Raw genomic sequence first — 57,671 nt, forward strand, 5'->3', positions numbered from 1 at the left:
AGCCGCATCAGCGTAGACAGCCCGGTGCAGTCGCTGGTCGGCCAACCGGCACTGGCAGTGGGAGCCTGATCATGAGCACTGAAAAGAACGTGACGATTGCATCGACCACGCCTGCCGGGATCAAAGAAGTGGCCGGCTCAAGCCAGCCGCGGGTGCTGTCCGCGCGCCCGGAGCCGTTGTACCTGCACGCATCGAATACCGCGCTGATCGTGGTCGACATGCAGAACGCCTACGCCTCTTTGGGCGGTTATGTCGACTCGGCAGGCTTCGATATTTCCGGCGCGCAGTCGGTGATCGCCAAGGTCGGCACGGCGCTGGAGGCGGCACGCGCGGCCGGCATCAGCGTGGTGTATCTGCAAAATGGCTGGGACAGCGAGTATGTCGAGGCCGGCGGCCCCGGTTCGCCCAACTGGTACAAATCCAACGCGCTGAAAACCATGCGCAAGTACCCCGAGCTGGCGGGTCGTTTTCTGGCCAAGGGCGGCTGGGATTATGAAATCGTCGACGCCCTCACCCCGCAACCGGGCGACATCGTGGTGCCGAAAACCCGCTACAGCGGCTTCTTCAACAGCACGCTCGACAGCACCTTGCGCGCACGCGGCATCCGCAATCTGGTGTTCACCGGCATCGCCACCAATGTCTGCGTCGAGGCGACCCTGCGCGATGCCTTTCACCTCGAATACTTCGGCGTAATGCTCGAAGACGCGACCCATGAACTGGGCGGCGCGGCCATTCAGGCCAGCTCGGTCTACAACATCGAAACCTTCTTTGGCTGGGTGTCCACGGTGGATAACTTCGTCAATGCCGTCACCGCCAACTGATCCGCTCACTTTCATCTGTGGAGATGCCCCATGCCCAAGAAAATCATCACCCCAGCCGGCACCGGTAAACCCCTGGCGCCGTTCGTGCCCGGCACCCTGGCGGACAACATTGTCTATGTCTCCGGCACCCTGCCGTTCGACAGCGAGAACAATGTCGTGCATGTCGGCGATGCCGCCGCGCAAACGCGCCATGTGCTCAACACCATCAAGGGCGTGATCGAGACCGCGGGCGGGACCATGGACGACGTGACGTTCAACCATGTGTTTCTGCGCAACTGGGAAGACTACGCCGCCATCAATGCGGTGTACGCCGAGTTCTTTCCCGGCGAAAAGCCGGCGCGTTATTGCATCCAGTGCGGGCTGGTCAAAGCCGATGCCTTGATCGAAATCGCCAGCGTGGCGCACCTCGGCAAGGGCCTTTGAAGGTGGCCCTGTACACCGAGGTACACGGGCCGGCCGACGGCGAGGCGGTGTTGCTGTCGTCGGGCCTCGGCGGTTCTGCCGGTTACTGGTCGTTGCAGATTCCGGCGCTGGTCGAGGCCGGCTACCGGGTAATCGCCTATGACCAGCGCGGCACCGGGCGCAGCCTGGAAACCTTATCCTGCGACTACCGCATCGAAGACATGGCCCGTGACGTGATCGAGGTGCTGGACGCCACGCACACTGACCGTTGTCACTTCATCGGCCATGCCCTCGGTGGCCTGGTGGGTCTGCAACTGGCGCTGGATTTCCCTGAGCGAGTGCGCAGCCTGACGCTGATCAATGCCTGGTCGCAACCCAACCCGCATTCGGCGCGCTGCTTCGATGCCAGGTTGCACTTGCTCGATGCGCTGGGGCCGCGCGCCTATGTCGAGGCGCAGCCGATCTTTCTGTACCCGGCCAGTTGGTGCGCCGCCAATGCCGAACGGGTACAGGCTGAGGTCGACCACGCCTTTGCGCACTTTCCAGGTGCGGCGACGATGCACGCACGCATTGCCGCGTTGCGCGCCTTCAACGTGACCCCGCGCCTGGCCGGCATTCGGGTACCGACGCTGATTTCGGTCGCCAAGGACGATGTGCTGGTGCCCTGGACTTGCTCGCAGCAACTGGCACAACACCTGCCCGACGCCGTGCTGCACGCCGTTGCTCATGGCGCGCATGCGCACAACATCACCGATGCCAGCGCCTTCAACGACACGCTGCTGTCGTTTCTCAACGCTCAGCCCCTTGAGGAGATCACCCGATGATCGGCTCCGAACCCGGCAAGACCGAATTTCGCAATGCCATGGCGCGCCTCGGCGCCGCCGTCAACGTGATCACCACCGACGGCCCCGGCGGCCGCGCAGGCTTTACCGCCTCGGCGGTGTGCAGCGTCACCGATGAACCGCCCAGCCTGCTGGTATGCCTGAACCGCAGCGCGTCGGTGTATGAAACCTTCAAGACCAATGGCGTGCTGTGCGTCAACGTACTCGGCGCCGGCCACCAGGCCATCTCCAACCTGTTCGGCGGCAAGACCTCGATGGCCGAGCGTTTCGCGGCGGCCGACTGGACGCTGGGCGCTTCCGGCTCGCCGGTTCTGCAAGAAGCCAGCGTGTCGTTCGACTGCCGGCTGAGCCAGATCACCGAAGTCGGCACTCACGATGTGCTGGTCTGTGAAGTGGTGGCGATCTCTACCAGCGAACAGGCGCAGAGCCTCATCTACTTCAACCGCCAGTACCACGAATTGCAGGCTGCACCCGCCGCCCTGATCCCATGAGGTTTCCATGAGCAAGGTTGTATTTATCACCGGCGCCACCTCCGGTTTTGGCCGGGCCACGGCACGGCGTTTTGCCGAGGCCGGCTGGTCGCTGATTCTCAGCGGCCGGCGCCTGGAGCGTTTGCAGGCGCTGCAAGACGAACTCTGTGCCAAGGCTGCCGTGCACATCGCCGCCCTGGATGTGCGCGATGCCAATGCCGTCAAACAGGTGGTCGATGAGCTGCCGCGCGGCTTTCGGCGCATTCACGCGCTTATCAACAATGCAGGCCTCGCGCTGGCGCCGGAGCCGGCCCAGCAGGTCAGCCTGCAAGACTGGCACACCATGATCGACACCAATATCACCGGGCTCGTCAACGTCACCCACGCCGTGCTGCCGCTGCTGCTGGAAACCGGCAAGGGCGCCAGCATCATCAATATCGGCTCGGTGGCCGGTGCCTGGCCGTACCCCGGCGGGCACGTGTATGGCGCCAGCAAAGCCTTCGTCACCCAGTTCAGCTACAACCTGCGCTGCGACCTGATCGCCACCGGCGTGCGGGTCACCGACATCGCGCCGGGCATCGCCGAAACCGAGTTCACCCTGGTGCGCACCAAAGGCAATCAGGCCGCTTCGGATAATCTGTATGGCAACACCACGCCCCTGCGCGCCGAAGACATTGCCGAGCAGATCCTGCATGTGTGCAGCCTGCCGGATCACATCAACATCAACCGCCTGGAAATCGTACCGGCGCGCCAGGCGTGGTCGGGGTATGCGATTGATCGGGACCTGTGAGGTGATTTACTGCTCTGGGTCCTGCGCCGTGTCCAAGGCATAGAACTCATGCAGTTTGGCCTGCAATAACGCTTTGTCCGGCAGATGCGTCTGGTACTCGGCGATCAACGCCGGAGAGAGGCTGCGGTTGAGCGCATATTCGACCACCTCGTCGTCCTTGCTGGCACATAGCAGCACGCCGATGGCAGGGTTTTCGTGGGGTTTGCGTTCATTGCGGTCCAGTGCTTCCAGATAGAAGTCCAGCTTGCCCAGGTACTCCGGTTCAAAGCGTCCCACTTTGAGCTCGATCGCCACCAGACAATTAAGCCCGCGATGAAAGAACAGCAGGTCCAGAGCAAAGTCGCGCTTGCCCACCTGCAAGGGGTATTGGGAACCGACAAAACAGAAGTCTCGGCCCAACTCGACCAGAAAGCTCTTCAGGCGCGTCAGCAAACCCTGATGCAGGTCAGCTTCGGCATGCCCGCCGGGCAAGTCCAGAAACTCAAGCATGTAGGTGTCACGGAATACATCGAGTGCGGCGGGATGAGACTGTTTCAGCGCAGCAGAAGCTTTGGCCGGCTGTGTAACACTGCGCTCGAACAAAGCCGTTTTGAATTGGCGCTCCAGATCCCGACTTGACCACCTCTCCTGAAGGGCCATTTGCAGATAAAACTCGCGCTCTTGCGGGTGCTTGCTTTGACTAAGGATGATCAGATTATGGGTCCAGGGCAATTGTGTCAGCAGTGCTGACACTTTCTCGTCATGCCGGTAAGCCTCATAAAACTGGCGCATCCGAAACAGATTCCGTCGCGTAAAACCACGCAGCCCGGGCTGCTTAAGCGCCAGATGATCGGCCAGTTGACTGACCACGGCATCGCCCCACTCAGCCTGCGCAAGCTTATGGCTGATATAGGCACCGACCTGCCAGTACAGCTCGATCAGTTGCGTATTGACCGCTTTCACAGCTTGCTGCCTAGCGGTATGAATCAACGCCAGCACTTCATCGAAACGATCAGGTGCAGGGTGTTGGGGGGCGTTTGAGCTCATGCAATAGCAGTCCGGGTTACGCTAAAACATGACTCTACCGCGCTCCCGTCAAATCCGTTACTAACCAATCGGGAAGGTGTCAGAAAGCTGCGATCTCATCAACTGCTTGCACTCAACCCTTCTCGACCCTCTCCAGCGCATGCAACCCATGCAGTTCTTCATCCCAGAGATAGCCGCCGAGCTTGGAAATGCTGGTAAACCATTCGCTGCGCTCGCCGTCGATCAGCAAGGTCACGCCGCGATTGCTGACAAAGTCGCCGTCGAAGTTCATGGAGTACTCTTCGATCTGCAACCGGGCGCCGGGCGCGAGTTCGGCCGAACGGGCGATGCCATCGGCAAAGGCATTGCCGGAGCGCTCGTACTCGTCGATGCCGTCATCGGTGCTGGCGTAGGCATACAGGCGCCGTCCCAGATAGGTGACCCGCTGTTCGCTGCGGTTGACCAGCCACACCGGCTGCTTGTCCGAACACCGGGAAAAGTACGGAATGGCCAGATAAAGACCGGCCGGCGCCTCTTGCTCCCAGGCTTGCAGATTGGCCGCCGCGATCAGGTCGGCGATTTGCGCACGACGTAACCGCATCACCTCGTAGGCATCGTCGTCCTGACGAGGGCGCGCGCCCTGGAATGAATCCAGCGCATCGCACGCGCAGTTCAATCGGGCGTAGCGGGCCAGTTCTGCCGTGTGTTGCTCTGCCACGCGCGGATGGCATTCATCGACCAGGCGGGTGGTCAGGCTTAATACCGCATCGCGGATGGGCTGACGGATCATGAATGCGTCCTTGAAGTCCTGAGTCTGTAACGAAATGTACCTGCTTTAGGTCCTCGCCCCAACGGTTGTGTTAACACCGCCAAACCTGCGTTTCTCAAACGACCTGTTCCCTTCCCTCTTCCGCCCCTCTACAATTGCGACTCATTCCTATCCGCGTTCAGCCCTCAGGGGATTTCAGGTGTCCAACGCATTGCCGCCGTCTTCCCCGCATGATGACCTGCACAGCCTTTACTGCGACCACGGCGGCTGGCTGCGTGGCTGGCTGAGCAAACGCCTGGGGGACCGGGAGCAGGCAGCCGATCTTGCGCATGACACATTTGTGCGTCTGATCACCAGCACCGTCGTGCAACCGCTGCGTGAGCCGCGCAACTTTCTGGCCACGGTGGCCAAGCGGGTGATGGTCGATCATCTGCGGCGGCGCAAGCTGGAACAGACGTATCTGCAAGCCTTGGCGCAGGAGCCTGAGCTGCATGAGTGTTCGCCAGAAGAACGCGCGCTGATGCTCGAAACGCTGTTGCAGCTCGATGCGATGCTCGACGGCCTGGGCGACAAGGCACGCCAGGCTTTTTTCTATGCGCAACTGGACGGCATGGGCTACATCGAGATCGCCAAGCGCCTGGATATCTCGGTCAGTTCGGTGACCAAATACATGGCCAGGGCTACCGAGCAATGCCTGTTGTTCGCCCTGGACGCACAGCTGTGAATCCCGCTCAGCAACGCCAGGCCTTGCGCGATGCCGCCCAGTGGCATGCGCGTTTGAGTGCGACGCCGGACTGCGCACACACCCGTGAGCAATGGCAGGCCTGGCACCAACAGAATGATCTGCACCAGTGGGCCTGGCAGCGCCTTGAAGCGTTTCAGACGGATTTGCGCGGTATGTCCGGTTCGCTGGCGCGGCGCACGCTGGCCAGCGGCAATACGCAACCAGGACGCCGTACGCTGCTCAAAGGCCTGATGCTCGGCCTGGGCGTTTCCGGTCTGGCGTGGAGCGGTTATCGACAGGCGCCGATCTGGCTGGCCGACCTGCGCACCGCTACCGGCGAGCGGCGCAGCCTGAACCTGGCCGATGGCTCGGTGCTGACGCTGAACACCGCCAGCGCGGTCGATATTCGCTATGAAGCAGGGCAACGGCTGATCATCTTGCGCACCGGCGAAATCCTCATCGAAACGGCCAGGGATCCACGGCCGTTCAAGGTGCGCAGCGCCCACGGTGAAATGCAGGCGCTGGGCACCCGCTTCACTGTGCGCGTACACGACACCCGCACCGAACTCACGGTGCTGGAGCATGCCGTGGCGGTACGCAACGCAGCCACTGTACAAGCGCTGCGGGTCGAGGCTGGCCAGCGGCTGAACTTCGACGATGGCCCGTTACAGGCACCGCAGGCGGCCGACCAGAACCTGAGTGAATGGCGTCATGGCCGTCTGGTGATTGACAACTGGCGGCTCGATCAAGCGTTGGCCGAGCTGCAACGTTACCGTCCGGGCTTTATCGACTGCGCCGCCGAAGTGGCCGGCCTGCGGCTGTCAGGCGCTTATCCGCTGGACGACACCGACCGCGCGCTGGCGGCCATTGCACGGGTATTACCGGTGGCCATCGAAAGCCGCACGCGCTTCTGGATACAGGTCAGGTCCCGCGTTTAAACCATCGAAGAGGCAGGCAATCGAAAATAATTGTGTTTTCGATTGTCGATTTTTCACGGCTCACTCGACCCCTTCTGCAAACCGCCTTATGGCTTTTGAAGGAGCCGTTCATGTCACGCATCGTCACCCTGCCGTCTTACCCGGCCAAGCCGCTTGCCGTCGCCATCCTGGGCGCCACCCTGGCGCTGCAGGCAGGACTTTTCCAGCCACTGTTGAGCGCTGCCGGCCAGGCCCATGCCGAAGAATCGATGCGCCGCTATGCCATCGCCCCCGGCACACTGGGTGCGGTGCTCAGCCGCTTTGCCAGCGAAGCCGGCGTAGTGTTGTCCTTCGATGCAGCGCTGACCAACGGCAAGCAAAGTAAAGGCCTGCAAGGAACCTACAGCGTCCCGCAGGGCTTTGCTCAATTGCTGGCCGGCAGCGCGCTGCAGGTCACGCGCAGCACCTCGGGCGACTATGTGCTGATACCGCGTAGCGATGGTGACGCCGTCGAACTGGGCGCCACCAGCATCAACGGCAGCGTGCTGGGCGCGACCACCGAAGGCACGCACGCCTATGCCACCGGCGCGACCAACACTGCCACGCGCATGAACCTGTCGATCAAGGACACGCCGCAATCGGTCACGGTCGTCACCCGCCAGCGCATCGAAGACCAGAACCTGAAAAACCTTGATGAGGTGCTTCTCAACACCACCGGCATCACCCTGACCCGCAACGGCAGCGAGCGCTCCAATTACTACGCGCGCGGTCAACAGATCGACACCTTGCAGATCGACGGGGTGCCCACCAACATCGGCAACAGCTATTCGATGGATGCGCTATCCAAGCCCGACACCAACCTTTACGACCATATCGAAGTGGTGCGCGGCGCCAACGGCCTGATGCAGGGCGCCGGTAACCCTTCGGCAGCCGTCAACCTGGTGCGCAAGCGTCCGACCGCTCAGGCGCAGGCTGAACTGAGCAGCTCACTGGGTTCATGGGACACCTGGCGCAATGCGCTGGATGTCAGTGGCCCACTGAACGACAGCGGCACCCTGCGCGGTCGCAGCGTGTTGGCCTATACCAAGGGCAACAGCTACCTGGACGAAGCCGGCAAGGAAAATACCCTGGTCTACGCCATTGCCGAAGCCGACCTCAGCGACAGCAGCCTGATGACCCTGGGATTCAGCTACCAGAAAGACCGTAACCCGGGCTATGACTGGAGCGGCCTGCCCAGCCAGGCCAATGGCAACTTCTATCCCCTGTCGCGCTCCACCGCCCTGACCGGTAGCTGGTCGAAGCTGAACAAGGCCAACACCACGGTATTCGCCGACTACCAGCAGCAGTTCGACAACGACTGGAAACTGGTCGTGGCCGCCAACCTGATGTGGGCCAAATCGGACTTTCTGGCCAACTACACCTGGCCGGTGGCAGCCAATGCCGGCAAATACACTCTCAACCCGCGCGGCTTTCGCTATGACGATACGCAGACCAGCCTGGACGGTTATTTCACCGGGCCGTTTTCGCTGCTGGGCCGGCAGCACGAAGCGGTGTTCGGCTTCAATTTGCGCCATGACGATTTCGATTATCACGGCGGTCGCGATGCCAGCTACAGCTACATTCTCGACGTCAACGACCTGAACTCTTTCAACCCACCGGCGCCGAACATCAACTACAGCCTGTGGAAATACAACTACACCACCCAGGAACGCGGCGCCTATGCTGCCACGCGCCTGAACCTGACCGACAGCACGCACCTGATCCTCGGCACGCGCATGAGCTGGTACCACAGCGAAAGCGATATCAATGGCGCACAGACCGAGATGTCGCGGCCACGTGAGATCGTGCCTTACGTGGGCATTGTCCAGGACCTCACCGAGACCCTGTCGGCCTACGCCAGCTACACAGAAATCTTCAAGCCGCAAAGCACCGTCGACTTCAACGGCTCGATGCTCGACCCGGCCACCGGCAGCAACTACGAAATCGGCCTGAAAGCCGAAAGCCTGGACAAACGTCTTGGTGCCTCGATGGCGCTGTTCCAGACCGACCTGACCGGTGTGGCCGAATACCTGGATAGCTGCGCCACCGGTATCCAGAGCTGTGCTGCGCCCCAGGAAAAGATCCGCACCCGCGGCATCGATCTGGAAGCCTACGGAGAGCCACTGCCGGGCTGGAACCTGTCGGCCGGCTACACCTACAGCTCACCACGCTATGACGGCGGCGCCAGCAAAGGCAGTGCGGCCGCCACCGACATTCCGCGTCACTTGTTCAAGCTGAGCACCGACTATCGCCTGCCTGCGCCGCTGCAACAGCTGCGCATCGGTGCCAGCCTGTATGCGCAGAGCCAGATGTACAAAAGCGACGCGACCTGGCGCGTGCAGCAAGGTGGCTACGCGATTACAGGTGTGCATGCGGTCTATGAAGTCAGCAAGGATCTGGAGGTGCAGTACAACCTGAACAACGCCTTTGATCGCCAGTACTACCAGACCGTGCAGTTCAATCATTACAACAACTTCTACGGCGAGCCGCGCAACTTCACGGTCGGGGTGCGGATGAAGCTCTAACCGGGTCGGTACCCATCAGCGCCAGTGCACCAGTGCCTGGCCGGACACCGGCGCGCGGAAAAACGGGATGCGTGTGCCTTGCAGGCTGCCCAGGTAAACAGTCCGCAAATCCGCCCCGCCAAACGTCAGGCTGGCCAGCCACGGCGCCAGCGTGCCGTGTGCGGCCTGCATGATCTGCGGGGTCAGGGTGCGGCTGTGGTAATGCCGGTTCAGCTCGGCGGTGGCTGCCGGGTTGCCGTCGTCGAGCAAGGTCAGCACCTCGCCGTCGGGGGTGATCGCGATCAGCATGTCGCTCATGATCAGCGTCACCCACAGGTTGCCGAAGGCGTCGAAGGCAAAGCCATCGGGAAAGCCTTGCAGTTGCTGCGGGCCATAGATTTCACGTGCACCGAGCGTGGCATTGGGGCCGACGCGCAAGCGCGAGATGCGCCGGGCGTTGCTCTCGACCACGTACAGCCACTCTTCGTTATCGTCGAAACGAATCTCGTTGGTGCCGCCAAAACCCTCGGCGACGATGCGGATGCCGTGCTCATCGATCACGCCGATATAGCCGTCCAATGCGCTTGAATTGATCGACTCGGTCCAGGGTTGCATCGTGGTGGTCACGGTGAACCAGATACGGCCATGCGAATCACGCAACGGAAAGTTGGTCTTGCCCAGCGGCTTGCCGTCCAGCGAATCGTGCAACACCCGCAGATTGCCTTGGCGATCAAGGTGCTCAATGCGGTCCAGGCCCCAGTTGCAGATGATGAAATCACCTTCGGCGGTCAGCGCCAGGCCGTTGGGCAGCGAGGCGCCCTGCGATTGCACATAGCGCGCCTGAAAATCGGCCGGCTCGCTGGCAACCGGTTGCTGCGGGGCCAGCAGGGTCTGCCTGCCATCGGGGTCGATACGCATGACACCGCCGCGCGCATCGGCGCTCCACAACGTGCCGTCGGGCTGGGCGATAAGGCATTCGGGACGTTGCAGGTCATGACCGACAAAACCGATGCTGTCGCGATCGACCTGCCAGCCTTTGAGCGGGTTGCGTGCCATGGATAAGCCCTTGAATGAGATGATTCAAGCAGGGTGCGCACGCGCCGGGCATTCGGGAAATTGTTTATCGCGATGCGAGGCATCCACGATGCGGATGCCTCGTTCAGGCTCATGGGTTGGCCTTCAGCGCCTCCCCCACCTTATCCAGCGAACCCTGGACCGAGCCGGGCTGAAGTTTCAGCTCGGTGGTCTTGCCGCGGATCACCACTTCCATCTTGTTCACCCGGCCCTGCGCATCCGCCAGAATCCGCCAGGTCGTGTCGCCGCGCACAAAGCTCAATGCCTGCCCTGCGCGGTCATACTCGAAGCGCTCCGCCTCGCGCTCGGGATACAGCAAGCCGACTTCGTCCTTGCTGTCGACCGCCGCGTAGTACACCGCTTCGTTAAGCGCCGAGCGGAACAGGATGATGCGCTTGCCGGACGGTGCCAGCCTGAACGACAGCAGAATCTGGCGCTGCTCGTCGTCTTCCCAGAGCGTACGGTCCGTGGCGATCATCTTGCCGTTGCTGTTCACCGAATGCGTTTCCCGGGTCAGCCCCGAGGCGCTGGTCTGATCGATCACGGTCTCGCTCTGCATCACCGGCTCGCCGTTCTGAATGCTGTAGGTCGCAAACCAGTGCGAGCAACAGCCGTCCTTGGTCATGGTGTTGATCTGGCGGGTTTGCGGGTCGAACTGGAACATGCCGCAGTAGTTCTGCGCCAGCTCGGTGAAGGCGTCGCTGTGCCTGAAGCCGTGCGCCGTGCCGAGGAAGATCTGGAAGGACGGCCCGTGATAGCAGCTGTTCTGGCCGTCCATGATTGCCAGGTCCTTGATGCCGTCGAAGTTGAAGTCGTCGTGGATCAGCACGCTCTGCTCGCCGTAGGGCAGCTCCTGGACGTTGGTTTTGACCTTGCCGGTGTGCGGATTGACGTCCAGCACCAGTTCATTGGACTGCACATAGAACAGCGGCGCCTGACCGTTCTTGCCGTACACGCTAATGATGCCGGGTCGAAATACTCCGTCGTTGTCGACGATTTCCAGCGTGGCGCGGTATTGCGTTGAAAAGTCCTGCAGGTTCCAGGTTTTTTTGGCGGCGCTTTCAAAGCTGGCGGTGTCGATTTCGCCATAGCCCTCCACGGGCATGATCGCGCAGGCATTGATAGACAGCAGCATGCTGCCCACAAAAAGAGCGACCCGTTGAATGATTGAAAACTGCATGAAGTGACTCCTGTCCAGTTGCCGGCGATTGCACCACAACTCGCGCCCAATAAAAAAGGACCGCCGAAGCGGTCCTTTTTGTGCAGCCACCCAACCTTACGCAGGCTGGTCCCACGGACGGTCGCCGTGCTCATCCTTGATGCGCGTCGGCAGGCCCATCACGTCGAGCAGCTTGAGGAACGGCTCGGCCGGCAGTTCTTCGACGTTGGCCATGTGTTTCACATCCCAGTCACCACGGGCCACCAGCAAGGCGGCGGCGACAGGCGGAACGCCTGCGGTGTAAGAGATGCCCTGGCTGTCGGTCTCGTCATAGGCTTCTTCGTGGTCGGCCACGTTGTAGATGAAGACCTCGCGGGCCTTGCCATCCTTGGTGCCCTTGACCAGATCGCCGATGCAGGTCTTGCCGGTGTAACCCGGCGCCAGCGAGGCAGGATCGGGCAGTACGGCCTTGACCACCTTGAGCGGCACCACTTCCAGGCCTTCGGCGGTCTTGACCGGCTTTTCCGACAGCAGGCCGAGGTTTTTCAGCACCGTGAAGACGTTGATGTAATGCTCGCCGAAGCTCATCCAGAAGCGCACGTTCGGCACGTCCAGGTTCTTCGACAGCGAGTGCACTTCGTCGTGACCGGTCAGGTACAGGTTCTGCGAACCTACTACCGGCAGATCATCGGTGCGTTTGACTTCGAACATGGTGTTGCTGGTCCACTGGCTGTTCTGCCAGCTCCATACCTGTCCGGTGAATTCGCGGAAGTTGATTTCCGGGTCGAAATTGGTGGCGAAATATTTGCCATGCGAGCCGGCATTGACGTCGAGAATGTCGATCGAATCAATGTGGTCGAAATGCTGTTGTTGCGCCAAGGCTGCATAGGCGTTGACCACACCCGGGTCGAAGCCCACGCCAAGAATGGCGGTGACGTTCTTGTGTTGGCATTCTTCGAGGTGCTTCCACTCGTAGTTGCCATACCAGGGCGGCGTTTCGCAGACTTTGCCCGGTTCTTCGTGAATGGCGGTGTCCAGATAGGCCACGCCGGTATCGATGCAGGCACGCAGCACCGACATGTTGAGGAATGCAGAACCCACGTTGATCACGATCTGCGATTCGGTCTCGCGGATCAGCGCCTTGGTGGCTTCGACATCAAGTGCATTGAGCGAGAAGGCCTGGATGTCGGCGGGCTGCTTGAGGCTGCCCTTGGCCTTGACGCTGTCGATGATGGCCTGGCATTTGGAGATGTTGCGCGACGCGATGGCAATACGACCGAGTTCGTCGTTGTGCTGCGCGCACTTGTGGGCCACCACCTTGGCGACACCTCCTGCACCAATGATAAGAACGTTCTTCTTCAATTTCTTTAAGTCCCCTTTAATACGCCAGCTTACGAGAGGCTGGACAGGTAATCGTCAAAGCCGAACTCACGGACGACTTCGATGCTGCCGTCGAGTTGCTTGACGGCGATGGACGGCATTTTCAGGCCGTTGAACCAGTTTTTCTTGACCATGGTGTAGCCCGCCGTGTCGAGGAACGACAAACGGTCGCCGATGGCCAGCGGACGATCGAATTGGTACTCGCCGAAGATATCCCCAGCCAGGCACGACTTGCCGCACACCATGTAGGTGTGTTCGCCGTCGCTGGGGGCCAGCTTGGCATTGAGGCGGTAGATCAGCAGGTCGAGCAGGTGCGCTTCGATCGAGCTGTCGACCACGGCCAGGTTCTTGCCGTTGTAGAGGGTGTCGAGCACGGTCACTTCCAGCGTGGCGCTGTTGGTGATGGCCGCCTCGCCCGGCTCCAGATAAACCTGCACGCCGTACTTCTCGGAGAAGCCTTTGAGGCGCGCGCAGAATTTGTCCAGCGCATAGCCTTCGCCGGTGAAATGGATACCGCCACCGAGGCTGACCCACTTGACCTGGTGCAGCAGCTCGCCGAAGCGGTTTTCGATGGTGGTCAGCATCTGGTCGAACAGGTCGAAATCACCGTTCTCGCAGTTGTTGTGGAACATGAAGCCGGAAATCTTATCCATCACCGCGCCGATCTTTTCCGGGTCCCATTCGCCCAGGCGGCTGAACGGACGCGCCGGATCGGCCAGCAGATAATCGGAGCTGCTGACTTGCGGATTGACGCGCAGGCCACGGATGGTGCCGGTGGTGGCCTCGGCAAAGCGCTCAAGCTGGCCGATGGAGTTGAAGATAATCTTGTCGCAGTTGGCGATCATCTCTTCGATTTCATCGTCGGCCCAGGCCACGCTGTAAGCGTGCGTCTCGCCTTCAAACTTCTGCTTGCCGAGCTTGAGCTCGTACAGCGAGCTGGACGTGGTGCCGTCCATGTACTGCTGCATCAGGTCGAAGACCGACCAGGTCGCAAAGCACTTGAGCGCCAGCAACGCCTTGGCACCGGAGTTTTCGCGCACGTAGGCGATCTTTTCCAGGTTGCTCAGCAGCTTCTGTTTGTCGATGAGGTAGTACGGGGTTTTGATCATTTCGCTTCCGTATTAAAGGTCGGCCAACAGGAGTCCGCGAACCTCCTGAAAAAAGCGGACGCGAATTGTGCCGATAACCGACGTCGACCGAAAGTCCATTGGGCAAATTTCGTCCATCGCGTGCCATGACAGTAATGGCGCCGAGCATGGCTATCGAAGATGACAATAATGTGACATTTAGGTGATAAGCCCGCTTTCAGGGCTTTGCGCAGGTCATCATGGACCTGATTTGCAACTTTGGTCGCCCTGACCAAGCCCTTGCCCCCTGCACACTTTAAGGACGAATGGCCTCCCGATATCGCACCTCGACGATTGAATCGAGGCCTGCTTATAATGCGACAAATTCTCATATGCATTTGACGCACCATGTCCGAATCGTCGCCCGACCCGCAACTGATGGCCGCCCTGGCGCTGCACTACGACGATCTGGTCGATAGTTTGCGTCGGCGCTTTCGTGGTCGGGATTTTGCGCGCGACCTGGTGCATGACGTGTGTGTCCAGGTGCTGGAAAAACCACCGGCGGGCACTATCGCCCAGCCGCTTGCGTTCCTGCGGCGTATGACCTTCAACCGGGCCATCGACCGCCTGCGCGCCGAGCGCATTCGCCAGGCGCACCTGAACCTGCCCTTGCCGCCAGAGGCTGCATTCGATGACTGGGACGGCGCCAAAGCCGTGGATTTCGAGCAACAGTTAAAGGCCTTGCTGGCAATCATCGAAGCCCTGCCGCCGCGCCAGCGACAGGTGTTCCTGCTGCACCGCATCCACGGCATGCCGCAACGCGAGATCGCCGATGAGCTGGGTATTTCGCTAAACATGATCACCCAGCACTTCGGCCGCGCCATGCGCACCATTGCCCAACACTGGGAACCGGCGCGCCAAGCGTGCCTGCTTCGATGAAAAAGCCAGAAGACCGTCCGCCTCGCGAAGACGCCCTGCAACCCTATGCCGATGCCCTGCGCGAACGCGTGCCGTCCCGCGAAGCATTGCTGGCCGAAGGCAAGGCCCTGACCCAGCGCCGCCGCAAACAACGCAACGCCGCCGTGGGCGGTTTGCTCAGCCTGGCCATCGCCGGCGCACTCTGGACCCTGGACCCGGCCTGGCGCAGCAACGAAGTACAGGTCGCCTTCGGCCAACGCCAGCCACTCACTCTGCAAGACGGCAGCCAGGTGCTGCTCAATTCCGGCAGCCGCTTGCGCATCGAACAACGCCTGCGCAGCCGCCAACTGGAACTGCTCGAAGGCCAGGCTACCTTCACCGTGGTGCATGGCGAGCAGCCGTTTATCGTGCGCAGCCAAGGTGTAACGGTGCGCGATATCGGCACCGTGTTCGACGTGCGCAGCGACCGGCGCGGCGTGCAAGTGGGCGTTATCGAAGGCATCGTGGAAGTCAGCAATCACCACACGCCGCCTCGCCGCCTGACGGCCGGTGAACAACTGCACGCCACGGCTGAACGCGTCGACACGCCACAACCGGTCAACCCGCAAAGCCTCACCGCCTGGCAATACGGCAAACTGCGCTTCGACGGTACCCCGCTCAGCGAAGTGGTGGCCGAACTGCAACATTACCGCCAGGCGGCGATCCGTGTAGCGGATAGCCGAACGGGCGAATTGCGCCTGTCCGGCGAGTTCGACAGTGCCTCGGTAGAGGCCTTGATCGACCTGCTGCCGGGCATCCTGCCAGTCACGGTGCAACGCAGCAAAGACGGCAGCGTGACCCTCTACCGTACACGTTGAGATTTATTTTCAATCGCACCTCAACATTGATAACGCGCCATACGCCATAGCCCATAGAACAACGCACCAACATATGGGGAACTCATGGGTACCAACACTTCATCGCCACGCACCTCACAACGTTTGAGCCTGCTGGCGGCTGCACTGCTGATGGCGGGGACGGCCATGGCGCAACAAACGACTTACCCGCTGGATATTGCACCGCAGGCACTGGATCAGGCGTTGAATGCGCTGGCTGGGCAAACGGGGAGCCGGATTTTGTTTGCGACCGATGTAGCCGAGGGGCGGCAGGTGCCGGGGTTGCGCGGGAGTCTGACGGTTGAGCAGGCGTTGGAGCGGTTGGTGGGTGGTACGGGGTTGAGGATTGAGAAGACTGAGGATGGGAGTTTTCTGGTAGCCAAGCCCGGAGAGAATGGGCCGGTGGAATTGTCGCCAACGCCGATAAGTAGTAACGCGCTCGGCACCAGTGCCTCAGCCTATGAGCACTCCTACAACTCCCGCGTCGTCACCCTTGGCAAAACAGGGCAAGCGCAAAAGGATATCCCGCAGTCAGTAACGGTAGTCACCCGACAGCGGATGGACGATCAAAGCCTGGACACGTTCGACCAGGTAGTTATGCAAACACCTGGGATCAGCCGACAGTTTGTAAACAGTGGCCAAAGCAGCTATTACTCTCGTGGATTTGAAATCTCGAAAATCCTGCTGGACAGTGTTTCCAGCTCGACCTCCTTTGGCTCTATCATTGGTCAGGCGCCGGATATGGCCACCATTGAAAGAGTCGAAATCATACGCGGAGCGCCAGGGCTGTTACTGGGCGCTGGCGAGCCAAGTGGTGTCGTCAACCTCGTCAGAAAGCGCCCCAAGAAAGAAACCGAGCTGAATATCACCGCCAAGGCAGGCTCTTGGGATTACTACCGTACCGAACTGGATTTAACCGGCAGCCTGAACGACGCAGGCACCGTGAGGGGCCGGGCCGTAACGGCTTATGAAGACCGCGATTACTTCTATGATCGTGCCCACTCTGAAATGCCAATCTTCTATGGCGTGCTGGAAGCCGATGTTACCGACAAAACCACCGCCATGGTCGGTTACCGTCATCAAAACTATGATGTCTCCGGGATTTATTTTTTCCAGGGTTTGCCCACGGCCACGAACGGCTCGGATTTAAAACTGTCCCGCTCGACCTCGGTCGGCCCGGACTGGTCTGCCTATAAAAGCGTTGCGCACGATGTCTTTTCTGAGGTCAAGCATTCGTTCAACGACGATTGGAGTGCCAAAATCGCCACTGATTTTCAACGCGGCGAAATCTATGAGCGTGTGCTGGCACGAAGCGATTATGGTCTGAATCCTAATGTTGGCACTGTCGCTATTCGACGCGCCCAGGATTCCAACTATGACTTTTACCGCAGCGGTGTGGACATCAGCACAGAGGGGAACTTCTCTTTATTTGATCTGGAACAGAAAGTCATCATAGGGACCTCCTACCAGAAAGAAGAGCGTGACTACACGGTCAGCATCATAAATTATTCGGGCCTGAGCCTGAATATCCTGAACGACCCTGAGATGTCAGCCATCTCAAAGCCCAACTTCAAGACGGGGGCGTTGTCAAACAGCGAAGTTCATACAGAAACCTATGGCCTCTACAGCAACTTGATACTCAGCCCTATCGAGCCATTGAAAGTCATTATCGGCGGGCGCCTGAGCTGGTACAAAGTAGAAAACTATGCCAATGGTGCATTAAGCAATGAATTCCGTCAGGACAAAGAATTCACCCCGTATGTCGGCTTGGTCTATGCACTCACGCCGGAGTGGTCAGCCTATGCCAGCTACACTGACATATTCAACGTGCAAAGCAGCTATAGCACGACCAGCGGGTCACTGCTGGATCCTGCGGTAGGCAGCAACTACGAAATCGGCATAAAGGGCGACCTGTTCAATGGCCGGCTTAATACATCGGCTGCGCTGTTCAGAATCATTCAAGACAATCGCGCCGCGATTGACCCTGCGTACCCCAGCGGGGGCTGCCCTGCTGCGCTGAATGGTTACTGCTACCTAAACTCTGGCAAAGTTGAAAGCAAGGGGATCGAACTTGAAGCCAACGGGGAAATCCTTCCTCACTGGCAAGCCTTTGCAGGATACACGTACAACGAAGCGAAATACCTCAAGGACCGCAATGCCTTTGGCAACCCCACCGCCAAAGAAGGTGAACAGCTAGGCGATGTAACACCTCGGCATATCTTTCGCGCATTCACGACTTTCGAGTTATCGGGTGCACTCCAAGGGTTTACTGTTGGCGGTGGCGTGTCCTCCCAGAGCAAACTACGCGGCACCAACTACAGCGGTATAGCCGGGACGATGCCAGGACGCACGGTATGGGATGCCTTTGCACGTTACCAAATCGACGACCATTGGACAGTGGCGGCCAACCTGAACAACGTGTTCGACAAGTCTTATTATAATGATGAGTATGGCTACCGCTACGGAGAACCTCGCAACATTATGTTGACACTGCGAGGAAACTTTAAAGACTTTTAAACCCGGCACTTACAACTGGGGCGACCCACGTAACGTGTCAGCCAACATCCGCTGGGACTTCTGACCCCCTCCTTTACCGTGCCTCGCAAGCGGGCACGGCGACAACAACAATCCTTTGCAATTTCACTCATTCAGGGGGTTCACGGACAATCCTTACCCCTTCAAAAAAACCTGATCGGGTAACTCACAATCACCCGATTCTCATCATAATCGGTCGCATTGAAATCGCGCCTCACGCTCGAATTGCGCCAGCGCAGCGACAGGTTCTTGAAACTGCCGCTTTGCACCACATACCCCAGCTCCGACTCACGCACCCACTCGGAGCCGTCATCGACGTTGCGCAGTTGCACGTCACTGCCTTTCACATAGCGCGTCATCAGGCTCAAGCCCGGTACGCCGTAGCCGGCAAAGTCCAGGTCGTAACGCAGTTGCCAGGATTTTTCCTTCGGGTTGTCGAAGGCATGGTTGAAGGTGTTGTTGGCGAGATAAATACCGCCGCTGCCGGTGATTCTCATCCAGCCCGTGTCGCCGCCCACGTGTTGCAGGCCGATGCTGAAGGTGTGCTGGCGGATGCCCAGCCCTACCAGTAATGAGCCGGTTTGGTTATCGAGTTGCCCGGCCTTGGCGCTGCCGTCGTCCTTGCCACGGAAGTAGCCGAGGTTGGCATTGAGGCTGATGCCTTCGGCCAGTGACCAGCGCTGGATCAGCGCGGCGTATTGTTGCTGGTAGATGTTTTTAAGCTCGCCCGCCCACAGGCGCACGGTGGTGTTCTTCGATTCGCTGCGGTAGTCGCCGCCCAGAAAGCGAAAAGCATCGCTTTGCGCGCCGGCATAGGCCATGTCTTCCATCGAGGAATCGTTGCGCAGGCTGGTCTTGCTGAACTCGCCGGCGTACAGCGTCCAGTGCTTGATGTCCTGTGACGATAATTGCGCGCCACGGAAGGTTTGCGGCAAGGCGCGAAAGTCGTCGGCGGTTACCAGCGGCAGGTTGGGCATCCATTCGCCGACTTTCAATTCAGTGGCCGATACGCGGGCTTTAAGCGCCACGCCCAGTCGGCCAAAGCTGCCAGCCGGGTCGCCATCGCTGTCGCGCGGTAATAACAGCGCGTTGTAACGGCCGGCGCCACCGTCCAGTTTCACCGCATATTTGCCCAGTACATCGACACCAAAACCAATGGTGCCGGTGGTAAAGCCTGAACGCGCATCGAAGATAAAACTCTGCGTCCACTCGCGCGCTTGGCTCTGGGCGACGCCGGGCGCGGTGAAGTGGCGTTCGAAAAAGAAGTTTCGCAGGTTGAGGCTGGCACTGCTGTCGTCGATGAAACCCTGGGCTTGCACCGGGGTGTGCAGCATCAAGGCAGAGACCAGCAATGCGCCGGTTGTTTGGGGTGTACGTGCTTTCAAGACCATGACTCCCTTGTTATTTTTATTGAGGGACACGCCGGCAAGGCCCCATCGAAATGGGGCCTTGTTTAGTTCAGGTCAGATCAAACCGGCAGATCGCAGGGCATCGGCGATTTCGCGGTCGGCGCCTTCGGCCAGTGGCAGCAGCGGCGAGCGCACGGTGGCGTGCTCCAGAATGCCGCGGGCAACCAGGCCATGCTTGAGGGCCACGGTGCCTTCCATGTGCGAGCCGCGATGGTAAACATTGCGGGTCACCGGCAGCAGGCGGTCGTGCAGGGCGCGGGCGGCCGGGTAGTCCTTGCGTTTGCCGGCTTCGATCAGCTCGATCAGAGGCTCAGGCGTCAGGCCGCCGTAGCCGACCAGTGCGCCGTCGACGTCGAACATGGTGTGCAGCAGGTATTCGTCGTGGCAGGTGAGGATTTGCAGGTCCGGCACTTCGCGACGCACCACCGGGATTTCGGTGTCCCAGCGACGCATGTTGCGCACGCCGTTTTTCATGGCGAACACGCCCGGTTGCTTGGCGATGTCCAGTTGGGTTTCCAGGTCGTAGGTGGCCTTGGTGACATCCGGGTACTGGAACAGGATCAGCGGCAGACCACTGTGCTCGTAGATGGCCTTGTAGCGATCTTGCGCCGCGCCTTTCTGGTAGCCGAAACGCAGCCAGCCATGGGACGGATAGACCAGGCCCGCCGAGGCGCCAGCGTCTACAGCGCGTACGGCTTCGTCGGCGGCGACCTGGGTGCCTTCGCCAGTGATGCCGGCGATGATGGGCAGACGGCCACCGACCGATTCCTTGAACGCCTGGATCACTCGCGCCTGCTCGGCCTGGGTCAGGAACGTGCCTTCACCGGCGTGACCCAGTACCACCAGGCCTTTGACGCCGTCGAAACTGCCCAGCCACGCGCCCAGTTTCTGGATGGCGTCGTAGTCGACCTGACCATCACGGGTAAACGGTGTAACAGGGGCAGGCACCAGGCCGCGCAGGTCGATGGTGTTTTTAGTGCTCATGGTATTTCCTCTTTTCGGTTTAAGTGTCCACAACTAACGCGTGCAGGGGCGCAGAAAGTACAAACCGGTACGTTCTGGGATTAATGATTTATTTCAGGTGTAACTAACCGCGACTAACGAGTTATTACTGCTGTGTTGATTACGGCGACAGTTCTTCGAGAATCCTTCCTTTGGTTTCAATGGCAAACAAGGCGGTGATGACACCGGTAATTAACAAGATCACTGCAAACACACCAAACACGTAGTGCACACCGGCACCGGAAACCGCCACGCCGACCACCAGGGGCCCGGTGGCCGAGCCCAGTCGCAACCAGGCACTGCCCACCCCGGTGCCCAGCGCCCGCAAGCGGGTCGGGTACAGTTCGGCCGAGTACAGGTAGAGCGAGAAGGTCACGGTCTGGATCAGCGCATAGCCCAGCCCGGCCAGCAGCAGGATTTGCAGTGGCGTGGTCGCCCCGGTCAACGCCAGCGCTGCCAGTGGCACCGCCCCCAGGAACAGTGCGCCGATGTACCAGCGGCGCCGGCCGACCTTGTCGATCAGCAAGGCACAGATGATCGCCGCCACCACGCCGGCTGCCGACGTCATGAAGCCGTAGGCCAGGCTGGTGTCCAGCGGCAGGTTGAAGTGCTGCCGGTACAGCGTCGGCAGCCAGGTGATCAGGCCGTTGGCGACCATGTAGGCACCGAACCACATGGCCCAGATGACCAGCGAGCGCTTGAAATACATGCCGCGAAACAGCTCTTTCCAGCCCTGCCCTGCGCTCGGCTTCTGGATCGGCGGCACTTCGACCGGCGGTGTCAGGGTCTTGCCGGACCGGGTGGCACTGTCTTCCAGGCGGGTGACGATGCGGTCGGCCTCGATCAGACGGCCCTTGGAGGCCAGCCAGCGCGGTGACTCGAACAGAAAGAAGCGCAGCGGAATCAGCAGCATCGCCGGCACCAGCCCGACGGCGAACATGGCTTTCCAGCCGTAGATCGGCACCAGCAAGTAACCAATGATGCCGGCACCGACCAGCCCGAGCAGGAACATCACTTCATAAAGCAGGAAGAATCGACCGCGCTTTTTCGAGCCGATCAACTCGTTGACATAGGCACTGGCGACCGGCACCTCACCGCCGGTGCCGATGCCCTGCAAGAACCTGAACGTCATCATCGCTATCGCACTGGAAGCAAACAGGCACGCCACGTCCATGGCCACGAACAACAGGATGGTGAAGGTCAGCACTTTCATGCGCCCGATACGTTCGGCCAGCCAGCCAAAGAACACCGCGCCAAACAACTGCCCCAAGTAACCAGCCGACAGAATCATGCCGATCTGGGTAGCACTCAGGTTCCACTCCTTGGCCAGTACCGGCATTGCATAAGCAATGGCAATGACGGTGTAACCATCAAAAAACGTCGCGGCACCAATAATGTTGCGGGCCCAGAAGACTTGCCGGGTAATCGGCAGGCGTTCCAGCCGGGCACTGATATTGGCCTGGCTCTTTCCTCCTTCGGTCAAGGGTTCTGTTTCTACTTGCTGCATCAACATGGCACTTCCTCTTATTGTTGTTCGGATTGTCGGGCGCGCGCGGGCCTGCCGTGCAATACGCACAGTGCTTGAACCGTTGTCGAGTAAGGCAGGCAAGTTGAAGCGTCAACTTGCCTTTATTTATTCAAGTATTAGTTACATGTGGGTCCGATACTGCCGTTGGCTTCCAGCGCCTTGCCGATGGCAACTGCCGCCTCCAGCGCAGATGACAAGGCACGCTCGCGCAGCTCGATGGCCGTGCAACGCACCGTTGGCGCAGCAATGCTGATCGCGCCGACGGGATAACCGTCGATGTCCAGCACCGGTACGGCCAGGATTCTCAAGCCGTCGGTGAACAACGATTCGGTGAGGATGTAGCCATCGTCGCGAATGCGCCCCAGCAGCTCGGGCAGCGCCAGCTCGCTGGCGTGGGGTTTCATGATGAACGGGGTCAGGGGCGTGAGTTGCTGAACCTTGTCCACTTCCTTTTCAGGCAGAAACGCGAGGATCGACTGGCCGATGGCGGTCTGCGTGGCCGGCACGGTAGTGCCCACGCGGATATCGACGCCCAGGCGGGTGATGCCGGCGCGGACCCGCTCCAGATACAGCACATCGGCGCCTTGCAGCACGGCAAAGCTGGCGGCTTCGTTGGTTTCGCCAACCAGGCCGCGCAGGATCGGCCGCACGATGCTGCGCAGGTCGGTACGGGCGATGGCGTGAAAGCCAAGGTCGAGCACTTTGAGGGTCAGGGCGAAACGGCGGCTTTCCGGGATGCGCGAGACATAGCCCAGTTCGACCAGCGTGTTGAGCATACGAAAGGTAGTGCCGGGATCGAGATCGGCAGCCGCGGCGATCTGGCTCAGGGTCAGTTCTTCATTGTCGGCAGAGAAGGCTTCCAGCACACGGAAACCTTTGGCCAGGGACTGGACGGTACTGCGTAACTTCTTGTCGTCCGGTTCTTGTAGAGAGGCAGTTGCAGTTTTATCGCTCTTCAACATGTTCTTCGCACCTTTTTTGTTTTTTCGGATTGCGAAATATTTTTCTCTTATATAGAATACCAGTTTGCCGATTTGTGTCCTATTCGATTTATCTTGCTGATTCTGGTTTTTATATTCTGTTTGAATATATGAACGACTGTTGGCGGGATTTTTTGCGGGTAATAATTGCAAGCAAAAACTAATTAACTATTTGATTTATATATATTTAATAGTATTTCTTCGTGACTGACCGGATGCCAAAGGCCTCCTGGAAGCACCTACAAAAAGGCCCGGAATCTTTTGCCATCAAGATTCCGGGCCTTTTCGTCTGTGCAATGGTGCGCGAACGCTATTCCTTCAAGCGCACGGCTTCCAGATTCGGATCCGCCTTGATCTGCTCTTCATTGAACGGCAACACCGGCCACTGCTGACGAGAGAACAACTCGGTCTGATCCGCATAATGCTTCGAGGCCGGGTCGCTGGATTGCGAGAACGACAACACGCCCTGCGCCACCGGGCCTTTGTCGTCGAAGCTCACCAGCTGGATATAGCTGCTGCCACTGACCACCGACAGCGTGCCGTCTTTTTGCGGCGTGCTCTGCATCGCGTTGTATACGCCCAAACGCCCGTCACCGCCTGGTACCGGGATGCGTTTACCGTTGCGTTCGGCCACTTGCAGTTGTCCCCAGGTAACGTCGGCGGGCAGCTTCAGGGCGTCGACCTGAGTGATGGCTTTGCGCAGCATATCGGCCACAGCACTGGCGACGTCCGGTTGTTGCCAGGCGATGCCGCGCGGGGTGTTTTGCGCATCCTTGGCATCGAACGGCACGCGCCAGCCTTTGCCTTGCGCCTGGAATTCGCGCACGAAGGCCTGGAAGTAGACCCAGCCCATCGAGGCATCGACCCCGGCGCTGCGGTTCCAGTCCTTCATCGCCACACAAGCACGCTGGAATTCGCTGCCGGCCTTGGGCGCGCCGCACCATTGCAGCAGGTCATCGAGCAGCAGGTCGGCCGAGTGCACGCGGTTGCCGGTCACCAGCCCGCGCAGGAACGACTCGCTGATCGGCGCTTGTCCCAAGCCATTGAGTTGCGTCAGGGCAAAGCGGGCGCGCAGGCCCAGTGGCGAGCCTTCACGGCTGATCAGCGGCGAGAAGCCGGTCAGCGGTTGCGCCGGGTTGCTCAGCCAGGCGCTGTCGTTGGAGTTCTGCACAAAGTCCTTGCGCAACAGCACCGGCAGTTGCGTGCCCGGCACGATGCCCGGCTGCACCGCGCCTTCGGCGTTCTGCCAGTCACAGGCGCTGCGACTGCCATCCAGCCCCGGCAGGCCGTGCGCCTGCAGGGCCGGAACGACACAGCTTTGCAGTTGCGACACGGCAACATTGGGCACCACCGAGACATTCATATAAGCGGCTTGGCCCTGCTGGTCGGCGGCCAGAGTGTTGACCCACGGAATGCCCTGAATACGCTGCACCACATCGCGCAACTCGGTCACGCTGCCGGCGCGGTTCATCGCGTACCACTGCTCCACGGCGCGGGTGTTGGCCAGGTTCGCGTCCTGGAAGGCATAGGCGTTTTTGCTGTCCCAGTCGGCAACGCCCGGCCACTTGATCAACGGGCCGAAGCGCGATTCGTGGATCACCTGCTTCTGGGTGGTCAGCGTGCCGTCGGCTTCACGGATCTGGATCTGCACGTCGCGCTGTTGCAGTGGATAACTTTTGCCGTCGACCACATAACGCTGCGGATCACTGGCGTCCAGGGTCAGCTTGCGCAGGGTGAAGTGCCCGGAGGTGTCCACCGTGTGGGTCCAGGCCAGCTGCCGGTTGAAGCCGATATTGATCACCGGCAAGCCGGTCAGGGACGCGCCCATCACATCGAGCTTGCCGGGAATGGTCAGGTGCATCTGATAGAAGCGCAGCGCGCCGAACCACGGAAAATGCGGATTGGCCAACAGCCGGCCACGGCCGTTCTCGGTGCGCTCGCCGCCCACCGCTACGGCGTTGCTGCCGCGCTCGTAGACAGAACCCAGCACCCGTTCCGGGTCGATGCTTGCGTTTTGCACGGCCCGTGACGTCGGTGGCGCGGCGGCCAGCAACGGCTCGGCGAAACGACCGATGCCGCCTTCGACCATCAGCCTGTGGATAAGCCGCACCATGTCCTTCTCGTGCAGCGACCGCACCCACTCGGCGCCTTTGCAGGCCTGCGGCGCGCCCTTCTCGCTCAGGTAACGGTTGAAGCCGGCGACATAGCCGGTCAGCAGTTGCTTGACCGGCTCGGGCTGCGCGTTCCAGTAATCGTCGACCGCCTTGTCGCTGTTCAGCCAGGTGAAGAACAGGTCCGACTGGACATTGCCCAGCCGCGCAGTCGATTGCCCGTCACGCCCCAGAAAGCGCGAGCGCTCGCCGCGGGCGGTCAACACTTCATCGCTGAGCAGGCACAGGTTGTCGCGGGCATAGGCGTAACCCACGCCGTAGCCCAGGCCACGTTCGTCACTGGCCTTGATGTGGGGGATGCCGAAGGATGTCCAGCGGATTTCGGTTTCACCGCTGTGCAATGCATCGCGGGTACACCCCGCCTGAGACAGCAACAGCGCGGCCAGGGCACTGACCAGAAGACTTCGACGCACCTGAATACCTCTTGCAGATCATTGAGCGGCCCGGAACGGGCGCAACTCATGGGGATGCATGAGGGACGTGCGGACGCGGGATAAATTTAAGCTTAAGAAAGGCGTTCCATCTCGAATACCCGGACACGGCAATGCTTCATGGCATTGACGATATGTTTCTCGACCATGGCCTTGGAAATATTCATCGCACAGGCGATATCGTCGTGGCACAGGCCTTCAAGTTTGCGCAGCAGAAAAGCCTGCTGGCAGTTGGCGGGAAGTTCTTCCAGCGCCTTCATGACCATTTCGGCGCGCTGCATCTGATAGAGCGTGGCATGCGGGCTGTGCGCATTCGGACTTTCTTCGGCGACGATATCGCCCAGTGATTCACTGTTGCGCACCAACCCCCGGCGGAATATATCCACGCACAGGTTGATTGCGGTGCGATAAAGAAATGCCTTAGGGTATTCAAGTCCTTCAAGACGAGGACTTTCCAGTACTTTTAAATAAGCGTCATGCGCCACATCGGCGGCCAGATTACGATCGCGTAATCTAATCGTCAGATAGCCCAGCAGACCTTGATAGTACTGTTCCATTTTTGCTCCGCCAGGAAACCGTGCATCGGATCCTTGACATTCAGTCGCTATATTAAAAAAACGACCAACTGTATAATAATTCTCATCCGCATAAAAATAATTTCATGCAGTCTGTTACAAGATAATTTCAGTCATATCGGTAGTCTCAATGCCCAGCCAAACGCCTCCACCCGCGCCCCATGACCGTATCAGCGATGAAGCGGCGCACTGGTGCATGCGCCTGCACGAGGCGGACTTCTCCGAGCAGGAGCGCGCCGAACTTGAGGCGTGGCTGACAAGCGATGAAGCCCATCAGCGTGAATTCGACGCGATGCTGGATATCTGGAACATCAGCGAGTTTTTACCGGCGGCAACCACAGCGCCCGCGAAAGTCATCCCGCTGGTGCAACCAAAGCCTGAGCGCACACCGAGGCGCCCGATGATGGCCGCCGCCGCGCTGGCCTTCACCTTGCCGCTGGCCGGTTTGATCGGCTGGAACCAGGGCTGGATTCCAAACAGTTACGAGCGTTTCGACAGCGAGTCGGCCACCCGCGAAATCACCCTCGCCGATGGCTCGCAGGTGCAGATGAACATCGGCACGCGCCTGTCGTGGAGCAATTACAAGGACCAGCGCAGCGTGACCCTGAGCCAGGGCGAGGCCTTCTTCAAGGTGCAGCACGACTCGTCGCATCCGTTCATGGTCAACGCAGGCCTGGGCCAGATTCAGGTCACCGGCACGCAGTTCAATGTCTGGACTTACAAGGACTCCGTGGTCGTGACCCTGGCCGAGGGCTCGGTCAGGGTGCTGGGCGACAAGCGCGAACGCGACCGGGTCGCCTACCTGTCACCGGGCATGCAGGCACGCTACACCCTGGCGAGCATCGACCCGCAGGTTAGCGCCGCCTCGCTGGACAACACGCTGGCCTGGCGCAACGGCAAATTGATCCTCGACAACCTGACCCTGGCCGATGCCCTGCCGCAGATCAATCGCTACCTCGACACACCGGTGCATGTGGCCGATGCAGCGACGGCGCAGTTGCGCATTGGCGGCATCTACAACACCCACGACATCGCCAGCCTGGTGCAGGCGTTGCCGAAGGTGCTGCCGGTGACGCTGAGCCGTAATAGCGAGGGTGAGACGGTGATCAAGCGCAAGTCAGGTTGAGATCAGACTTTGCCAGGCCCGGGAGGCAGATAACGGCCGTACCACGGGCGACGCGGGATGCGTCCGGAAAGACGCTCCATTTCCTGCTCACTGGCACGAATGACATGCAGCGCCAGCTTCATGGTTTCGATGTCCAGTTCACCGCCACCGCCGCCATTGCTGCGGCCCCAGGCACCACAACCGGCCTGCGCCGGGCCTAGCCACGGTTCATCGATATCGACCCAGCGCCCCTTGGCAAACCACTTCACGCCCCCGACTTCGGCGCGTCGCACCTCGCCGGGATGCGCCTGCTCATGCGCATGGAACCAGTCTTCGATACGGTCATCGATCCAGCCATGAAACGCCCAGAACACCGGGTTGACATGGGATGAGAACGCATCGGCCAGATAATCGTTTTCTGCGCGAAACCAGCGCTCGGAGAAGTCGTCGGCCGGACGGTCATAAATCATCGGGTACTGACTGTTGGGGTCGCGCCCCACCGCAGCCCAACACATGTGCAGCCAGTCATGCAGGCCCAGCTCGATGCGGCTGCCCAGTTCGCCCAGGCATATCGTGCTCAGGTATTCCGGGTTCTGGTATTGCGCTTCCCAGACCTGGAAGTTGCCGTAGTAACCCTCGCTGCTTTTGACATCGCGCAGCCATTGGTTGAAGGCATCGTCGCCCTGCGATTCCCACGCCGGCGGCACTGAGTAGCCGTCATGATTTTCCAGATAATCCACGAATGGCTGGATACCGTGCCCGATAAAAGGCCGGGGCGGTGGAAAGGATTGCCAGGACTTCAAGTCCTGAAAACTGCGTGCATGCCCCAGCATGCCCCGGTGCATGTACAGGAAGTCTTCACCTGAACCGTTCTTGTGCCGGTACTTGCCGCGCGCATCGCGCTCATGCCCCAGCGGTCCGGGCTGCCAGCCCAATGCACGTAGTGACTGATGATGATCCGGGTTGAGCCGGTGCCAGCGGTCGCGCGTCGCATGCCATAGCTGGTGATAAAGCCGGTGCCCCGGCGATATCAGCCAGGCATGCAGATCCGGGTTATAGGGCAAGCGCTCGCGAGCCTGAATAAAGGGCCGCCGGACGGCGACGAATCGAGCCTGTTGCGTAGACAAACCCACCTGACTGCCACGCAGGCGCAACGTGCCACTCAGGGTCGCCTGGCCACCACCGGTGCTCCAGATGCCCCAGACTTCGTCGAAAATGGCTGAGCATTCATAAGCCCGGCCCGATGTGTCTGCCAGCTTCCAGCGCAGGTTGGGCTCCTTACCTGTATCGAGATCACCAAAGAGCTCAAAGCCGCCTTCCTTGAACGGACGCCGCCCCAGATGACCACGCAGCGCACGCCCGGACGGGCCGACGTCCAGCAACAGCTCCAGCCCGTCACCGGCCAGATCGGCAAACGCCTGCTGCCCATCGAGCAAACGGAAATCCCAGATGCCGACCAGCCGCCCGGCCAGCAGGCTTTGCCCCAGCGTGGGCGGGACGATGGTGGGCTCTTCGGCCAGCGCGGCCTCTTCAGCCGCCTGATAGCGCTTGTAGCCCAAAACCGGCAGCCCGATTCCACCTGCCGTTGCAGCCACTGCCGCCGCACCTGCGAGCAACCCACGCCGAGAAAACTTCATCTAGCCCCATCCGCTTGTCCGCTCTCTGGTCAGAGCGCCTGCCCCAAGAACGAACGGCCTGCGCCGGAATTTATGCAGGTGGGCGACACATCACCGACTAAAACGACTCGCCGCTTGTTCGTCTGCTTTGCAGAACTTTCGAAATGCAGCTGGAGAATCACATGTACCGCGCTTTAGTTTTAGCTCTCACGCTGGCCCTGCCGGGCTTGGCCTGGTCGGCAGAGAACTGCTCCACCGAAATCCATGGCACCGACATGATGACCTTCGACAAGAACGAGATCGTTGTACCGGCAAGCTGCAAAAGTTTTACCGTCACCCTGAAACACCCCGGCACCATGCCCAAGGAAGTCATGGGCCATAACTGGATTCTCAGCCAGACCACCGACATGCAGGCGATCCTTGATGAAGGCAGCACGGCCGGGGTCGAAAATGGTTACCTCAAGGCCGATGACGCACGGATCATTGCCCACACCCGATTTCTCAGCGGTGGCGAGGAAGACAGTGTGACCTTCGACACATCGAAGCTGAAAGCCGACGGGGATTATCAGTTCTTCTGCTCGTTTCCTGGCCATGCCGTGTTGATGAAGGGCCGTTTGAAGTTCGGCGCCTGACGATCGAGGCCGCCACGCAAGGCGGCCTTTTTGTATCGTTTTACCAACGTCCGGAATTGACCCAGAAGTTGACCGACAGCGACGTCGACACCGACTCGACCTGGTGGAACCAGCCCTCAGGCAAGAACAGTAAATCCCCCGCCTCCAGCACGATGCGATGGAACAGCACATCACGGGCGGCCGGGTACTTTTCATAGTCCGGCTGATTGGGGTTCACATCACACCCTTCAAGCCCGCCGCCTTCGGACGTCGACCAGGTGCCCAGCGCTTCGCGGTGATGAGGGGCTGCGAGAATGAACGACTTCTGGCCCCAGACCTGAGCGAACATATTGTCCGAGTCATCGCGGTGCAGCGGCGTGAGGGTGCCTTTGGGGCCGATCCAGATGCGCGGCTTGATATACAGCGAGCGCTCGAAGTATTCCGGAAAGCGGATCAGTTCCAGCAACTGTGCAGGCACGACGTTGTTGCCCATGTAGGGCGCAGGCTCTCCCGGTGCGCGCGGTCGCTCCAGCGACTCAATGAATTCGGCAATAGAGGTCGAGCGAAAATCGCGGTCCGTGGAAAAAGTCTTTTCCGCGTAATCACCATGTCGGGTGATGCCCTTCAACTCGGCAAAGTGAATGATCGATTCTTCGCGGCTCATGTTGAAGAACGGCCAGTCCCGCAAAGCGTCGGTGAGAATGACCGGCGTGCCGAAGGGCAGGTAGTCGCGGCGAAAATCTTCCACCGACAGGCTGTTGAAAGGGCGCCGCTCGATCTCCCGCACAGGAGGCTGCCCGGCAGAAAGCAGGTCGCTGGCACGTTCGCGTGCCGGATAGCGCTGGTTCATCTTGACCGCTGGCTGCTCGACCGTCGTGCCACGTCGTGCCGCGCTGATAATTTGCGGCAACAGGGTCGCCAGCCCCATTTGCCCATCGATCTTCAAGCGGCCATTGGCAAACAGCTCCTCGACATCCTGAGTGCCCTGCAAAATGCCGGCAAACTCCTGGGCACCCACTGCAATGGTGACGTCGGCCGCCGCATGCCGGCCCGGACGAACCTCCAGCGTGTCGCTGACGGCGGCCCAGACCCTATTGTCCTGACCAAAATCGAACTGGAACACGCCCTGCACACCAACCGCCTGCGCAGCGGAAAACAATCGGGTCAATACCGCGAGCACATCCATAAGCCATCTCTCCTGAGCGTCAGATCAAGTGCCCGCCCTTTTCACCCTTTACAGAGCGGCGCACGACATGCCCTGTAAACGAATGGCACCGCGCCGAAATTATCGCAAACAGCCCAAGGTTAAATTCAGCCGCACCTGACTCGTTATTCCCCCAATCACCGGCAGTCAGCCGGTACACGTCGATACAGTCCGGGAGTTTGATGAGCATGAGTCGCGCAGCCAGGAAATGGCTAATCTTGAGCATCGTGACAGTGGCCGCACTGGCAGCCGCGGCGGCCCTGGCCTGGTGGTTTTTCATCGGCCGGGTACAGCCCTACCCTTCGGATATCACCCGCCGCGCCAACGAGATGCAGGAGCGCATTCTCTCGTTCGACAGCCATATCGATATCCAGCCCAACTTTGGCGCGCCAGGCAACGAAGCCAACAAGGATGGCCGTACCCAGTTCGACCTGGTCAAGGCGGCGCGTGGCCGCCTCAGTGGCGCGGCACTGACCCTCTGGTCCTGGCCGGAATTCTGGAACGGCGCCAATGGACCGCATCGGCCAACGCCAGGCTTTGTCGAGGCCGCCCGCCACGAACTGGAAACCCGCTACCGGATCATTACCGGTATCGCCAAAGACTTCCCCAATCAGGCTGGCATCGCCTATACACCCGCCGACTTCAAACGTCTCGCCCATGAAGGCAAGTTCGCCATTGTCATCAGCATGCTCAACGCCTATCCGCTGGGCGACGATGTTTCAAAGCTGGATGACTGGGCCGCACGTGGCATGCGTATTTTCGGCTTCAGCTATGTCGCCAATAACGCATGGGCCGACTCTTCACGACCGATGCCGTTCTTTGGTGATTCGCCGGATGAGCTGGGCGGCCTTTCACCGCTAGGTCGCCAGGCCGTACAACGGTTGAATGACCTGGGCGTTGTCATCGATGTTTCGCAGATGTCCAGCCAGGCGCTGGAGCAGGTCACGCAACTGAGCCGTGCGCCGATCATTGCCTCGCACTCAAGCGTAAAGGGCCTGGTCGATTTGCAGCGCAACCTTACGGATAAGGAGCTGCGCCTGATCAGGGATACCGGTGGGGTCGTGCAGATTCCGGGGTTTTCTTCGTACCTGAAGCCTTTCTCCAAGGAGACCCTGGAGAAGATCAATGAAATGCGCGCCAGCTTCGGTTTGCCCAATGTGCAAAACCTGTCACAGGCCAGCATGCCGGCCGACCCGGTGTTCTCGATCTGGCCGGAAAAGAAGTTCGGTGAATATGCCGGTGCCCTGTACGCCATTCTCGATGAGGACCCAAAAGCAACGCTCAAGGAGTTTGGCGATGCCATCGACTATGCCGTGAAGAAGATTGGTATCGATCATGTGGGGATCAGTTCTGATTTCAACGATGGCGGCGGGATTATTGGCTGGGAGAACGTGGGCGATACCCGCAATGTCACCGCCGAGCTGATCCAGCGTGGTTATTCGGAAGAGGACATTGCCAAGTTGTGGGGCGGTAACTTTCTGCGGGTGTGGGAGAAGGTGCAAACGCTTGCAACTTCTGCCAACACAGACGTCTCGGTGAACAGGCCATGAATACGACCACACGACGGGCGTTTATCCAGAACACGGGGCTGCTCAGCGCCGGACTGGCATTGGGTGCCAGTTCATTGCCCTCATACGCCGCCGCTCAAACAGCCCTCTCAACTGCCGCTGACTGGGAAACATTCCGGCAGCTCTTTCCCCTGGACTTCAATTACGCCCATTTCGCCAACTTTCTGGTTACCTCTCACTGCGCGCCCATTCGCATCGCGATTGAAGCTCACCGTGAGCGCCTCGATCGAAACCCGGCCCTGGTTATGGACTATGACCGAGAAGAAGTCTGGCAGCACGAACATGAAGTGCGTGTTCAGGCGGCACGCTACCTGAATGCTACGCCAGGGCAAATCGCACTGACGGGCAGCACCACCGAAGGACTGAGCATCGTCTATGGAGGTATCAAGCTCAAACCCGGACAAGAGATTCTCACCACCGTACATGAGCACTATTCAACCCGATACGCCCTGCAATACCGGACCCAGCGTGACGGCAGCCTCGTGCGCAAGATCAGTCTATTCAAGAGCCCCCGGCAGGCGTCCGAAGACGAAATACTGGATGTCATCTCTCGCAGCATCCGGCCTGAAACCCGCGTACTGGGCATGACCTGGGTTCACTCGGGCAGCGGTGTCAAATTGCCGATTGGCAAGATCGGTGAACTGGTCAAAGAGAAAAACAAAAACCGCGCAGAAGAAGACCGAATCATCTATTGCGTCGATGGCGTACATGGCTTTGGTGTTGAGAACCTGAGTTTCCCCGAAATGAACTGTGACTTCTTCATTTCCGGGACACACAAATGGATGTTCGGCCCGCGCGGGACCGGCATCATTTGCGCCGCCTCTGAAAACACCAAGGACCTGATTCCTTTCAGCGCAACGTTCTCCGAGGCCAAGAACTTTGCAACGACCTTCACGCCCGGTGGCTACCATTCATTCGAGTATCGCTGGGCAGCCAGCAAAGCGTTCGAACTGCACTTGCAACTTGGCAAGGCCAATGTTCAGCAACGAATACACGAACTGAACAGCTACCTGAAACAGCACCTGATATCGATCAAAGGCGTTGAACTGGTCACCCCGCAAAGCAGCACCCTGTCTGCCGGCTTCACCTTCTTCCGCATGGCGAGCCTGAACGATGAGGCGCTTGCAACCTACCTTAATCAGAACCGGATCATTGTGGACTCCGTCAGCCGCGATGCGGGCCCTGTCGTGCGTATGGCTCCCGGCCTGCTAAACACCGAGGCCGAGGTGGACAGGGCTGTACAACTGATCGCCAAAAAAGCCTGAAGCCTCATCAGCCTGCGCAAACACAGACACTTCCATCACTCAGAGGAGCCGTATGAAACGTCCCTATAAATATCTGCTGGCGTCTTTGCTGGCACTGTCTTTCAACGTGCCACTGGCCTTCGCGCAAACGCCAACTGATGCCAAGCCCGGCACTGTCTTCAAAGACTGCAAGGATTGCCCGGAGATGGTTGTCTTGCCGGCCGGCAGTTATGTCATGGGCGCACCGGACGACGAAGTGGGCCGCCAACCCGATGAAGGCCCGCAGCACACCGTGACCTTTGCCAAGCCTTTTGCGATCAGCCGCTTTCAGGTGACTGCCGGCGAGCTGGATGCTTATATCAAGGCCAGCGGCGTAGTGATTAAAAGCGGTGACAAACGTCCGGGTCGTTGGTGTGAAGCGAGCAAGCCCACCTATAAGCAGGGTCCACGACAGCCTGCTGTGTGCGTCGACTATCACGAGGTTCAGGCCTACAGCGAATGGCTGGCCAAACAGACCGGCAAGCCCTACCGGATGATCAGCGAAGCCGAGCGTGAATACGCTGCACGCGCAGGCTCTACAGGCCCTTTCCCTTTCCCGTTCGATAAGGAAGGTGAATACCAGATCAGCAAGCACGCCAATACCTATGGCCCCGCAGATGGCTATGCCTACAGTTCGCCAGTTGGCAGTTATCCGGCCAATGCCTTCGGCGTGTATGACATGCATGGCAACGTTTACGAGTGGGTTGCCGATTGCTGGCACAAGGATTATGTCGGCGCGCCGGCCGATGGCAGTGCCTGGATCGAGGGTGGGGAATGCGAGTCGGCGCATATGCGTGGTAACGATTGGGGCGAACCACCAATCTTCTCGCGCTCGGCCAATCGTAATGACAGGCTGAAAACCACGCGTGGCGACTTCCTCGGCTTCCGGGTCGCACGCGAACTGTGAGCCATCGTACGGGAAGCCGCAGTGTCTAAATACAGCCTGCGCTTCCCGTCGAATCAAACCTGAAAATCCCTTCGCGACGACGTCTGCACCACTAAATCCCCCCGCCGCTGCTTCGTTTTACAGCCATAGCCTTTGAAGCGCGGAACAGCCCCGATGGATACCCAAGCCGGCCTGCCAGTTCTTGGCAGTCTCTACCCTGATCGACAGCTACACGTTCATTACTCGACAGACAAACTGGTCGTTGCACTGGATACCACGGTGCAGCTCGAAATCGTATTGCACGGTTCTGCGCCGGATCAACTGCAAGGCAGGATCAGCTATCTGAATCCGGCTATAGAGCAGCAAGCGTTGCTCGGCGCTTTTGAAGGTGCATTTACAACACGTCCGTCACTGAAGAGCCTGACCATCGTTACGTCTGAAGCATCGACTGCGATTGATGCCTTGCTTGCTGATGGCGTGTTGCGTCAGGTCGACGTGAACATGTATCTCTGTTCCGCGCAGTCTCTGTGGCAAGACCCACGTCCCTGGCTGGGCAAGCACTCGTTTGGGGTCGCGCCCCAGCAGTACGTCATCACCGAGAGCAAGCGCCACCCGTTGCGCCCGGTCGCACCATCAGGCGTGCTCTATAGCCGCTATATCCCCTGGCTGGGCCAGACCCTGACCTTCCAGCAAGCCGATCCCGAACATGACCTGTCCGCCTTCAACCGCTGGATGAACAGCCCGCGCGTAGCGCAATTCTGGGAAGAAGAAGGCAGTCTGGAGCAACATCGTTCCTACCTGCAAAAGCAATTGGCTGATCCACACACCTTGCCCTTGATCGGCCGCTTCGATGGCCAGCCGTTTGGCTATTTCGAAGTCTACTGGGCCAAGGAAGACCGCATCTCGCCCTTCTACGAAGCCGGCGATTACGACCGCGGCCTGCACCTGCTGGTCGGCGAAGAAGCGTTTCGCGGCAAGGCGTTCTACACCGCCTGGTTCTCGTCGATCTGCCACTACCTGTTTCTCGACGACCCGCGCACCCAGCGCATCGTCTGCGAGCCGCGCCACGACAATGAGCGGCAGATCGCCAACTTCGACCGCAGCGGCTTCGCCAAGGTCAAGCACTTCGACTTTCCCCACAAGCGCGCACTGCTGGTGATGTTGACGCGTGAGCGCTTCTTTTCCGAGCGGCTGTACCAACCTCTGGACAGCATCAAACCACCGAAGGAAGGATTCAAGGTATGAGCTCCGCAACCATTCATGATGTCATCGGCGTCGGCTTCGGCCCCTCCAACCTGGCCCTGGCCATTGCGCTGGAAGAACTTTCCCAGCTTAACGGCAAGGCCCTCAATGCCCTGTTCATCGACAAACAGGCGCATTACCGCTGGCATGGCGACACGCTTTCTTCGCAAAGCGAGCTGCAGATTTCCTTCCTCAAGGACCTGGTTTCCTTGCGTAACCCGACCAGCCCGTACAGTTTCGTCAACTACCTGAAACAGCAGGATCGCCTGGTCGACTTCGTTAACCTCGGCACGTTCTACCCCTGCCGCCTGGAGTTCAATGATTACCTGGGCTGGGTGGCCGAGCAGTTTGCCGAGCAGGCGGTGTACGGCGAAGAGGTCACGCGCATTGAGCCGGAGTTCGATAACGGCGCCATTCACCACCTCAAGCTGATATCGAAAACGACTAACGGCCAGGAGCATGTACGCCATGCTCGCTCGGTAGTAATCAGCACTGGTGGCTCGCCGAAAATCCCCGACGCTTTCGCGCCTTACAAGAACGATCCACGGGTTTTCCACCACTCCACCTACTTGACCAGCCTCAGCAAACTGCCCTGCAGCGAAGGCAAGCCGATGCGCATCGCGATTATCGGCTCCGGGCAAAGCGCGGCAGAAGCGTTTATCGATCTCAACGACAGCTTCCCGTCGGTCAAGGTCGAGATGATTCTGCGCGGCACGGCACTCAAACCCGCCGACGACAGCGCATTCGTCAACGAAATCTTCGCCCCGCAATACACCGACCTGGTGTTCAAGCAAACCCCGCAAGATCGCGAAAAGCTGATCAAGGAATACCACAACACCAACTACTCGGTGGTCGACCCGGAACTGATCGAGCGCATCTACGGCATTCTCTATCGCCAGAAAGTCGCTCATCAATACCGCCACGCCGTGCTGTGCCGGCAACAAGTCGAGGCCGTTCATACAAGCGATCAAGGCATCGAACTGACCTTGCGTGACCTGGCCACCAACCAGCAACGCACTCATCGTTATGACGCCATCATCCTGGCGACCGGCTATGAACGCCGCACGCATCGCTCGTTGCTGGAACCGCTGGAAAGCCACCTCAATGGCTTTGAAGTGGACCGCGATTACCGCGCACTGGCATCGCCTGCATTGTTGGCGCCGGTGTTCCTGCAAGGCTTCTGTGAAACCTCTCACGGCCTGAGCGACACCCTCCTTTCGGTCCTGCCGATGCGCAGCGAAGAGATCGGCAAGGCGCTGTACAAGGCCCTGAAGATCCAGACGTCCACCCACGAGTCTCAGGCCGCCGCGCTGATCAGCGCCTGACCCAGCAGGAATTGTTTATGTCCCAGCCAACCCGCGGCGCCATTCGCGAACTCATGACGCTGCTCAAACCTTTCTGGCCGATCGTGACGATCTCGATCGTCCTGGGCATGGTGGGGGGGCTGAGCATCACCACCCTGCTGGCCACGATCAACAAGGTGCTGCACTCCGACAGCGGCATGACTCAAGGCATCGTACTGAGCTTCGCCGGCTTGTGCCTGATGGCGCTGCTCAGTTCCATCGTGTCCGATATCGGCACCAACTATGTGGGGCAAAATATTGTCGTCAGGTTGCGCAAGACGCTCGGCGAAAAAGTCATGTCTGCCCCTATCGAACAGATCGAACGTTATCGCACCCATCGGCTGATTCCGGTATTGACCCACGACGTCGGCACCATCAGCGACTTTGCTTTCGCCTTCGCGCCTCTGGCGATCTCGCTGACAGTGACCATCGGTTGCCTGGGTTACCTGGCCATGCTGTCCTGGCAAATGTTTCTGTTGATGGTGGTAGCGATTGCGATAGGTACCACGGTGCAATACTTCGCGCGCAGCCATGGCATCAAAAACTTTCTGGCCGCCCGGGAAACCGAAGACGAACTGCAGAAGTACTACAGTGCCGTATCAGAGGGCGCCAAAGAACTGCGCATTCATCGCCCGCGCCGGCATCGGATGTTCGATCAGCGTATCCAGGGCACGGCCAACCGTATTCGTGACTTGCAAATCCGCGCCATTAACATCTTCGTGGTAGCCAAGACCTTTGGCTCGATGCTGTTCTTCGTCGTCATCGGACTGGCCCTCGCCTTTCAGGCTTATTGGCCCAATGCCGATAAAAGCGTCATGAGCGGCTTCGTGCTGGTGCTGCTGTACATGAAAGGCCCGCTGGAACATCTGATCGGCACACTACCCATCATCAGCCGTGCGCAGATCGCGTTTCGCCGTATCGCCGAACTGTCCGAAAAGTTCTCTTCGCCGGAGCCGCACTTGCTGCTTGAAGACAAGGCCCCTGAAGCGATGACCATACAAAGCCTGGAACTGCGTGATGTGCAATATGCCTTTCCTGCGGTACAAGGCAGCGATCCGTTCCGCCTGGGCCCGGTAAACCTGCGCATCGAACAAGGCGAGATTGTCTTTATTGTTGGCGAGAACGGCTGTGGCAAGACCACGCTGATCAAACTGCTGCTGGGACTTTACGCGCCACAGAAGGGCGAAATTCTGCTAGACGGCCAGCCCATCGTCGCCCGGAACAGGGACGACTATCGCCAGCTGTTTACCACGGTGTTTGCTGACTATTACCTGTTCGACGAGCTGGTGCAGGGCGGCGGCGATGTACCGAAAGAGGCCGAGCGTTATCTGCAACGTCTCGAAATCGGCCACAAGGTCACGATTCGCGATGGCGCGTTCAGTACCACCGATCTGTCCACCGGGCAGCGCAAACGTCTGGCACTGCTCAGCGCATGGCTGGAAGGCCGCCCGGTGCTGGTATTTGATGAGTGGGCGGCCGATCAGGACCCGACCTTCCGGCGTATTTTCTATACCGAGCTACTGCCAGACCTGAAACGACTGGGCAAAACCATCATTGTCATCAGCCACGATGACCGGTATTTCGACATCGCTGATCAGTTAGTCCGCATGGAATCCGGGAAGGTTAGAAGCGAAGCTCTACCTGCCTGAAAAATCTCGACGCGAGCCTTCCGGTTTTCCGAGTTGAAGCGTTGAAGTAATGCGAAAAGAAAAAATTCTCAATTGCAAAAACAGAGAAAACCATGCCCGCACACACTTTGAGCAAACTGACTCCCCTGGCAACAGCATTGCTGATGCGTAACGCCATTCGCCCGAAACTGTCACTGACCGGTTTGGGCATGGCCCTTTCCATAACCCTGTCTTCTCAGGTTCAGGCTCAGGAATGGAATCTGAATATTCCGGCACAGCCGCTTGATAAAGCGCTGCAGGTCTTTACAGAACAGGCCAATGTTCAGCTTCTTTATAACCCTGGCGATGTACAAGGCCTGCGTTCTACTGCCGTGAATGGTCGCTACGGCCTGGATCAGTCGATCGATCTTCTGTTGCGCGGGACGGGGGTCAGTTATCAGATCACGGGCAATACGCTGACGCTGATAGTGCCATCTCCTGGGGAGGCGATGGAGCTTTCGTCGGTGACGATTTCGGGTAAGGCACCGGGGTCGATTACAGAAGGAACAGGTTCTTATACGACAGGTTCGACAAGCAGCTCGGCCCGTCTGAACCTGAAGCCGCAGGAAACACCGCAGTCGGTCACTGTAATCACACGCCAACGCATCGAAGATCAAAAACTTGATGACTTGGCCGATGCCCTGGATGCGACAACCGGTATTAGTGTCAAACCGTTGGTGTACGGTGGTGATGCGCCACAAATTTTTTCACGTGGTTCGACCATTAACAACTTCCAGATTGATGGCGTACCTACAGCCTCCTCAATGGGCAACTATCTACAAGCCACGGCCATGTATGACAGGATCGAAGTGGTGCGCGGCGCAACCGGCATCATGAGTGGTCTGGGCAAGCCATCAGCGACAATCAATATGGTCCGTAAGCGCCCGACCTTTGAGCCGCAGGCCTCCATCACAGCGGAAGCCGGCAACTGGGACCGCTATGGCACCGGCCTGGATGTATCAGGCCCGCTGACCGACAGCGGTAATATCCGCGGCCGGCTGGTCGCCGATTACAAGCACCTGCATGGCTGGACCGATAATTTCGAGCAGGAGAGGATGACGCTTTACGGCATCAGTGAGTTCGACTTGAGCGAGGACACCCTGCTGACCGTAGGCTTCAGCCACCTCACCAAAAACACGGACTCGCAAGCGGCCAACTTCCCGATGGTGTACAGCAACGGTCAAAAGATCGACATCGGCCCTTCAAATAACGACACGCCACGCTGGGCTTATTACGACCATGAGCTGAGCAGCGTCTTTGCGTCGGTAGAGCATAAGTTTTCATCGGGCTGGAGTTTGAAATCCGAACTTTCTCATTCCCGTTACCACTATGAAAGTATCTATGCCACCATCACCGGATCGGTGAATCAAACCACGGGAGCGGGCGCTCGATTACTGACCCCCTACTGGGTCAACACGACAGAGCAAAACAACCTTGATACTTATGTAACCGGACCCTTTTCCTTATTCGGTCGCGAGCATGAACTCATTGGCGGTGTGACATTGACACAAGTCCACTCCTACGGGAACAACTACACGATGAGCCCGGCCACGTACCTGGTCCCCAATATATTCACCTGGGTCGATGACACACCAAAACCGAACTATAACAAGACGGGTGAAAGTGACCGCCACGAGCATCAATACAGCGCCTACTCAAACGTTCGCTTTCACCTGACAGACAGCACGAGCCTATTGATTGGCGGTCGTGTAACCGACTGGAAAAACAATAACGACAGCCTGACCTTATCAACGGGTAACATTGCCAAAAGTCGCGGCCGCGAAACAGGGATATTCACCCCGTATGCCGGCATCGTGCATGCGCTGGATGAAACTTGGTCGCTGTATGGCAGCTACACTAAAATTTTCCAGCCGCAAGATCCCTTGGTCAGTCAGTACGTCACCTCTCCTCCGCCAGAGGAAGGTACAAGTATCGAAGCCGGCGTAAAAGCGCTGTTCAATGAAGGCCGCTTAAACTCCAGCCTTTCACTCTTTCAAACCAAGCAAGACAATCTGGCCATCTGGAGCAATACCAGCAATGGTTATGAGCTTTACAATAACACCACCACAGAGGGTGTGGAACTTGAGCTCGCCGGTGAACTCTCAGAAGGCTGGAACTTTAGCAGCGGTTATGTCTACAGCGTGACACGCAATGATGAAGATGAACGCATCATGACACGCGCGCCACGGCATAACCTGAAAGTCTTCACCACCTATCGCTTGCCCGACGCGCTAAACAAATTCACCGTCGGAGGGGGATTTAACTGGGAAAGTAAAACCGGAGACAACCTGAAGGTCATTGAGCAAGGCAGTTATGCGCTGGTTAACCTTATGAGTCGCTATGACATCAACCAGAACCTGTCGCTCTCAGTCAACGTCAACAACGTATTTGACAAAGAGTATGCCTTTGCGGGTACTCGCGGAACATTTGGCCCACCTCGAAACGTTATGACCTCACTTAAATACACCTACTGAGTGAGGATCGTCCACTGATCGCGTCACCGGTCGTTATTCTTCTGGCACCGCAACACTCATGAGGACGTGTCGAGCAGGTAACTGCTCGACACTGAATCGACCCTAAGCGCGCCATAAACCCCATCTCAAAGGATGGGGTTTATCGTTATCAAGGTAGTGGCGCGTGGATCTTATTCAACGAGCGAGGACGACCAGGTATATTTTTCATTCCAGGCCATCCTCGAAACCAAGCGGTAAACACCTGCTTATTCAGGGAAGTATTGTAGAACTCGTGATGTCAGATTGTTTAGAAAAACAGGTGCATAGATGACCTCCTCATGAGCAACCTCAAGGCATTCCGAGTGCGCAATGCCTTGCACCGCACACCGGTTAACAATCGCATCCTCAAGCGCTTTAATATCGGTGTACGATATCGAGGACCACCAGACTTCAGGGCGGCTTTGCAACGAACGCAATTCAAAGTCTTTGGCAAGCGTGGAGATATTTCCGTATATATCATAGCCCACAGAAAATTCCGCCTCCAATGCATAGGCGTCGTAAATCAATTTGAAACGTGCCGAATGTTCTGCCTCGCCTTCCAATAGTTCGTGAATCATGAACTTGACGAGCCCATCGTCTTGCAGACCTGCCGCCCTACCCTCCTGCACTTTCCCCATAATGTAAGCATCCTCCTTTTCCGGGAAGAAACTTCTGATTATCATCACAGCCGCATGATTACGCTCATCCAGTGCCGCCAGGTCTACCGGAGCGGTGGTCACATCGGATGGCCGCCGGTGAGCTAAAAACAATTCGTGTGGCAACATCGAATCAACCAGCGCCAGCAAATTAACTTTTTCTCCTTTCATCTCGATCAGGTGGGCAATCTCTATGGCCAACGCCCCGCCTGACGACCACCCTAAAAGATGGTAAGGACCGGAAGGCTGTGACTTTATAATCTCGTCGTAGTAGTGTTCTACCATTTCCCTCCAGCTCTGATAGTGAAAGCCTTTTTCCACAAACCCCTTGTGCAACAATCCATACACAGGACAGACAGCATTGAGCTCTTTGGCCAAGGCATAGTAGGGAAAGGTCGTGCCGCCCGCAGGCGGAAGACAATAAATTCCATGCCGATCGTCAGGACAGCTATTAAGTTTTATCAGGCTGGACGTTTGTCCCCCCATGCAATCACGTAGCAGCTCAGCTTGCTTTGCGAGGGTAGGGTTACGCATGAAGTCGTGCATGGCAAAGCGCTCATCTATTTGCTCGCGCACTTTTTTCAACACGCTGAGCATTAGAATTGAGTGCCCACCCAGTTCAAAAAAGTCATCGTGCAATCCTATGAACTCACGGCCAAGGACCTCCTGCCATATGGCGGCAAGTTGCCGCTCAATCCTGGTTCTCGGCAAAGTCCCCTTTAATGGCTCACGTTCCGTCTCCGGCGCAGGCAACCGCTTTCGATCCAACTTTTCATTCGGCGTCTTTGGCATATCATTCATTATGATGATATGGGCAGGCATCATATAGTCAGCCAATCTGGACTTCATGTGTCGACGCAGGGCGTCGCACAATACCGCGGCCCGTGCACTGTCGTTTTTTATTGCAACGTCAACAGGCACTACATAAGCCGCCAGTTGCTTGCCACTCGGTCCATCGACATCGATGACCACTGCCTCGCGCACCGCTTCGTGCTCCAGTAACCGAGCCTCGATCTCACCCAGCTCAATACGGAAACCGCGAATCTTTACCTGATGATCTATACGACTGACGTACTCAATCACCCCTTCGGCGCGATAACGCGCCAGGTCGCCAGTCCGGTACAGACGACCGCCGCCCTGCTCGCTGGTATCGAACGGGTCCGGCACAAAACGCTCTGCCGTCAAATCAGGACGGTGCAAATAGCCTCGGGCCAGCCCGTCGCCCCCGATCAGCAGCTCACCGGCAACACCTGGGGCCGCCGTACCCAGCCCCTGTTCGACAATGTGCAGGCGAGTATTGGCAATCGGCATGCCCAGCAAGGGCGTCGGCGCTTGTCGGTCCAGACAGTGCAGCCCTGACCAGATGGTCGTTTCTGTCGGACCGTACAGGTTCCATACCTGTTCGCTGCGCTCCAACAGCCGGTTGGCCAGGTCCGGTGCCAACGCTTCACCGCCACTGAGCAGCCGGCACTGACGCAATTGTTCGGGCGCTGCGGCATCCAGCAGCATCCGCCACGTCGACGGTGTCGCCTGGACGGTCGTGACCGACTGTTGCTCAATCAGATTCAGTAACGCCTGCGGGTCCTGATTCTCGCGATCGGCCAGCAGCACCACGCAAGCGCCCACCAACAATGGCAGGTACAGTTCCAGACCAGCGATATCGAAGGACAGGGAGGTCAGCGCCAGTACCCGGTCATCGGCCGTCAGTCCAGGCTTGTCGGCCATGCTGAACAGGAAGTTGACCAGTGCCTGATGGCGCACGGCAACGCCCTTGGGCTTGCCGGTGGAGCCTGAGGTGTAGATGCAGTACGCCGGGTGGTCGGGGTGAACCACTATGTCCAGGTTATCGACGGAGTAGTTATCCAGTTGCGACCCGTCACGGTCCAGGCACCAGGTGTCGACACTGGTAACCGGCAACTGGTCGAGCAACCGCTGCTGGGTCAGCAGCAAGCGGGCACCGCTATGCTCGAGCATGTAGGCCAGGCGTTCCTGCGGATACTCCGGATCCAACGGCACATAGGCGCCACCGGCCTTGAGGATGGCCAACAGACCGACCACCATCTCCAGGCTGCGCTCCACCGCAATGCCTACCAGCACATCCGGGCCGACACCCAGCTCACGCAGCTTGTGCGCCAGGCGATTGGCCTGCTGGTTCAGTTCGGTGTAGCTCAACGATTGTTCGCCAAAGACCAAGGCTGTGCCATCTGGAGTCCTGGCTACCTGCTGCTCGATCAGTTGATGAATACACAGCTCGCCCGGGTAACTGGCTTCAGTGCGGTTCCAGTCATGAACGATCTGTTGTTGCTCGGCAGCGTCTAGCAGTGACAACTCGCAGAGACGCTGCTGAGGCTGGCGTACCACTTGTTTCAGCAGATTGATCCAGTGCCGGCCCAGACGCTCGATAGTCGAGGTATCGAATAACGCTGTCGCATATGTCAGCGAGGCGCCGATACCGGTGTCATGCTCAAAGGTATTAAGGGTCAGATCAAACTGGGCGGACACTCCCTCCCACGACAGCCCTTCCACCTGCAGGCCCGGTATTTCCTTAAAGGAGCCTTTGGCCTGCGTCTGGTGGTTGAACATCACCTGGAATAACGGGCTATGGCTCAGACTGCGGTCCGGTTGCAAAGCCTCCACCAGTTGCTCGAACGGCAGCTCCTGATAAGTCTGAGCCTCCATGACGGTCTGGCGAACCTGCTGCAGTAACTGTTCGAAGGTGGTTGTCAGCTCAAAAGTCGCTTTGAGGACCTGAGTGTTGACGAAGAAACCGATCAGCCGCTCCGTTTCCACTCGCGTACGGTTGGCAGTGGGAACGCCCACACGAATATCGTTCTGCCCCGAATAGCGTTGCAGCACACTCTGGAAGCTGGCCAGCAGCACCATGAACAGGGTACCGCCTTGACGCTGGGCCAAGGTCTTGAGTCCGCTCACCAGTTCGGCGTCCAGCGTGATGTCCAGCCGGGCCCCGTGTTGATCCGGCACCGACGGACGTGGCCGGTCGGTGGGTAACTCCAGCACCGGCTGCTCGCCGCCCAGTTGTCCTTGCCAGTAGGCCAGTTGCCGTTCCTGCTCACCGGCTTCCATCCAGTTACGCTGCCAGATCGCATAATCGGCGTACTGGATCGGCAAGGCCGGCAGGCTCACGTCGGTGTGCCCCTGGCTGTAGCCTTCATACAACTGCACCAGCTCGTCAACCAGCACGGGCATCGACCAGCCATCGGAGACGATATGGTGCAAGGTCAGCACCAGAACATGCTCGTCTGCCGCCAGACACAGCAGCTTTACGCGCAGAAGCGGGCCGTGTTCAAGATCGAATGGTCGACGGACCTCTTCTTCCACCCAGGCCTCGACGGTCTGACCGTCTGGCAGACGTTCAACACTCAAGACAAAAGGCTGAGCCGCATGAACAATCTGAATCGACTGTTCATCATCCTGACGAAAGGTCGTGCGCAAGGTTTCGTGCCGCTCGATCAGAGTGTGGATACTTCGGCGCAGCGCCTCAGAATCCAGCACTCCATTCAGCCTCAAGGCTGTCGGGATGTTATAGGCAGGACTGTCCGGCGCCAGTTGCCATAAGAACCACTGTCGTTGCTGCGCATAAGATAGTTTCAGAGGCTGACCGCGATCAGCCCTAAACAACTCAGGCATGGCATTGCCATCAGAGCCACTCAACTGACGTATAAAATCTAATAGTTCAGGTGCTTCGAACAGCGTACGCAGAGGCAAACTAATGTTTAGAGCCTGACGTACCCGAGATATCACCTGAGTTGCAATCAGGGAATGCCCACCGAGTTCGAAGAAATTGTCGGTCAGCCCCACCTGCTCGACCTTGAGCACTTCGGCCCAGATGGCCGCAATCTGCCGCTCAAGCTCCGTTTGCGGCGCCACATACACCTGTTGTTGCAGGCTGCCGTCCGGTTTCGGCAGGGCCTTGCGGTCCAGCTTGCCGTTGGGGGTCAGCGGCAGCTTGTCCAGAAACAGCAGGTACGCCGGCACCATGTAGTCCGGCAAATTAATTCTGAGCTGTTCGCGCAGATCGCTGCGCAGTTGGGTGTGCTGCTGCGCATCCAATTCACCAGCCGCAGTCACCAGATATGCAGCCAGTTGCTTGCCACCCGGTCCATCGACATCGATGACCACTGCTTCGCGTACCGCTTCGTGCTCCAGTAACCTGGCTTCGATCTCACCCAGCTCAATACGGAAACCGCGGATCTTTACCTGATGATCGATACGGCTGACGTACTCGATCACGCCTTCGGCGCGATAACGCGCCAGGTCACCAGTCCGGTACAGACGACCACCGCCCTGCTCGCTGGTATCGAACGGGTCCGGCACAAAACGTTCTGCCGTCAAATCAGGACGGTGCAGGTAACCCCGCGCCAGCCCGTCGCCCCCGATCAGCAGCTCACCGGCAACACCCGGTGCCGCCGCGCCCAGGCCCTGCTCGACGATGTGCAACCGGGTATTGGCAATCGGCATGCCCAGCAAGGGCGTCGGCGCTTGTCGGTCCAGACAGTGCAGCCCTGACCAGATGGTCGTTTCTGTTGGGCCGTACAGGTTCCATACCTGTTCGCTGCGCTCCAGTAGCCGGTTGGCCAGGTCCGGTGCCAACGCTTCACCGCCACTGAGCAGCCGGCACTGACGCAATTGTTCGGGCGCTGCGGCATCCAGTAGCATCCGCCACGTCGACGGTGTCGCCTGGACGGTCGTGACCGACTGTTGCTCAATCAGTTTCAGCAACGCCTGCGGGTCCTGATTCTCGCGATCGGCCAGCAGCACCACGCAGGCGCCCACCAGCAATGGCAGGTACAGTTCTAGACCGGCGATATCGAAGGACAGGGAGGTCAGCGCCAACACCCGGTCATCGGCCGTCAGTCCAGGCTTGTCGGCCATGCTGAACAGGAAGTTGACCAGTGCCTGATGGCGCACGGCTACGCCCTTGGGTTTACCGGTGGAGCCCGAGGTGTAGATGCAGTACGCCGGGTGTTCAGGGTGAACGACTACACCCAGATTATCGACGGGGTAGTTGTCCAGTGGCGACACGTCACGGTCCAGGCACAAGGTCTGGACGTCGGTGACCGGCAACTGGTCGAGCAACCTCTGCTGGGTCAATAGCAAGCGGGCACCGCTGTGCTCAAGCATGTACGCCAGGCGCTCTTGCGGATACTCCGGATCCAGCGGCACATAGGCGCCACCGGCCTTGAGGATGGCCAGCAGGCCGACCACCATTTCCAGGCTGCGCTCCACCGCAATGCCCACCAGTACGTCCGGACCGACGCCCAGCTCACGCAACTTGTGCGCCAAGCGATTGGACCGCTGGTTCAGTTCGGCGTAGCTCAATGACTGCTCACCGAACAGCAAGGCCGGTGTCTGAGGCGTTTTTAAAACCTGTAGCTCAATCAGTTGGTGAATACACAGCTCGGCCGGATAGCTGACCTCGGTGCAGTTCCACTCATGGACAATCTGCCGATATTCATCGGTACTCAGCAACGACAATTCAGCCAATGGTTTATCAAACGACTTGACCACATTCTGCAGCAAGTACTTCCAGTGCCTGGCCAGACGTTCGATGGTCGGGGCATCGAACAACGCCGTCGCATATGTCAGCGAGGCGCCGATACCGGTGTCATGCTCAAAGGTATTGAGGGTCAGATCAAACTGGGCGGACACCCCTTCCCACGATAGCCCTTCTACCTGCAGGCCCTGTATTTCTCTAAAGGAGCCTTTGCCCTGTGTCTGGTGGTTGAACATCACCTGGAATAACGGGCTATGGCTCAGGCTGCGATCTGGTTGCAAAGCCTCGACCAGTTGTTCGAACGGCAACTCCTGATAGGTCTGCGCCTCCAGCACGGCTTGGCGAACCTGCTGCAGCAATTGTTCGAAAGTGGTCGTCAGCTCGAAAGTCGCCTTGAGGACCTGAGTGTTGACGAAGAAGCCGATCAGCCGCTCGGTTTCCACTCGCGTACGGTTGGCAACCGGCACACCGATACGAATGTCGTTTTGTCCTGAATAGCGTTGCAGCAAACTCTGGAAGCTGGCCAGCAGCACCATGAACAGGGTGCCACCCTGACGCTGGGCCAAGGCCTTGAGCTCGCTCACCAGTTCGGCGTCCAGCGTGATTTCCAGCCGGGCCCCGTGTTGATCCGGCACAGACGGACGTGGCCGGTCGGCGGGTAATTCCAGCACCGGCTGCTCGCCGCCCAGCTGTTCTTGCCAGTAAGCCAGTTGCCGCTCCTGCTCACCGGCCTCCATCCAGTTACGCTGCCAGATCGCATAATCGGCGTACTGGATCGGCAAGGCCGGCAGGCTCACGTCGGTGTGCCCCTGGCTGTAGCCTTCATATAACTGCACCAGCTCGTCGACCAGCACCGGCATCGACCAGCCATCGGAGACGATATGGTGCAGGGTCAGCGCCAGAACGTGCTCATCGTCCGCCAGACCCAGCAGCTTGACGCGCAGAAGTGGGCCGTGTTCAAGATCGAACGGTCGACGGACCTCTTCTTCCACCCAGGCCTCGACGGTCTGGCCGTCAGGCAAGCGCTCAACACTCAAGACAAAAGGCTGAGCCGCATGAACAATCTGAATCGACTGCTCATCATCCTGGCGGAAGGTCGTGCGCAAGGTTTCGTGCCGCTCGATCAGAGTCTGGAAACTGTGCCGCAGCGCTTCATGATCCAATGAGCCGGTCAGTCGTAAAGCCGTCGGAATGTTGTACGCAGAACTGTCCGGAGTCAGTTGCCACAGGAACCACTGCCGTTGCTGGGCAAAGGAAAGAGGAATGCAATCAAAAAGCGCTTTTACCTCAGGGACCGGCAAATTGGCTGGCGAGATATTCTCGGCATACATCTTTTGCAGATACAGCCTGCGCTTCGCTGTTGGCAGCGTGATGAAGCGCCTGGCGATATTCAGAGCGGCTTCCATATTCATTGCGCTTCCTCCAACTCTTCGGCAAACAGATCAAGACGTTTCAGTTTTTCTTCAAAATCATCGGTCTTTTCTTGTACTAACTGTCTGGCGAAATCAGCCAGGAGTGGATACTGGAACAGCACAGAAGGATCGAGCGTTACACCGAGTGACAGACGCACACGGGACAAAATGGACAACACCAACAAAGAGTGCCCGCCCAGTTCAAAGAAGTTATCGGTCAGGCCCACTCGCTCAATCTGCAGCACCTCGGCCCAGATCGCTGCGACCTGTTGCTCCAGTTCACTTTGCGGCGCCACATACCTCTGTTGCTGCTGGCCGGCATCCGGTGCGGGCAATGCCTTGCGATCCAGCTTGCCATTGGCCGTCAACGGCAAATGATCAAGGAACACAAAGTGCGCCGGCACCATGTAATCCGGCATTACTCCCTTCAGTGCTTCGCGCAGGTTCTCACGCAATGCCGCCTGCTCAGCTTCGTCCGCCTGTTCTGCCATCGGCACCAGCCAAGCCACCAATTGCTTGCCGAGCGGCCCATCCACATCCAGCACCACCGCCTCACGGACTGCCGGATGTTCCTTGACCCGCGCTTCGATCTCGCCCAACTCAATCCGGAAGCCGCGAATCTTCACCTGATGGTCGATGCGACCGGCGTATTCCACTATGCCGCCGGCACGACTGCGGCTCAGGTCACCACTGCGGTACAGCCGGCTGCCGCCCTGCTCACTGGTGTCGAACGGGTCGGGAATAAAACGCTCCGCCGTCAAGGCGGGGCGATTGTGATAACCACGCGCCAGACCCGCACGACCGATATGCAGTTCGCCATGCACGCCCGGAATGGCCGGGTTGAGTTGACCGTCCAGCACATACCAGGACAAGTCACGGATCACATCACCGAGCGGGCTGACCGATGCCTGTTGCAGGTCGGCCCTGGACAACGGCCGATGAGTCACATGCACCGTGGTTTCAGTGATGCCGTACATGTTGATCAGTTGCGGCTGTTGATCGCCAAAGCGCTCGAACCACGGCGCCAGACTGCCGACGTCCAGCGCCTCGCCACCGAACACGACATAACGCAGCGCCAACGGCTCAGTGCTGTCGCAGGCCACCGGGATCAACTGCTTGAACGCCGAAGGTGTCTGGTTCAGTACGGTCACCTGCTCGCGGCACAACAGGGCATGGAAGCTCTGCGGCGAACGTGCAACATCCTTCGGCACGATGACCGCCTTGCCGCCGTACAGCAGCGCGCCATACAGCTCCCACACCGAGAAGTCGAAGGCGTAGGAGTGGAAGACCGTCCAGACGTCCTGGCCATTGAAGTGGAAGTTTTCATCAGTGGCCTGGAACAGGCGCAGGACGTTGTGATGCGGCAACAACGTGCCCTTGGGCTTGCCGGTCGAGCCCGAGGTATAGATCACATAGGCCAGGTTTTCGGGCCGGGTGATGTTATCCGGATTGGCATCGCTGTAATCCGCCAGCCAGTCAGGACCGGCCTCCAGGATCACCGTCTGCACGCCTTCCGACACCGGCAGTTGACCTTGCAAATGCGCCTGCGTCAGCAGCAAGCGGATGCCACTGTCTTCAACCATGTACGCCAGGCGATCCTGCGGATACTCCGGATCCAGCGGCACATAGGCGCCACCAGCCTTGAGAATCGCCAGCAGACCCACCACCATCTCCAGGCTGCGCTCCACCGCCAGGCCTACCAACACATCGGAGCCGACACCCAGCTCACGCAGCTTGTGCGCCAGGCGATTGGCCTGCTGGTTCAGTTCGGCGTAGCTCAACGATTGCTCGCCGAATACCAAAGCTGTGGCCTGTGGCGTCTTCAAAACCTGCTGCTCGATCGACTGATGAATGCATTGCTTGGCCGGGTAGCTGACTTCGCTACGGTTCCACTCATCCACGATCTGTTGCTGTTGATCCGCGCTGAGCAACGCAAGCTCACCAATAGTTTTTTGGTCCTCAAGACTCAATGCGGGCAGTAACTGCTCAAGCCCAAGCGCCAGTTGCTGCACAGCACTGTCACAAAACTCAGCCTTGGCATAACTGAAGCCAAGCGACAGTACATCACTGATATCAGCAGCTACCACCAGCCCATAGCTGGTCTGTCCACGCTCATTCAAGTTTTCAAAGACAAGGCCATGAGCAGCTCCTTTTTCAAGCGCCTCGGAAACCGGGTAGTTATCAAACATCAGCAAGGTATCGAACAGTGTCTCACCGCTCTTTCCTGCCCAGCGCTGCACGTCATACAGGGGCGTATATTCATGCTCGCGCAGGGCCAGATTCTGCGCCTGAAGCGACTGTAACCACTGCCCCACACTCAGTTCGGGCAGCGATTGGGCAACCAGCGGCAATGTATTGATAAACAAGCCCAGTTGCTGTTCAACGCCCTCAAGCTCGCCAGGGCGACCGGAGACTGTCACTCCGCAGGCCACATGATCCTGGCCGGTGTAGCGCTGCAACAGAATTATCCAGGCCGCCTGCACCAGGGTATTGAGGGTCACTCGCTGACGTTGAGCAAAACTGCTCAAGCGTTCTGTCTGCTGCTTATCCAGCGAAAACCGGTGATACCCGTACCCTGTCTCAGCAGGGTAGTCCGCTTGCCAGATCGACTGGGCCAGCCGTGTTGGTTCATCAAGACCTGCCAGTTGCTCTTTCCAGAACTGTTCACTGGCCACGCCATCCTGTTTGCCCAACCACTCGATGTAATCACGATAACGGCTGGTGATGGGCGCGGGTGCATGTCCGGTATAGCTTTGCAGTATTTCGCCCATCAACTGCGAGTTGCTCCAGCCATCGAGAAGAATGTGATGGGTGGTATGAATCAGGTGATGTGTGTTTTCACCCGTACGGATCAAGGCCAGTCGCACGATGGGATCACGCGCCAGATCGAAGCCTTTACGGCGATCCTCAAGCGCCCAGTCGTCCAGCTTTTGCGATTGCTGCACCTCGCTACGCCAATCCAGTAAAACGCAGGGCGCATCGATCTGTTTACGAATGATTTGAAGAGGCTGGCCATCCACCTCGACAAAGCTCGCCCGAAGCACTTCATGTCGGCTGATCGCACTGAGCCAGGCGGCCTTGAAGCGCTCGACATCCAGTCCTTGCACGTCCACGCGCAGCTGGTTGATATAGTGACCGGCTTCCTGGTCCAGCAGGCTGTGAAACAGCATGCCCTGCTGCATGGGCGAAAGCGGGTATATGTCTTCGATGTCTGCCGCAGACACAGGCAGATGACCAAGTTGCTCCGGGCTCAAGACAATCAGAGGCTTACGGCTTTCAACCTCGCTGACAGGCTTGGCCGCAGAAGGTTTGGCTTCGATCAGTCTGGCCACCTTGGCCAATTGCCCGATGGTCTGTTGTTCGAACACTTGCTTGGGCGTCAGCTTGATGCCCTGGCGCTTGGCCCTGGCAATGATCTGCAGGCTCAGAATCGAGTCGCCGCCCAGTTCAAAGAAGTTATCGGTGGTACCGATCTGCTCGCGCTTGAGCACTTGAGCCCAGATGTCTGCCAGCATCTGCTCGACATCACCTTCTGGCGCCACAAAGCCGCGCGCGACCACGCCCGGTTTGGGCAAGGCGCGTTTGTCCAGCTTGCCATTAGCTGTCAACGGCAGGCGATCCAGCAGCACGATCTGCGCCGGGACCATATAGTCCGGCAAGTGCTCTTGCAGGCGCTGCTGCAACTGCGTAACGCTGACACCCTCAGCGACCGAGCACCAGGCCACCAGTTGCAGACGCAAAGGGTCGCCTTCCAGAGGCTGGGCCAGAACAACCGCTTCTTTGACCTCCTCCAGCCGCAGCAGGAACTGGCTGATTTCTCCAGGCTCGACCCGGTAACCACGAATCTTCACCTGATCGTCGGCGCGGCCGATGAATTCGATCAAGCCATCGCGGCCAATGCGCGCACGGTCGCCGGTGCGATACAGCCGCTGGCCATCCTCGGCAGGAATGAAACGCTCGGCGGTCAATGCGGCCCGCCCTTTATATCCTTGCGCCAGACCTTGTCCGCCCAGGTACAGCTCGCCTGCGACCTGCGCTGCAACGGTATTGAGCCAGGCATCGAGAATGTCGACACGCCCATTGGCCAACGAGGTTCCCACAGGCGCACTTCGATAACCATTCAAGCGCTGCCCGACTTCATGGGTCAGCACGCCCACGGTGGTCTCGGTCGGGCCATAGTGATTGACGATGCGGCAGTCAGGCCGCAGTTGACGAACCTTTTCGACCAGTTCCCAGGAACAGCTTTCGCCGCCCAGAACCAGTAGCTGACCAGGCAACACATTAGCCGGACTGGCTGCTTGCAACAGCCCTTGCAAGTGGCTGGGCACCAGTTTGAGAACAGCCACCTGATGCTCGGCCATGTAGGCCGCAAAGGCATCAGGATCGAAGGCCAGTTCCTGGGGTAGAAGATGTAGTAGACGGCCGGACGCCAGCGCACCGAACAGCATGGTATGACCCAGGTCCGCAGCCACGGTCGACACCATGGCCATGCTGCCTTCGGGCGTCAGCTGCAAGCGATCAAGTACGGCCTGCACATAGTTGGCAAGTGCTTTATGGCTGACTTGCACGCCCTTGGGCTGGCCAGTGGAGCCTGAGGTGTAAATCAGGTAGGCCGGCTGTTCGGGATCGAAGGACTGATCCAGCGATTGGTCGCTCTGCTCAACCCATACCTGTGAATCCCAGGCTTGCACCTTGATGCCTTGCAGGTTGGTGAAGCGTGTGTCGTTAGCCTCGTGGAGCAGAACAGCCGCACCACTGTCATGCAGCAATTGCTGCACACGCTCGACAGGCTGCTGGTTATCCAGCGGCAAATACACCCCGCCGGCCTTGATCACCGCAAGCATCGCCGTGACCCACTCGATGCTGCGCGCCTGGCACAGTGCAACCACGCTGCCGACACCTACTCCAGCAGCCTGAAGATAATGCGCCAGCCGATTGGACTCATGCTCCAGCGCCTGATAGCTGATACGTTTTTCATCTGCCTGTAGCGCGTCACGCTGGCCTGCTTGCGCCAGGCTGCGCTGCCAAAGTTCGAGAACGTTGCTGCACGCAAATGACTGCGAGCGGGTTTGAACCGTGATGCCGGTGTTCTCGGGATGGTCGAGCAGCCGAGCCTCAGGCGCCCGAACCAACGCCTGCAATGTCGACTGTAACGAGGAGGACATGCGCTCGATGATGGACGCATCGAACAGGTCGGTCGCGTAGGTAAACGCCGCCTCGATACCTTCAGGGGTGTCGGTGAAATCAAACGCCAGGTCAAACCGTGCGTCGCCATCACCCAGCGCAAAGGCATCGACGGTAACACCACCCAGTCGGTTGCTACCGTCGGTACGGCTCAACACATTCTGGTTGATCTTGAACTGGAACAGCGGGTTATGCCCCAGGTTACGCTCGGGCAACAACGCATCGACCAGTTGCTCGAACGGCAGATCCTGATGAGATTGCGCGCCAGCGACCACGTCCCGGACCTGATTGATCAGTTCAGCGAACGTGGCGCGCTCATCGACCTGGATGCGCAGCACTTGCGTGTTGATGAAAAAGCCGATCAGGCCTTCAAGCTCCGTACGGTTGCGGCTGGCATTAGGCGCACCGATGCGGATATCCGACTGCCCGCTGTAGCGCGACAGCACGACAGACACCGCCGCCAACACCAGCATGAACAGGGTATTGCCGTCTTTACGCGCCAGCACCCGCAACTCGGCGGCCAAGGCCTGAGGAATGTCGGCGTCTACAACCGCACCGCGGTAGCTGGGGCTGGATGGCCGGTCATGATCCAGCGGCAAATCGAGTACCGGATGATCCTCACCCAGCTGTTCTTTCCAATAGGCAAGCTGCCTGTCGCCTTCGCCAGCCTCTAGCCAGCTGCGTTGCCAGATCGCGTAATCCGCGTACTGAATGGGCAGCGCGGGCAGTCCTGCATCGCGGTCTTCTATCAGTGCCGTGTACAAGCGCACAAATTCGGCCACGATCAGCTCACCCGACCAACCATCGGACACGATGTGGTGCATGCACAAGGTCAGCAGGTGCTCGGACTCGCCCATATGCAGCAGCTTGACACGCAGCAAAGGGCCTTCGGCCAGATCGAAAGGCCTGGCAAGCTCCTCACTCACCATGGCCTGTAGCGCGGCTTCATCGGGTTGTTCATCGAAGGAAACGATGTCCAGCACGACGGGGGAATGTTCCTGAATTTCCTGGTAGAACTCACCGTCCGCCGAAGCAAAACGGGTTCTCAGGGTTTCATGACGCTGCACCAGCAACTCAAGTGCCTGCGACATGGCCTGATCGTCCAGATGCCCCTTCAAACGCACCGCGGTCGGCACGTTGTAGAACGTACCCGTAGGCTCCATTTGCCAGAGAAACAGCAAACGTTGCTGGGCATAGGACAGAGGAATGCGCGCCACGTCCTGGCGCGTTGGCACGATGGGCAGCAACCTGAAGCTCTGCCCGGACTCGTGCATCTTGTCGAGGATCTGTTTGCGTTGCTCCAGAGGCAGAGAGACGAAGCGTTTGGCAATCCGTTCAGCGGTAGTCCGTTCCATCTCAAGCCCCTGCCATTTCATTCATCATTTTTTCGATATCCGTCAGATCGCTCTCACGCAGAGAGAGACCCTGGGTGTCCAGAGCGCTGGTAAATTCACCGAGTGCGGGGTGTTCGAAGAGCAGACGCAGAGGGGCGTCTATTCCCAGCTGCACGTTGATCCGGGAGATCGTCTGAGTGGCCAGCAACGAGTGCCCACCGAGTTCGAAGAAGTTGTCGGTCAGGCCCACTCGCGCAAGCTTGAGGACGTCGGCCCAGATCGCAGCGATCTGCTGCTCAAGCTCCGTTTGCGGCGCCATATACACCTGTTGTTGCAGGCTGGCATCTGGCTTGGGCAGGGCCTTGCGGTCCAGCTTGCCGTTGGGGGTCAACGGCAGCTGATTCAGGAACACTACTTGCGATGGCACCATGTAGTCCGGCAGATGCAACTTGAGTTGCGACGTCAGGCGCGCACGCAGTGCCACTTGCTCGTCAACTTCGTCAGTGATGCTTGCCTGGACAGGCACGATATAACCGACCAGATGCTTGCCTTGCTCGCTATCCAGGGCCAGGACGACCGCTTCTCGTACGCCAGGCTGAGCGCGCAGGCGTGCTTCGATCTCGCCCAGTTCAATACGGTAACCACGCACTTTGACCTGGTGATCAATGCGACCGATGTATTCGATGACCCCATTGGTACGGTAACGAGCTAAATCACCGGTGCGATACAAGCGCCCACCCTCATTTGAGAATGGATCAGGCAGAAATTTCTCTGCTGTCAGTGCAGGTTGGCCCAGGTAGCCTCGCGAAAGACCTGCGCCTGTCAGGCACAGCTCGCCGATACAACCGACCGGTACAGGCTGTCCGGCCTCATCCAGCAGGTAGGCGCATGTGTTGGCAAGCGGACGGCCAATGTTAGCCTTCCCTGCCGGTGTTCTGAGGGTGCAGGTGGAATAAGTGGTGTCCTCGGAGGGACCATAAAGATCATAAACAGCATCGACATGACCAAGTCCATAGAGGTCATTGACCAGTGACTGCGGCAGGGGTTCGCCTGCCAGATTGATGGTGCGCACTGTCTTGGGCAACTGTCCGGATTCGTACAATGCCTTGATGGCCGACGGCACTGTGTTGATCAGTTGCACGCGATCTTTTGCAACAAGCCCTGGTAACGCCAACGCGTTGTCCGCCACGATGGCATAGCCGCCCGAGGACAGCGTTACGAAAAACTCCCATATCGACAGATCAAAGCAAATCGAGGTCGAGGCAAGCACCCCAAGCAGGCGGTCCTGGTCATAGACAGAACGCGCCCAGCCAATCAGCGCTACCGCATTGCGGTGCTCGATCAATACACCCTTGGGCCTGCCTGTGGAGCCAGACGTGTAGATGCTGTAAGCCAGGTTTTTCGGTGTCGCCCATACCGTCGGGTTCTCGTTGCAATAGTCGCTCAACGAGAGTCGATCCAGCAGTAAGGCCTGGTGCCGAAAATGCTCAGGCAAGCGCTCCAACAAAGAAGAACCCGACAACAGTACAGCCGCTTTACTGTCCTCAAGCATGTAGGCCAGGCGATCCTTGGGGTACGCCGGATCAAGCGGTACATAGCCCCCTCCGGCTTTAAGGACAGCCAACAGAGCAACGACCATGTCCACATTGCGATCCAGTGCAATCGCTACCAATACATCGGGTTTTACGCCCAGCTCGCGCAACTTGTGAGCAAGCTGATTGGCACGACTGTTCAACTCGGCATAATCAAGCGACTGATCGCCAACGATCAGGGCTGTTGCATCCGGAGTTCTGGCTACCTGCTGTTCGATCAACTCATGAATGCATAACGGGTGGGGGTAACGAGCCGCTGTGTCGTTCCATCCATGCACAATCTGGCGATACTCTTCGGCGCCCAGAAGTGGCAATTCACCCAGGCGTGCCTGCGCATTCTGAGCCAACGCTTCTAGCGCGTTGCCGAAGTGTTGAGCGATTTGTTGGATGCCTGCTTCGCTAAAATGGGCACGGTCATAGCTGTAGTGGATCGACAGCGTCTCTTCCAGCCCCAGTGCGAGTGTCAACGGATAATGAGTCTGCTCACGATTGTGCAGACCGCTGAAGACAAGACCGGCAGGTGCGCCCTGTCGCAGCGCCTCGGAAACCGGGTAGTTTTCAAACACGAGCAATG

37 protein-coding genes and 1 pseudogene (2 of these 38 only partly in view) are annotated in these 57,671 nt (G+C 58.8%); 21 read left to right on the top strand and 17 right to left on the bottom strand.

Going from position 1 to position 57,671, the window contains the following annotated elements; translation table 11 throughout:
• The 6 genes in view from rutA to ACYAS9_RS02740 are tightly spaced (at most 30 nt apart) and all read left to right on the top strand, a layout consistent with a single transcriptional unit that may run on beyond the window.
• Window positions 1–69 carry the 3' portion of a pyrimidine utilization protein A gene (gene rutA, locus ACYAS9_RS02715; protein ID WP_463566759.1) on the top strand. Its footprint begins 1,050 nt before the window's first position, so only the last 69 of its 1,119 coding nucleotides appear in the window; its start codon lies beyond the left edge, outside the window; the stop codon is at window positions 67–69.
• Window positions 70–71: 2 nt separating this feature from the next.
• Window positions 72–821, top strand: coding sequence for a pyrimidine utilization protein B (rutB, locus tag ACYAS9_RS02720; RefSeq protein WP_463566760.1), 750 nt, complete (start codon window positions 72–74; stop codon window positions 819–821).
• Window positions 822–851: 30 nt separating this feature from the next.
• Window positions 852–1,244: a pyrimidine utilization protein C gene (gene rutC, locus ACYAS9_RS02725; protein WP_463566761.1), complete on the top strand. Its 393-nt coding sequence runs from the start codon at window positions 852–854 to the stop codon at window positions 1,242–1,244.
• Between the two features lie 8 nt (window positions 1,245–1,252).
• The gene (gene rutD / locus ACYAS9_RS02730; RefSeq protein WP_463566841.1) at window positions 1,253–2,047 is read left to right on the top strand and encodes a pyrimidine utilization protein D; all 795 of its coding nucleotides are present in this window, start codon (window positions 1,253–1,255) and stop codon (window positions 2,045–2,047) included.
• Window positions 2,044–2,556, top strand: coding sequence for an NADH-dependent FMN reductase RutF (gene rutF / locus ACYAS9_RS02735; RefSeq protein WP_463566762.1), 513 nt, complete (start codon window positions 2,044–2,046; stop codon window positions 2,554–2,556). The genes rutD and rutF overlap by 4 nt, the downstream gene beginning before the upstream one ends.
• 7 nt (window positions 2,557–2,563) lie before the next feature.
• Window positions 2,564–3,325, top strand: a complete 762-nt coding sequence (locus tag ACYAS9_RS02740; RefSeq protein ID WP_463566763.1) for an SDR family NAD(P)-dependent oxidoreductase — start codon at window positions 2,564–2,566, stop codon at window positions 3,323–3,325.
• 6 nt (window positions 3,326–3,331) lie between these two features.
• Here the strand turns inward: ACYAS9_RS02740 and ACYAS9_RS02745 are convergent, their stop codons facing one another.
• Both ACYAS9_RS02745 and ACYAS9_RS02750 read right to left on the bottom strand, forming a co-directional pair.
• Window positions 3,332–4,351 (bottom strand): PDDEXK nuclease domain-containing protein, encoded by a 1,020-nt coding sequence (locus tag ACYAS9_RS02745; RefSeq protein ID WP_463566764.1) that lies wholly within the window; start codon window positions 4,349–4,351, stop codon window positions 3,332–3,334.
• 112 nt (window positions 4,352–4,463) lie between these two features.
• The gene (locus ACYAS9_RS02750; RefSeq protein ID WP_463566765.1) at window positions 4,464–5,120 is read right to left on the bottom strand and encodes a hypothetical protein; all 657 of its coding nucleotides are present in this window, start codon (window positions 5,118–5,120) and stop codon (window positions 4,464–4,466) included.
• A gap of 178 nt (window positions 5,121–5,298) precedes the next feature.
• Here ACYAS9_RS02750 and ACYAS9_RS02755 point away from each other — a divergent pair, with 178 nt between their 5' ends.
• The 3 genes from ACYAS9_RS02755 to ACYAS9_RS02765 all read left to right on the top strand — a co-directional run bounded on the left by ACYAS9_RS02755 (window position 5,299) and on the right by ACYAS9_RS02765 (window position 9,304).
• Window positions 5,299–5,823, top strand: coding sequence for a sigma-70 family RNA polymerase sigma factor (locus ACYAS9_RS02755; RefSeq protein ID WP_463566766.1), 525 nt, complete (start codon window positions 5,299–5,301; stop codon window positions 5,821–5,823).
• On the top strand, window positions 5,820–6,761 hold the full coding sequence (locus tag ACYAS9_RS02760) for a FecR domain-containing protein (protein WP_463566767.1): 942 nt from the start codon (window positions 5,820–5,822) through the stop codon (window positions 6,759–6,761). Before ACYAS9_RS02755 ends, ACYAS9_RS02760 begins: the two co-directional genes overlap by 4 nt.
• Before the next feature lie 110 nt (window positions 6,762–6,871).
• Complete coding sequence (locus tag ACYAS9_RS02765) at window positions 6,872–9,304, top strand: TonB-dependent siderophore receptor (RefSeq protein ID WP_463566768.1); 2,433 nt, start codon at window positions 6,872–6,874, stop codon at window positions 9,302–9,304.
• Between the two features lie 15 nt (window positions 9,305–9,319).
• On the opposite strand, the gene ACYAS9_RS02770 is transcribed toward ACYAS9_RS02765, so the two are convergent.
• From ACYAS9_RS02770 to ACYAS9_RS02785, 4 genes are all read right to left on the bottom strand, one after another.
• A complete protein-coding gene (locus ACYAS9_RS02770; protein ID WP_463566769.1) occupies window positions 9,320–10,339 on the bottom strand; it encodes an SMP-30/gluconolactonase/LRE family protein in 1,020 nt (339 codons plus the stop codon).
• A gap of 109 nt (window positions 10,340–10,448) precedes the next feature.
• On the bottom strand, window positions 10,449–11,537 hold the full coding sequence (locus ACYAS9_RS02775) for an XAC2610-related protein (protein ID WP_463566770.1): 1,089 nt from the start codon (window positions 11,535–11,537) through the stop codon (window positions 10,449–10,451).
• Window positions 11,538–11,633: 96 nt separating this feature from the next.
• A complete protein-coding gene (locus ACYAS9_RS02780) occupies window positions 11,634–12,878 on the bottom strand; it encodes a saccharopine dehydrogenase family protein (RefSeq protein ID WP_463566771.1) in 1,245 nt (414 codons plus the stop codon).
• 29 nt (window positions 12,879–12,907) lie between these two features.
• The gene (locus ACYAS9_RS02785; RefSeq protein WP_463566772.1) at window positions 12,908–14,005 is read right to left on the bottom strand and encodes a carboxynorspermidine decarboxylase; all 1,098 of its coding nucleotides are present in this window, start codon (window positions 14,003–14,005) and stop codon (window positions 12,908–12,910) included.
• 366 nt (window positions 14,006–14,371) lie between these two features.
• Between ACYAS9_RS02785 and ACYAS9_RS02790 the strand changes: the two genes are divergently transcribed.
• From ACYAS9_RS02790 to ACYAS9_RS02800, 3 genes are all read left to right on the top strand, one after another.
• A complete protein-coding gene (locus ACYAS9_RS02790; protein ID WP_463566773.1) occupies window positions 14,372–14,902 on the top strand; it encodes an RNA polymerase sigma factor in 531 nt (176 codons plus the stop codon).
• The gene (locus tag ACYAS9_RS02795; RefSeq protein ID WP_463566774.1) at window positions 14,899–15,738 is read left to right on the top strand and encodes a FecR family protein; all 840 of its coding nucleotides are present in this window, start codon (window positions 14,899–14,901) and stop codon (window positions 15,736–15,738) included. Before ACYAS9_RS02790 ends, ACYAS9_RS02795 begins: the two co-directional genes overlap by 4 nt.
• Window positions 15,739–15,822: 84 nt before the next feature.
• Window positions 15,823–18,273, top strand: a complete 2,451-nt coding sequence (locus ACYAS9_RS02800; protein WP_463566775.1) for a TonB-dependent siderophore receptor — start codon at window positions 15,823–15,825, stop codon at window positions 18,271–18,273.
• A gap of 161 nt (window positions 18,274–18,434) precedes the next feature.
• Here ACYAS9_RS02800 and ACYAS9_RS02805 read toward each other — a convergent pair whose 3' ends face one another.
• The 6 genes from ACYAS9_RS02805 to ACYAS9_RS02830 all read right to left on the bottom strand — a co-directional run bounded on the left by ACYAS9_RS02805 (window position 18,435) and on the right by ACYAS9_RS02830 (window position 26,369).
• Complete coding sequence (locus ACYAS9_RS02805) at window positions 18,435–19,682, bottom strand: OprD family porin (RefSeq protein WP_463566776.1); 1,248 nt, start codon at window positions 19,680–19,682, stop codon at window positions 18,435–18,437.
• 72 nt (window positions 19,683–19,754) lie between these two features.
• Window positions 19,755–20,684: a dihydrodipicolinate synthase family protein gene (locus ACYAS9_RS02810; RefSeq protein ID WP_463566777.1), complete on the bottom strand. Its 930-nt coding sequence runs from the start codon at window positions 20,682–20,684 to the stop codon at window positions 19,755–19,757.
• Between the two features lie 139 nt (window positions 20,685–20,823).
• On the bottom strand, window positions 20,824–22,215 hold the full coding sequence (locus ACYAS9_RS02815) for an MFS transporter (protein ID WP_463566778.1): 1,392 nt from the start codon (window positions 22,213–22,215) through the stop codon (window positions 20,824–20,826).
• A gap of 131 nt (window positions 22,216–22,346) precedes the next feature.
• Complete coding sequence (locus tag ACYAS9_RS02820) at window positions 22,347–23,192, bottom strand: IclR family transcriptional regulator (protein WP_463566779.1); 846 nt, start codon at window positions 23,190–23,192, stop codon at window positions 22,347–22,349.
• Between the two features lie 328 nt (window positions 23,193–23,520).
• The gene (gene pvdQ / locus ACYAS9_RS02825; protein WP_463566780.1) at window positions 23,521–25,794 is read right to left on the bottom strand and encodes a bifunctional acylase PvdQ; all 2,274 of its coding nucleotides are present in this window, start codon (window positions 25,792–25,794) and stop codon (window positions 23,521–23,523) included.
• Between the two features lie 92 nt (window positions 25,795–25,886).
• A complete protein-coding gene (locus tag ACYAS9_RS02830; RefSeq protein WP_463566781.1) occupies window positions 25,887–26,369 on the bottom strand; it encodes a sigma-70 family RNA polymerase sigma factor in 483 nt (160 codons plus the stop codon).
• Window positions 26,370–26,517: 148 nt separating this feature from the next.
• On the opposite strand from ACYAS9_RS02830, the gene ACYAS9_RS02835 reads away from it, so the two are divergent.
• Entirely contained in the window at window positions 26,518–27,513 is a 996-nt protein-coding gene (locus ACYAS9_RS02835; RefSeq protein ID WP_463566782.1) for a FecR family protein, read from the top strand.
• A gap of 2 nt (window positions 27,514–27,515) precedes the next feature.
• Here the strand turns inward: ACYAS9_RS02835 and pvdP are convergent, their stop codons facing one another.
• The gene (pvdP, locus tag ACYAS9_RS02840; protein WP_463566783.1) at window positions 27,516–29,129 is read right to left on the bottom strand and encodes a pyoverdine maturation tyrosinase PvdP; all 1,614 of its coding nucleotides are present in this window, start codon (window positions 29,127–29,129) and stop codon (window positions 27,516–27,518) included.
• Between the two features lie 161 nt (window positions 29,130–29,290).
• Here pvdP and azu point away from each other — a divergent pair, with 161 nt between their 5' ends.
• On the top strand, window positions 29,291–29,740 hold the full coding sequence (gene azu / locus ACYAS9_RS02845) for an azurin (RefSeq protein WP_463566784.1): 450 nt from the start codon (window positions 29,291–29,293) through the stop codon (window positions 29,738–29,740).
• A 40-nt stretch (window positions 29,741–29,780) separates the two neighbouring features.
• Here the strand turns inward: azu and ACYAS9_RS02850 are convergent, their stop codons facing one another.
• Window positions 29,781–30,905 carry a cupin-like domain-containing protein gene (locus ACYAS9_RS02850; protein WP_463566785.1) on the bottom strand — a complete coding sequence of 375 codons (1,125 nt, stop codon included), beginning with the start codon at window positions 30,903–30,905 and terminating at the stop codon, window positions 29,781–29,783.
• 200 nt (window positions 30,906–31,105) lie between these two features.
• On the opposite strand from ACYAS9_RS02850, the gene ACYAS9_RS02855 reads away from it, so the two are divergent.
• The 7 genes from ACYAS9_RS02855 (at window position 31,106) to ACYAS9_RS02885 (ending at window position 41,386) form a co-directional block, all read left to right on the top strand.
• A complete protein-coding gene (locus tag ACYAS9_RS02855) occupies window positions 31,106–32,473 on the top strand; it encodes a dipeptidase (RefSeq protein WP_463566786.1) in 1,368 nt (455 codons plus the stop codon).
• Window positions 32,470–33,756 (top strand): pyoverdine-tailoring periplasmic protein PvdN, encoded by a 1,287-nt coding sequence (gene pvdN / locus ACYAS9_RS02860; protein ID WP_463566787.1) that lies wholly within the window; start codon window positions 32,470–32,472, stop codon window positions 33,754–33,756. Before ACYAS9_RS02855 ends, pvdN begins: the two co-directional genes overlap by 4 nt.
• Before the next feature lie 52 nt (window positions 33,757–33,808).
• A complete protein-coding gene (gene pvdO, locus ACYAS9_RS02865) occupies window positions 33,809–34,681 on the top strand; it encodes a dihydropyoverdine dehydrogenase (RefSeq protein ID WP_463566788.1) in 873 nt (290 codons plus the stop codon).
• A gap of 153 nt (window positions 34,682–34,834) precedes the next feature.
• On the top strand, window positions 34,835–35,905 hold the full coding sequence (locus ACYAS9_RS02870) for a GNAT family N-acetyltransferase (protein ID WP_463566789.1): 1,071 nt from the start codon (window positions 34,835–34,837) through the stop codon (window positions 35,903–35,905).
• On the top strand, window positions 35,902–37,227 hold the full coding sequence (locus ACYAS9_RS02875; RefSeq protein ID WP_463566790.1) for a lysine N(6)-hydroxylase/L-ornithine N(5)-oxygenase family protein: 1,326 nt from the start codon (window positions 35,902–35,904) through the stop codon (window positions 37,225–37,227). Before ACYAS9_RS02870 ends, ACYAS9_RS02875 begins: the two co-directional genes overlap by 4 nt.
• A gap of 17 nt (window positions 37,228–37,244) precedes the next feature.
• Window positions 37,245–38,894, top strand: a complete 1,650-nt coding sequence (locus ACYAS9_RS02880) for a cyclic peptide export ABC transporter (protein WP_463566791.1) — start codon at window positions 37,245–37,247, stop codon at window positions 38,892–38,894.
• 92 nt (window positions 38,895–38,986) lie between these two features.
• Window positions 38,987–41,386, top strand: a complete 2,400-nt coding sequence (locus tag ACYAS9_RS02885; protein ID WP_463566792.1) for a TonB-dependent siderophore receptor — start codon at window positions 38,987–38,989, stop codon at window positions 41,384–41,386.
• Window positions 41,387–41,631: 245 nt separating this feature from the next.
• On the opposite strand, the gene ACYAS9_RS02890 is transcribed toward ACYAS9_RS02885, so the two are convergent.
• The 3 genes and pseudogenes from ACYAS9_RS02890 to ACYAS9_RS02900 all read right to left on the bottom strand — a co-directional run.
• Window positions 41,632–48,987, bottom strand: coding sequence for an amino acid adenylation domain-containing protein (locus tag ACYAS9_RS02890; protein ID WP_463566793.1), 7,356 nt, complete (start codon window positions 48,985–48,987; stop codon window positions 41,632–41,634).
• Window positions 48,984–55,526: an amino acid adenylation domain-containing protein gene (locus ACYAS9_RS02895; protein ID WP_463566794.1), complete on the bottom strand. Its 6,543-nt coding sequence runs from the start codon at window positions 55,524–55,526 to the stop codon at window positions 48,984–48,986. Before ACYAS9_RS02895 ends, ACYAS9_RS02890 begins: the two co-directional genes overlap by 4 nt.
• A 1-nt stretch (window position 55,527) precedes the next feature.
• A pseudogene (locus tag ACYAS9_RS02900) lies at window positions 55,528–57,671 on the bottom strand (amino acid adenylation domain-containing protein) (its annotated part continues 5,632 nt past the right edge of the window); the annotation flags it as partial.

It is taken from the genome of Pseudomonas sp. HP_08 (assembly GCF_055284095.1).

Bases quoted from the DNA above. Each gene is read 5' to 3' on its own strand.
- rutB (WP_463566760.1), top strand. From the start codon at position 72: ATGAGCACTGAAAAGAACGTGACGATTGCATCGACCACGCCTGCCGGG.
- rutC (WP_463566761.1), top strand. From the start codon at position 852: ATGCCCAAGAAAATCATCACCCCAGCCGGCACCGGTAAACCCCTGGCG.
- rutF (WP_463566762.1), top strand. From the start codon at position 2,044: ATGATCGGCTCCGAACCCGGCAAGACCGAATTTCGCAATGCCATGGCG.
- ACYAS9_RS02740 (WP_463566763.1), top strand. From the start codon at position 2,564: ATGAGCAAGGTTGTATTTATCACCGGCGCCACCTCCGGTTTTGGCCGG.
- ACYAS9_RS02745 (WP_463566764.1), bottom strand. From the start codon at position 4,351: ATGAGCTCAAACGCCCCCCAACACCCTGCACCTGATCGTTTCGATGAA.
- ACYAS9_RS02750 (WP_463566765.1), bottom strand. From the start codon at position 5,120: ATGATCCGTCAGCCCATCCGCGATGCGGTATTAAGCCTGACCACCCGC.
- ACYAS9_RS02765 (WP_463566768.1), top strand. From the start codon at position 6,872: ATGTCACGCATCGTCACCCTGCCGTCTTACCCGGCCAAGCCGCTTGCC.
- ACYAS9_RS02770 (WP_463566769.1), bottom strand. From the start codon at position 10,339: ATGGCACGCAACCCGCTCAAAGGCTGGCAGGTCGATCGCGACAGCATC.
- ACYAS9_RS02775 (WP_463566770.1), bottom strand. From the start codon at position 11,537: ATGCAGTTTTCAATCATTCAACGGGTCGCTCTTTTTGTGGGCAGCATG.
- ACYAS9_RS02785 (WP_463566772.1), bottom strand. From the start codon at position 14,005: ATGATCAAAACCCCGTACTACCTCATCGACAAACAGAAGCTGCTGAGC.
- ACYAS9_RS02790 (WP_463566773.1), top strand. From the start codon at position 14,372: ATGTCCGAATCGTCGCCCGACCCGCAACTGATGGCCGCCCTGGCGCTG.
- ACYAS9_RS02795 (WP_463566774.1), top strand. From the start codon at position 14,899: ATGAAAAAGCCAGAAGACCGTCCGCCTCGCGAAGACGCCCTGCAACCC.
- ACYAS9_RS02800 (WP_463566775.1), top strand. From the start codon at position 15,823: ATGGGTACCAACACTTCATCGCCACGCACCTCACAACGTTTGAGCCTG.
- ACYAS9_RS02805 (WP_463566776.1), bottom strand. From the start codon at position 19,682: ATGGTCTTGAAAGCACGTACACCCCAAACAACCGGCGCATTGCTGGTC.
- ACYAS9_RS02810 (WP_463566777.1), bottom strand. From the start codon at position 20,684: ATGAGCACTAAAAACACCATCGACCTGCGCGGCCTGGTGCCTGCCCCT.
- ACYAS9_RS02815 (WP_463566778.1), bottom strand. From the start codon at position 22,215: ATGTTGATGCAGCAAGTAGAAACAGAACCCTTGACCGAAGGAGGAAAG.
- ACYAS9_RS02820 (WP_463566779.1), bottom strand. From the start codon at position 23,192: ATGTTGAAGAGCGATAAAACTGCAACTGCCTCTCTACAAGAACCGGAC.
- ACYAS9_RS02830 (WP_463566781.1), bottom strand. From the start codon at position 26,369: ATGGAACAGTACTATCAAGGTCTGCTGGGCTATCTGACGATTAGATTA.
- ACYAS9_RS02835 (WP_463566782.1), top strand. From the start codon at position 26,518: ATGCCCAGCCAAACGCCTCCACCCGCGCCCCATGACCGTATCAGCGAT.
- pvdP (WP_463566783.1), bottom strand. From the start codon at position 29,129: ATGAAGTTTTCTCGGCGTGGGTTGCTCGCAGGTGCGGCGGCAGTGGCT.
- azu (WP_463566784.1), top strand. From the start codon at position 29,291: ATGTACCGCGCTTTAGTTTTAGCTCTCACGCTGGCCCTGCCGGGCTTG.
- ACYAS9_RS02850 (WP_463566785.1), bottom strand. From the start codon at position 30,905: ATGGATGTGCTCGCGGTATTGACCCGATTGTTTTCCGCTGCGCAGGCG.
- ACYAS9_RS02855 (WP_463566786.1), top strand. From the start codon at position 31,106: ATGAGCATGAGTCGCGCAGCCAGGAAATGGCTAATCTTGAGCATCGTG.
- pvdN (WP_463566787.1), top strand. From the start codon at position 32,470: ATGAATACGACCACACGACGGGCGTTTATCCAGAACACGGGGCTGCTC.
- pvdO (WP_463566788.1), top strand. From the start codon at position 33,809: ATGAAACGTCCCTATAAATATCTGCTGGCGTCTTTGCTGGCACTGTCT.
- ACYAS9_RS02870 (WP_463566789.1), top strand. From the start codon at position 34,835: ATGGATACCCAAGCCGGCCTGCCAGTTCTTGGCAGTCTCTACCCTGAT.
- ACYAS9_RS02875 (WP_463566790.1), top strand. From the start codon at position 35,902: ATGAGCTCCGCAACCATTCATGATGTCATCGGCGTCGGCTTCGGCCCC.
- ACYAS9_RS02880 (WP_463566791.1), top strand. From the start codon at position 37,245: ATGTCCCAGCCAACCCGCGGCGCCATTCGCGAACTCATGACGCTGCTC.
- ACYAS9_RS02885 (WP_463566792.1), top strand. From the start codon at position 38,987: ATGCCCGCACACACTTTGAGCAAACTGACTCCCCTGGCAACAGCATTG.
- ACYAS9_RS02890 (WP_463566793.1), bottom strand. From the start codon at position 48,987: ATGAATATGGAAGCCGCTCTGAATATCGCCAGGCGCTTCATCACGCTG.
- ACYAS9_RS02895 (WP_463566794.1), bottom strand. From the start codon at position 55,526: ATGGAACGGACTACCGCTGAACGGATTGCCAAACGCTTCGTCTCTCTG.